The 54,192-nt window shown below is 54.3% G+C and carries 65 protein-coding genes and 1 pseudogene (1 of these 66 only partly in view); 21 read left to right on the forward strand and 45 right to left on the reverse strand.

Annotated elements, in window-relative coordinates:
• Positions 1 to 231: 231 nt before the first annotated feature.
• Positions 232 to 1,209 (reverse strand): PD-(D/E)XK nuclease family transposase, encoded by a 978-nt coding sequence (locus Q1M04_RS03640; RefSeq protein WP_300446563.1) that lies wholly within the window; start codon positions 1,207 to 1,209, stop codon positions 232 to 234.
• A gap of 464 nt (positions 1,210 to 1,673) precedes the next feature.
• Here Q1M04_RS03640 and Q1M04_RS03645 point away from each other — a divergent pair, with 464 nt between their 5' ends.
• The 5 genes from Q1M04_RS03645 to Q1M04_RS03665 all read left to right on the forward strand — a co-directional run bounded on the left by Q1M04_RS03645 (position 1,674) and on the right by Q1M04_RS03665 (position 5,439).
• The gene (locus tag Q1M04_RS03645; RefSeq protein ID WP_160573134.1) at positions 1,674 to 2,168 is read left to right on the forward strand and encodes a recombinase family protein; all 495 of its coding nucleotides are present in this window, start codon (positions 1,674 to 1,676) and stop codon (positions 2,166 to 2,168) included.
• A gap of 32 nt (positions 2,169 to 2,200) precedes the next feature.
• Positions 2,201 to 2,362 (forward strand): hypothetical protein, encoded by a 162-nt coding sequence (locus tag Q1M04_RS03650; protein ID WP_300346109.1) that lies wholly within the window; start codon positions 2,201 to 2,203, stop codon positions 2,360 to 2,362.
• A 247-nt stretch (positions 2,363 to 2,609) separates the two neighbouring features.
• Positions 2,610 to 3,104: a recombinase family protein gene (locus tag Q1M04_RS03655; protein WP_300346107.1), complete on the forward strand. Its 495-nt coding sequence runs from the start codon at positions 2,610 to 2,612 to the stop codon at positions 3,102 to 3,104.
• A gap of 32 nt (positions 3,105 to 3,136) precedes the next feature.
• The gene (locus Q1M04_RS03660; RefSeq protein WP_300446570.1) at positions 3,137 to 4,048 is read left to right on the forward strand and encodes a recombinase family protein; all 912 of its coding nucleotides are present in this window, start codon (positions 3,137 to 3,139) and stop codon (positions 4,046 to 4,048) included.
• Between the two features lie 758 nt (positions 4,049 to 4,806).
• Positions 4,807 to 5,439: a TRADD-N-associated membrane domain-containing protein gene (locus tag Q1M04_RS03665; RefSeq protein WP_300346103.1), complete on the forward strand. Its 633-nt coding sequence runs from the start codon at positions 4,807 to 4,809 to the stop codon at positions 5,437 to 5,439.
• A gap of 521 nt (positions 5,440 to 5,960) precedes the next feature.
• Here Q1M04_RS03665 and Q1M04_RS03670 read toward each other — a convergent pair.
• Complete coding sequence (locus tag Q1M04_RS03670) at positions 5,961 to 8,384, reverse strand: ATP-binding protein (RefSeq protein ID WP_300346101.1); 2,424 nt, start codon at positions 8,382 to 8,384, stop codon at positions 5,961 to 5,963.
• Positions 8,385 to 8,652: 268 nt separating this feature from the next.
• On the opposite strand from Q1M04_RS03670, the gene Q1M04_RS03675 reads away from it, so the two are divergent.
• On the forward strand, positions 8,653 to 11,625 hold the full coding sequence (locus Q1M04_RS03675; RefSeq protein ID WP_300346099.1) for a DUF1016 N-terminal domain-containing protein: 2,973 nt from the start codon (positions 8,653 to 8,655) through the stop codon (positions 11,623 to 11,625).
• Between the two features lie 221 nt (positions 11,626 to 11,846).
• Here Q1M04_RS03675 and Q1M04_RS03680 read toward each other — a convergent pair whose 3' ends face one another.
• From Q1M04_RS03680 to Q1M04_RS03735, 12 genes are all read right to left on the reverse strand, one after another.
• Positions 11,847 to 13,100, reverse strand: coding sequence for a tyrosine recombinase XerC (locus Q1M04_RS03680; RefSeq protein WP_300346097.1), 1,254 nt, complete (start codon positions 13,098 to 13,100; stop codon positions 11,847 to 11,849).
• Positions 13,101 to 13,152: 52 nt separating this feature from the next.
• Complete coding sequence (locus Q1M04_RS03685) at positions 13,153 to 13,488, reverse strand: helix-turn-helix domain-containing protein (protein WP_300346095.1); 336 nt, start codon at positions 13,486 to 13,488, stop codon at positions 13,153 to 13,155.
• Positions 13,489 to 13,955: 467 nt separating this feature from the next.
• Positions 13,956 to 14,234 carry a hypothetical protein gene (locus tag Q1M04_RS03690; RefSeq protein WP_300346093.1) on the reverse strand — a complete coding sequence of 93 codons (279 nt, stop codon included), beginning with the start codon at positions 14,232 to 14,234 and terminating at the stop codon, positions 13,956 to 13,958.
• Positions 14,235 to 14,307: 73 nt separating this feature from the next.
• Positions 14,308 to 15,249 (reverse strand): ParM/StbA family protein, encoded by a 942-nt coding sequence (locus Q1M04_RS03695; RefSeq protein ID WP_300346091.1) that lies wholly within the window; start codon positions 15,247 to 15,249, stop codon positions 14,308 to 14,310.
• 94 nt (positions 15,250 to 15,343) lie between these two features.
• Positions 15,344 to 15,604 carry a hypothetical protein gene (locus Q1M04_RS03700; RefSeq protein ID WP_300346089.1) on the reverse strand — a complete coding sequence of 87 codons (261 nt, stop codon included), beginning with the start codon at positions 15,602 to 15,604 and terminating at the stop codon, positions 15,344 to 15,346.
• Positions 15,582 to 16,550, reverse strand: coding sequence for a hypothetical protein (locus Q1M04_RS03705; protein ID WP_300446577.1), 969 nt, complete (start codon positions 16,548 to 16,550; stop codon positions 15,582 to 15,584). Before Q1M04_RS03705 ends, Q1M04_RS03700 begins: the two co-directional genes overlap by 23 nt.
• Before the next feature lie 200 nt (positions 16,551 to 16,750).
• The gene (locus Q1M04_RS03710; RefSeq protein WP_300346086.1) at positions 16,751 to 17,500 is read right to left on the reverse strand and encodes a hypothetical protein; all 750 of its coding nucleotides are present in this window, start codon (positions 17,498 to 17,500) and stop codon (positions 16,751 to 16,753) included.
• Entirely contained in the window at positions 17,497 to 17,970 is a 474-nt protein-coding gene (locus Q1M04_RS03715; protein WP_300346085.1) for a hypothetical protein, read from the reverse strand. Before Q1M04_RS03715 ends, Q1M04_RS03710 begins: the two co-directional genes overlap by 4 nt.
• A 29-nt stretch (positions 17,971 to 17,999) precedes the next feature.
• Positions 18,000 to 20,174: an ATP-dependent RecD-like DNA helicase gene (locus Q1M04_RS03720; RefSeq protein WP_300346084.1), complete on the reverse strand. Its 2,175-nt coding sequence runs from the start codon at positions 20,172 to 20,174 to the stop codon at positions 18,000 to 18,002.
• A gap of 13 nt (positions 20,175 to 20,187) precedes the next feature.
• Positions 20,188 to 20,847 (reverse strand): hypothetical protein, encoded by a 660-nt coding sequence (locus tag Q1M04_RS03725; RefSeq protein ID WP_300346083.1) that lies wholly within the window; start codon positions 20,845 to 20,847, stop codon positions 20,188 to 20,190.
• Positions 20,848 to 20,900: 53 nt separating this feature from the next.
• A complete protein-coding gene (locus Q1M04_RS03730) occupies positions 20,901 to 21,785 on the reverse strand; it encodes a YqaJ viral recombinase family protein (protein ID WP_300346082.1) in 885 nt (294 codons plus the stop codon).
• 153 nt (positions 21,786 to 21,938) lie between these two features.
• A complete protein-coding gene (locus Q1M04_RS03735; RefSeq protein WP_300346081.1) occupies positions 21,939 to 23,084 on the reverse strand; it encodes a hypothetical protein in 1,146 nt (381 codons plus the stop codon).
• 327 nt (positions 23,085 to 23,411) lie between these two features.
• On the opposite strand from Q1M04_RS03735, the gene Q1M04_RS03740 reads away from it, so the two are divergent.
• Together Q1M04_RS03740 and Q1M04_RS03745 are read left to right on the forward strand one after the other, a co-directional pair.
• A complete protein-coding gene (locus tag Q1M04_RS03740) occupies positions 23,412 to 23,690 on the forward strand; it encodes a type II toxin-antitoxin system Phd/YefM family antitoxin (protein WP_300346080.1) in 279 nt (92 codons plus the stop codon).
• On the forward strand, positions 23,683 to 23,994 hold the full coding sequence (locus tag Q1M04_RS03745) for a type II toxin-antitoxin system RelE/ParE family toxin (RefSeq protein ID WP_300346079.1): 312 nt from the start codon (positions 23,683 to 23,685) through the stop codon (positions 23,992 to 23,994). Before Q1M04_RS03740 ends, Q1M04_RS03745 begins: the two co-directional genes overlap by 8 nt.
• A gap of 75 nt (positions 23,995 to 24,069) precedes the next feature.
• On the opposite strand, the gene Q1M04_RS03750 is transcribed toward Q1M04_RS03745, so the two are convergent.
• The 3 genes from Q1M04_RS03750 to Q1M04_RS03760 all read right to left on the reverse strand — a co-directional run bounded on the left by Q1M04_RS03750 (position 24,070) and on the right by Q1M04_RS03760 (position 26,784).
• Positions 24,070 to 25,185, reverse strand: coding sequence for a HipA protein (locus Q1M04_RS03750; RefSeq protein ID WP_300346078.1), 1,116 nt, complete (start codon positions 25,183 to 25,185; stop codon positions 24,070 to 24,072).
• A 145-nt stretch (positions 25,186 to 25,330) separates the two neighbouring features.
• Entirely contained in the window at positions 25,331 to 26,218 is an 888-nt protein-coding gene (locus tag Q1M04_RS03755; protein ID WP_300346077.1) for a hypothetical protein, read from the reverse strand.
• A 26-nt stretch (positions 26,219 to 26,244) separates the two neighbouring features.
• Complete coding sequence (locus Q1M04_RS03760) at positions 26,245 to 26,784, reverse strand: sigma factor-like helix-turn-helix DNA-binding protein (protein WP_300346076.1); 540 nt, start codon at positions 26,782 to 26,784, stop codon at positions 26,245 to 26,247.
• Between the two features lie 104 nt (positions 26,785 to 26,888).
• Here Q1M04_RS03760 and Q1M04_RS03765 point away from each other — a divergent pair, with 104 nt between their 5' ends.
• From Q1M04_RS03765 to Q1M04_RS03775, 3 genes are all read left to right on the forward strand, one after another.
• Entirely contained in the window at positions 26,889 to 27,194 is a 306-nt protein-coding gene (locus Q1M04_RS03765; protein WP_300346075.1) for a helix-turn-helix domain-containing protein, read from the forward strand.
• 113 nt (positions 27,195 to 27,307) lie between these two features.
• Positions 27,308 to 27,607 (forward strand): helix-turn-helix domain-containing protein, encoded by a 300-nt coding sequence (locus Q1M04_RS03770; protein WP_300346074.1) that lies wholly within the window; start codon positions 27,308 to 27,310, stop codon positions 27,605 to 27,607.
• A gap of 202 nt (positions 27,608 to 27,809) precedes the next feature.
• The gene (locus Q1M04_RS03775) at positions 27,810 to 28,124 is read left to right on the forward strand and encodes a helix-turn-helix domain-containing protein (RefSeq protein WP_300346073.1); all 315 of its coding nucleotides are present in this window, start codon (positions 27,810 to 27,812) and stop codon (positions 28,122 to 28,124) included.
• Between the two features lie 82 nt (positions 28,125 to 28,206).
• Here Q1M04_RS03775 and Q1M04_RS03780 read toward each other — a convergent pair whose 3' ends face one another.
• From Q1M04_RS03780 to Q1M04_RS03800, 5 genes are all read right to left on the reverse strand, one after another.
• Positions 28,207 to 28,536, reverse strand: coding sequence for a DUF6465 family protein (locus tag Q1M04_RS03780; RefSeq protein WP_300346071.1), 330 nt, complete (start codon positions 28,534 to 28,536; stop codon positions 28,207 to 28,209).
• Between the two features lie 182 nt (positions 28,537 to 28,718).
• Entirely contained in the window at positions 28,719 to 28,910 is a 192-nt protein-coding gene (locus tag Q1M04_RS03785; protein ID WP_300346070.1) for a hypothetical protein, read from the reverse strand.
• A 14-nt stretch (positions 28,911 to 28,924) separates the two neighbouring features.
• The gene (locus tag Q1M04_RS03790) at positions 28,925 to 29,842 is read right to left on the reverse strand and encodes a hypothetical protein (protein ID WP_300346069.1); all 918 of its coding nucleotides are present in this window, start codon (positions 29,840 to 29,842) and stop codon (positions 28,925 to 28,927) included.
• Positions 29,843 to 30,002: 160 nt separating this feature from the next.
• A complete protein-coding gene (locus Q1M04_RS03795; RefSeq protein ID WP_300346068.1) occupies positions 30,003 to 30,302 on the reverse strand; it encodes a hypothetical protein in 300 nt (99 codons plus the stop codon).
• Between the two features lie 39 nt (positions 30,303 to 30,341).
• Positions 30,342 to 30,503, reverse strand: coding sequence for a hypothetical protein (locus tag Q1M04_RS03800; protein WP_300346066.1), 162 nt, complete (start codon positions 30,501 to 30,503; stop codon positions 30,342 to 30,344).
• Between the two features lie 62 nt (positions 30,504 to 30,565).
• Here Q1M04_RS03800 and Q1M04_RS03805 point away from each other — a divergent pair.
• The 3 genes and pseudogenes from Q1M04_RS03805 to Q1M04_RS03815 all read left to right on the forward strand — a co-directional run.
• Positions 30,566 to 30,766: pseudogene (locus Q1M04_RS03805) on the forward strand (single-stranded DNA-binding protein); the annotation flags it as partial.
• 112 nt (positions 30,767 to 30,878) lie between these two features.
• A complete protein-coding gene (locus Q1M04_RS03810; protein ID WP_300346065.1) occupies positions 30,879 to 31,091 on the forward strand; it encodes a hypothetical protein in 213 nt (70 codons plus the stop codon).
• Positions 31,088 to 31,384 (forward strand): DUF4314 domain-containing protein, encoded by a 297-nt coding sequence (locus Q1M04_RS03815; protein WP_300346064.1) that lies wholly within the window; start codon positions 31,088 to 31,090, stop codon positions 31,382 to 31,384. The genes Q1M04_RS03810 and Q1M04_RS03815 overlap by 4 nt, the downstream gene beginning before the upstream one ends.
• A 40-nt stretch (positions 31,385 to 31,424) precedes the next feature.
• On the opposite strand, the gene Q1M04_RS03820 is transcribed toward Q1M04_RS03815, so the two are convergent.
• The 18 genes from Q1M04_RS03820 to Q1M04_RS03905 all read right to left on the reverse strand — a co-directional run bounded on the left by Q1M04_RS03820 (position 31,425) and on the right by Q1M04_RS03905 (position 44,214).
• A complete protein-coding gene (locus Q1M04_RS03820; protein ID WP_366140789.1) occupies positions 31,425 to 32,426 on the reverse strand; it encodes an ATPase P in 1,002 nt (333 codons plus the stop codon).
• Between the two features lie 102 nt (positions 32,427 to 32,528).
• Positions 32,529 to 34,013 carry a carbon starvation protein A gene (locus Q1M04_RS03825; RefSeq protein WP_300346062.1) on the reverse strand — a complete coding sequence of 495 codons (1,485 nt, stop codon included), beginning with the start codon at positions 34,011 to 34,013 and terminating at the stop codon, positions 32,529 to 32,531.
• Positions 34,014 to 34,307: 294 nt separating this feature from the next.
• Positions 34,308 to 34,583 carry a hypothetical protein gene (locus Q1M04_RS03830; protein WP_300346061.1) on the reverse strand — a complete coding sequence of 92 codons (276 nt, stop codon included), beginning with the start codon at positions 34,581 to 34,583 and terminating at the stop codon, positions 34,308 to 34,310.
• Between the two features lie 25 nt (positions 34,584 to 34,608).
• Entirely contained in the window at positions 34,609 to 36,336 is a 1,728-nt protein-coding gene (locus tag Q1M04_RS03835; protein ID WP_300346059.1) for a hypothetical protein, read from the reverse strand.
• Positions 36,333 to 37,247, reverse strand: coding sequence for an AAA family ATPase (locus Q1M04_RS03840; protein WP_300346057.1), 915 nt, complete (start codon positions 37,245 to 37,247; stop codon positions 36,333 to 36,335). Before Q1M04_RS03840 ends, Q1M04_RS03835 begins: the two co-directional genes overlap by 4 nt.
• Positions 37,248 to 37,520: 273 nt before the next feature.
• Entirely contained in the window at positions 37,521 to 37,943 is a 423-nt protein-coding gene (locus Q1M04_RS03845; RefSeq protein WP_325303355.1) for a hypothetical protein, read from the reverse strand.
• Positions 37,903 to 38,907, reverse strand: coding sequence for a hypothetical protein (locus Q1M04_RS03850; protein ID WP_300346054.1), 1,005 nt, complete (start codon positions 38,905 to 38,907; stop codon positions 37,903 to 37,905). The genes Q1M04_RS03845 and Q1M04_RS03850 overlap by 41 nt, the downstream gene beginning before the upstream one ends.
• A gap of 1 nt (position 38,908) precedes the next feature.
• Positions 38,909 to 39,262, reverse strand: coding sequence for a hypothetical protein (locus Q1M04_RS03855; RefSeq protein ID WP_300346053.1), 354 nt, complete (start codon positions 39,260 to 39,262; stop codon positions 38,909 to 38,911).
• Complete coding sequence (locus tag Q1M04_RS03860) at positions 39,259 to 40,023, reverse strand: N-6 DNA methylase (RefSeq protein WP_300346052.1); 765 nt, start codon at positions 40,021 to 40,023, stop codon at positions 39,259 to 39,261. The genes Q1M04_RS03855 and Q1M04_RS03860 overlap by 4 nt, the downstream gene beginning before the upstream one ends.
• 59 nt (positions 40,024 to 40,082) lie before the next feature.
• Positions 40,083 to 40,664, reverse strand: a complete 582-nt coding sequence (locus Q1M04_RS03865; protein WP_300346051.1) for a hypothetical protein — start codon at positions 40,662 to 40,664, stop codon at positions 40,083 to 40,085.
• Positions 40,654 to 41,091, reverse strand: coding sequence for a DUF6809 family protein (locus Q1M04_RS03870; RefSeq protein WP_300346050.1), 438 nt, complete (start codon positions 41,089 to 41,091; stop codon positions 40,654 to 40,656). The genes Q1M04_RS03865 and Q1M04_RS03870 overlap by 11 nt, the downstream gene beginning before the upstream one ends.
• Before the next feature lie 234 nt (positions 41,092 to 41,325).
• Positions 41,326 to 41,589 (reverse strand): hypothetical protein, encoded by a 264-nt coding sequence (locus Q1M04_RS03875; protein ID WP_300346049.1) that lies wholly within the window; start codon positions 41,587 to 41,589, stop codon positions 41,326 to 41,328.
• An 85-nt stretch (positions 41,590 to 41,674) separates the two neighbouring features.
• The gene (locus tag Q1M04_RS03880) at positions 41,675 to 42,247 is read right to left on the reverse strand and encodes a DUF4241 domain-containing protein (RefSeq protein WP_300446598.1); all 573 of its coding nucleotides are present in this window, start codon (positions 42,245 to 42,247) and stop codon (positions 41,675 to 41,677) included.
• 71 nt (positions 42,248 to 42,318) lie between these two features.
• Positions 42,319 to 42,516, reverse strand: a complete 198-nt coding sequence (locus Q1M04_RS03885; RefSeq protein WP_300346047.1) for a hypothetical protein — start codon at positions 42,514 to 42,516, stop codon at positions 42,319 to 42,321.
• A complete protein-coding gene (locus Q1M04_RS03890) occupies positions 42,513 to 42,734 on the reverse strand; it encodes a hypothetical protein (RefSeq protein WP_300346046.1) in 222 nt (73 codons plus the stop codon). The genes Q1M04_RS03885 and Q1M04_RS03890 overlap by 4 nt, the downstream gene beginning before the upstream one ends.
• 5 nt (positions 42,735 to 42,739) lie before the next feature.
• Positions 42,740 to 43,039, reverse strand: a complete 300-nt coding sequence (locus Q1M04_RS03895) for a hypothetical protein (protein ID WP_300346045.1) — start codon at positions 43,037 to 43,039, stop codon at positions 42,740 to 42,742.
• Positions 43,026 to 43,622, reverse strand: a complete 597-nt coding sequence (locus Q1M04_RS03900; protein ID WP_300346044.1) for a hypothetical protein — start codon at positions 43,620 to 43,622, stop codon at positions 43,026 to 43,028. The genes Q1M04_RS03895 and Q1M04_RS03900 overlap by 14 nt, the downstream gene beginning before the upstream one ends.
• A gap of 346 nt (positions 43,623 to 43,968) precedes the next feature.
• A complete protein-coding gene (locus Q1M04_RS03905; RefSeq protein ID WP_300346043.1) occupies positions 43,969 to 44,214 on the reverse strand; it encodes a hypothetical protein in 246 nt (81 codons plus the stop codon).
• 381 nt (positions 44,215 to 44,595) lie between these two features.
• On the opposite strand from Q1M04_RS03905, the gene Q1M04_RS03910 reads away from it, so the two are divergent.
• The 4 genes from Q1M04_RS03910 (at position 44,596) to Q1M04_RS03925 (ending at position 47,427) form a co-directional block, all read left to right on the forward strand.
• Positions 44,596 to 45,108, forward strand: coding sequence for a hypothetical protein (locus tag Q1M04_RS03910; protein ID WP_300346042.1), 513 nt, complete (start codon positions 44,596 to 44,598; stop codon positions 45,106 to 45,108).
• Positions 45,109 to 45,123: 15 nt separating this feature from the next.
• A complete protein-coding gene (locus tag Q1M04_RS03915; RefSeq protein WP_300346041.1) occupies positions 45,124 to 45,582 on the forward strand; it encodes a hypothetical protein in 459 nt (152 codons plus the stop codon).
• 365 nt (positions 45,583 to 45,947) lie between these two features.
• On the forward strand, positions 45,948 to 46,499 hold the full coding sequence (locus Q1M04_RS03920; RefSeq protein WP_300346040.1) for a hypothetical protein: 552 nt from the start codon (positions 45,948 to 45,950) through the stop codon (positions 46,497 to 46,499).
• A gap of 88 nt (positions 46,500 to 46,587) precedes the next feature.
• Positions 46,588 to 47,427: a hypothetical protein gene (locus tag Q1M04_RS03925; RefSeq protein ID WP_300346038.1), complete on the forward strand. Its 840-nt coding sequence runs from the start codon at positions 46,588 to 46,590 to the stop codon at positions 47,425 to 47,427.
• 162 nt (positions 47,428 to 47,589) lie between these two features.
• On the opposite strand, the gene Q1M04_RS03930 is transcribed toward Q1M04_RS03925, so the two are convergent.
• The 5 genes from Q1M04_RS03930 to Q1M04_RS03950 all read right to left on the reverse strand — a co-directional run bounded on the left by Q1M04_RS03930 (position 47,590) and on the right by Q1M04_RS03950 (position 52,635).
• On the reverse strand, positions 47,590 to 47,928 hold the full coding sequence (locus tag Q1M04_RS03930) for a hypothetical protein (protein ID WP_300346037.1): 339 nt from the start codon (positions 47,926 to 47,928) through the stop codon (positions 47,590 to 47,592).
• A 214-nt stretch (positions 47,929 to 48,142) separates the two neighbouring features.
• Positions 48,143 to 48,550, reverse strand: coding sequence for a hypothetical protein (locus Q1M04_RS03935; RefSeq protein ID WP_300346036.1), 408 nt, complete (start codon positions 48,548 to 48,550; stop codon positions 48,143 to 48,145).
• Between the two features lie 56 nt (positions 48,551 to 48,606).
• Complete coding sequence (locus Q1M04_RS03940; protein ID WP_300346035.1) at positions 48,607 to 50,547, reverse strand: DNA cytosine methyltransferase; 1,941 nt, start codon at positions 50,545 to 50,547, stop codon at positions 48,607 to 48,609.
• Between the two features lie 135 nt (positions 50,548 to 50,682).
• The gene (locus Q1M04_RS03945; RefSeq protein ID WP_300346034.1) at positions 50,683 to 51,216 is read right to left on the reverse strand and encodes a hypothetical protein; all 534 of its coding nucleotides are present in this window, start codon (positions 51,214 to 51,216) and stop codon (positions 50,683 to 50,685) included.
• A gap of 36 nt (positions 51,217 to 51,252) precedes the next feature.
• Entirely contained in the window at positions 51,253 to 52,635 is a 1,383-nt protein-coding gene (locus Q1M04_RS03950; protein WP_300346033.1) for a phosphoadenosine phosphosulfate reductase family protein, read from the reverse strand.
• Positions 52,636 to 53,033: 398 nt separating this feature from the next.
• Between Q1M04_RS03950 and Q1M04_RS03955 the strand changes: the two genes are divergently transcribed.
• The 3 genes from Q1M04_RS03955 to Q1M04_RS03965 all read left to right on the forward strand — a co-directional run.
• On the forward strand, positions 53,034 to 53,327 hold the full coding sequence (locus Q1M04_RS03955) for a type II toxin-antitoxin system RelB/DinJ family antitoxin (RefSeq protein ID WP_300346031.1): 294 nt from the start codon (positions 53,034 to 53,036) through the stop codon (positions 53,325 to 53,327).
• On the forward strand, positions 53,320 to 53,664 hold the full coding sequence (locus Q1M04_RS03960; RefSeq protein ID WP_300346030.1) for a type II toxin-antitoxin system RelE/ParE family toxin: 345 nt from the start codon (positions 53,320 to 53,322) through the stop codon (positions 53,662 to 53,664). The genes Q1M04_RS03955 and Q1M04_RS03960 overlap by 8 nt, the downstream gene beginning before the upstream one ends.
• Positions 53,665 to 53,890: 226 nt before the next feature.
• Positions 53,891 to 54,192, forward strand: partial view of a hypothetical protein gene (locus Q1M04_RS03965; RefSeq protein ID WP_300346029.1) — the beginning only. 355 nt of this gene lie beyond the right edge of the window; the window shows 302 of its 657 coding nt (coding positions 1–302); it begins with the start codon at positions 53,891 to 53,893; its stop codon lies beyond the right edge, outside the window.

Raw genomic sequence — 54,192 nt, forward strand, 5'->3', positions numbered from 1 at the left:
GCGGATAATTGCAGATTATCCTGTAACTATATTATAGCACCCTGCTGTCGATTTTTCTAGAGATATTTGAAAAATTGTAAAAAATTGGGGTGTGGTTCATGACTCCACACATTTTTTGACTCCAACCTTTCTTTATCTGCTTTTCTGGCAATTTTGTTCTATCGCATTCTCGTTTTTTTATAATTACAGCGAAACGCTGGGAACCATGATTGATTCCCAGCGTTTGATTTATCACTGCTTTTCCAGCAGGTTCCGGTAGGACTGCCGTTCAGCTTCCGGCACTTTTAGCGCGGTCATAGCCTGGTCAAGTGTCCAACCCATCGTTTCCATAAGATTTTCGATAGATGACAAGATACCCTTCTCTAAGCCCTCAGCTATACCCTTCTCCACGCCCTTTTTCCAGCTCTTTTCCATAACACCTTTGCTCAAATTGCACATAACCGACACCTCGCTTTCCATGGCCCGCGTCATTTGAATATCGTAATCGTCCTGCAGAATCCTCCGTTTCTCCGCCTCGCTGGTTTCATGTGAGAGCAGCACATCCAGCATCCGCAGTACGCCGTCGTAATTTTCACCGTCCGGCCCGCCCAGGCACAGCATGACGATGGACAGCAGGTCGTAATTCTGGACCGGCTCCACCGCCTCGCCTACAAGGTGCTCCTCGGTCAGATGATACCGGGTGATGGTATTCTCCCGGTTCTTTGGTGGATTCATGCAGATCCAGATGGAATAGACCTTCTTGAGCTTCTCGTAATGAGAGCCCGTAAACTCCCGGCCATACTGAGAGGAAATCATGCGACTGCAATAGTATATTCCCCGCTTCGTCAGGGGATACCCTGGGTAAAAATCGTTCTGAGCTTCTACGTTCACGATCAGGCCGATTAGCTCCCCGGAGTCAGGGGCAATGGCGCGGAAGCGGATATCGTAAGTAACAGTTCCCTCGTGAACGGATTTGTCCTCCGTATCCAGGCCGCTGATAACGCTTCCTTCCTCGTCCGGCAACACAGGAACGCTGGACACCTGGGGCTGGCCCTCAATATACTTCTCCTCGATATCGCGCACCGGGCAGTCTTGGTACTCCGCTAAGCAGGCTTTCATAATTCTCGCCAGAATCGTTTTTTCGGAGAGGACCCGTTTACAGGCCGCGTCGTAGCCCGCTCCGTCATCTGTGCTATGCAGACCCTGGGCCATTGTGGTTTTTTCGTCCATCGCTCCTCACCTTCTTTGCCTCATTTTATCACAGCTTTGCGGACGCGTCCACCCTTTTTTCGGACGCCTGGACTTGAAAACAAGCAAATGTATTGGGCCGCCAAGGAGCCTCCTCCATGACCGCCCTTTTTACCTAACCCGAAGAAAATCCGGGAAATTTTCTGGATCGCTGATGCTTATCCGATGCTTATCGTGTGAGACTGGTGCAACTTTCGTCTCAATAGTTGCCTCAAATCTCAAAAAGTTGAGAATACTGCGACTGGTGAGACTGGAGTTTTCTCCTGAAACCCCTTTCGGATGCCTCATAACCCGGAGGTCGCAGGTTCAAGTCCTGTCTCCGCAACCATGATAAGTTGACAGACCGCCAAGGGGCTGGTCTGTCAACTTTTTATATTGAACATACTAAACTCGTTGTTCCGCAGTGGTTTCACTGCGGTATTTTTATTTATAGAAGGAGAATTATCATGAACATGATACAAAAAAGTGAAGCAATTAAGAACGGTCTCCGGAAAGGCTTTCAGGACGGCAGCTCCAAAATGGCAAGGCGTAAGTGCTACGGATACACGATCAATTCTGATGGAGAGCTGGAAATAAATCCGGACGAAGCCAAGGTGGTGAGCTGGATATTTGAACGGTATCTTGCTGGTGACAGCCTTGGAAAAATTGCTGCGGGTCTGGAAAGGCACGGCATTCCCTCCCCCACCGGCAGGCCCAGATGGAATCGGGAAGCCATCGACAAACTGCTCTCCAACGAAAAATACACCGGACGGGTGCTGCTCCAGAAGACGCTCAGTATCGGCGCTGTCCAGATCGAAAACAATGGCCTCATGGAACGGTATCTCTACACCGGCTCCCATGAGGCCATTATTTCTGACGAGATGTTTATGGCGGTACAGCAGGAGAAACTCAGCCGCTCCAAAGAGCCGCAAAATCACATTGCCATGAAGCTCTCGCTTTGATATAATGAAGAAAACTGCGGGAGGTCGTGCGAATGCGAAAGGTGACTGAAATTCTTCCTGCGCAAGACCATCGTCCAATGGAACTGCGTCATCTTCGTGTAGCTGCTTACTGCCGGGTCAGCACGGAGTTGGAGGAGCAGACCAGCAGGGAGCTGTTTGAAACAATCAATCAGGCACGCAAAACAGATCCATAAAGGACTGATAAAAGTCAATACCGGCAGACAACAAAGTGATTGCTTTTCCCTCTCCGGCATCAGCCTTTCTTCCTGAATCGTTGTGCCGCATAGGATTCAACGAAAAATCGATTTTGACCACTTATTGCAAGATAGGTTGACAGACCGCCAAGAGAGCGGTCTGTCAATTTTTATATAAAAAAACTTTATAAACTTTGCACCGCAGTAGTTTCACTGCGGTATTTTTATTTATAGGAGAAAAATTATCATGAATATGATACAAAAAAGTGAAGCAATCAAAGCTGGCCTTCGAAAAGGCTTTCAAGATGGAAGTTCCAAGATGGCTCACCGCAAATGCTATGGATATAATGTCGGCCCTGATGGTGAGCTGACAGTGAATCCCGATGAGGCCCAGGTGGTGTGCTGGATATTTGAGCAGTATCTGTATGGGAACAGCCTGGGGAAAATTGCTGCAGGCCTGGAACAGCAGGGAATCCTTTCTCCGACAGGCAAAGCAAAGTGGAACCGTGAGGCAATTGATAAATTGCTTTCTAACGAAAAATACACAGGCCGGGTACTGCTCCAGAAAACGGTCAGTACCGGTGCGATTCAAATTGAAAACGATGGCCTCATGGAACGGTATCTCTACACCGGTTCCCATGAGGCCATTATTTCTGATGAGCTTTTCAGAAAGGTGCAGCTGGAGAAACTCAAGCGCACCAAAACCCCTGAAAACACGGTTGCTATGCGCTTCACATTTTGATAGAATGGAGAAAACGCATGGGAGGTGTAAAGATGAGGAATGTCATAGAGATACCTTCCACGCAAGATGACCGGCCTATAGAATTGCGGCATCTTCGTGTAGCTGCCTATTGTCGGGTCAGCACAAATCTGGAAGAACAGACCAGCAGTATCGAATTACAGGAGCGATACTATACCCAGAGAATTTGTATGAATCCTAATTGGGAAAATGCTGGTGTCTTTTCGGAGAGGGCTACAGGCTTGAATCTGAAAGAGCGACCGGCGTTCCACAAGATGATCAACAAATGTCGGAAAAAGAAAATTGATCTGATCCTGACCAAATCGATCAGCCGCTTCGGTCGGAATACCCTTGACATGCTGAAGTCATTACAGGCGCTGCAGGGCTTAGGCGTAGATGTTTACTTTGAACAAGAGAACATGCGGCTCAATGAACAGCAGGTCCAAGTACTGCTGACCGCATATTGCGCTCTTGCGCAGGCGGAGAGCGAGGATATAAGCCGGAATATCAAATGGGGCATCAAGCGAGGATTTGAAAAAGGCACCTCTGGTTATGCTGAATTTATCTGCTTTGGCTACAAACGAGGGGCCGATGGAAAACTGGCTGTTGATGAACCTGATGCAGAAATTGTCCGGAAAATATTTGAGATGAGGGTTCACGGATGCAGCCTTGGAACAATTTCGGATTGGCTGTATGAGAGTAGAATCACATCACCTACCGGGAAAGCTCGCTGGAGCCGTGAAACACTCAATAAGCTATTACGAAATGAAAAATACACTGGTGATATTTTACTTCAGAAAACATTTGTAGAAGATTTGTTCTCCGGAAAACAAATCAAAAACAACGGTAAACTGGAAAGGTACTTGATACATGAGCACCATCCGGCAATTATAAGCAGAGAACTTTTTGAGGTTGTCAATCAGGCCCATAAAATTAAGCAATCTTAGATACGAAGTATGCTCCGATAAAAACAGCATATGCCTTATAAGCTGACCAAATGGCGAGCCGAGACATGAAGGCTTTCTCCCGCAAGGCTTTTAAGGAAAAACCGATTTTTACTTCTTATTGGGGAATTGAAATTATAAAAGGAATATGTTACTATAGAAGTGAAGAGGAGTGAATATATTTAAGTTAGGAGTTGCTCCACAACCGCGCCTGACCGAGAATTGAGAATAAAAAGTGCCTAAAACAAAGTAGTCATCATGACCGTGCTGAGCTAAAAATATGAACAAAGCACAACTCATCTCTATTGCCATATAGAGGAACCAACTTGCCAAATGCAGTCGACACTGCTAAATTGGGTGAAAATATTAATGATAAGTGCAATAGACTAAAACGTGTTTTAATTAATGTATATGAAGGGGCATAAAGAAAAATGAGTAAAAGAATAAAAAAATTGCAGAGTTTGACAATATTTTTGAGTTTAGGCATTTTACCATTTTTTCTCCATTTTTCGTATGATCTTTTTATTGGATCAAAATTCGAATTTGAAAATTATTATTCCGAGATCTATATTGTTAATGCTTTTATATTTGCGTATGCATATTCAAGTTTTAACAAGAGACTTTCTGTGATGTGCGTACAAAGTCTTATTTTTTTGATGTCTACATCACTATATTTAACTAAATATTTGCCCTCGAATTTAAAATTAGAGTTAATTTTTCGTTTTTTAATTGTATTAACACTATTAAACTTGATATGCACTGTGTTTCTGGCAATTACGGATCCAGAGAACGATGCTGACTCCGCTAGACATGGAAGTAGTTCCGGGATATATTCTGAAAATAGATATGAAAGGTATTTGCTTGAAAGAATTGACGAGAAATTAAATTTAATTAAAAACACCAACAGTGAGAAAAACAAGAAAGAAATCAATGAAGCTAAAAACTCAGAGGAATTGTTGAATGGTTCAGATATACTTGCAGAAATGCTAAAGAATCATATTGAAATAAAAGAGTATTTTAGGATTAGCAAAAATCAATCAAAATTTTCTTTTTACTTTTCTATTGTCTCCTCAGTGGTTGGAATTATTGTGGTAATAATTGCCGCATCGGGGATAGCTACATTCAAAGGCATATCAATTATTGCGGCTCTATGCGGGGCAATTACAGAAATTATATCAGGCATTGTTTTATGGATTCACAACAAGTCTGCACTACAGCTTAATTATTATTATGATTCCTTACATGAAAACGAAAAGTTTTTATCAGCGGTTAATATAGCTGATAAGCTGAGCGAAGGAAAAAAGGAAGACATGTACATAGAGATTATCAGAAAACAAATAGATATTCAAGTAAAGGATAAGGAGAGTAAAGTATCAGATATGAATAGGAAGTAATTGAATTGAAACGTGACTGCTCTCTTTTATCGCAAAGCAGCCACGTTTCGTACTATTAAAACTAGATTTTTACCGGCAACACCCCTCAAAAACACTCTCGGCTTCTGTATTACAATAATGTGACGATCCATAATACGCAACATTATCGTAATGCAGAAACAGGAGATTGATGTGATGCAGTAGTGCTGACGGGGATGGTGAACCAGCAGTGAATCGCGATGAGGTTCGGGTGGTGCACTTGACATTTGAACATTATCTGTCCCGAAACACCTCCGATGGAAGTTGTTGTCAGTCCGGAACAACAAGTCATTCTTTCTCCAACAAGCAAAACTGGAAGCAATTTTAATAAACTGTTCTCCCATGAAAAGCATACTAGATGGATAAAGTCCTAAAACGGTCAGCATCGGTGCGAACCAAATTGAAAACGATGGCCTCATGGATCGGTATCTTTGTGCCAGCCACCCATGAAAGGCCATTATTCCAATGAGGTTTTATGGTTGTACAACTCATAGTGCCGACTACTAGTTTATAGCTTGCAGCTGATTTTTTAACTTGTCAGCATATCTTTTAGTATCTCCAAGATTCTCGCGATTTTCTTGCAACCGTTGACTAATACTTTGAGACATTTCCAAATATCTACTACGGTGAATGCGATCTAATTTAAAATAATTTAAATACAACATTCCCAATTTTGAAAGACATTGATAGTATTCTTTGTCCTCGATTTTTAATAATTCAAATGCACCTCGACCACTCTCTAAATAATGAATAGCTTCTTCTGTCTGGCCAATATCAGACAAGTACTGGCCAAACAACCACAACAGAGATGCATATGATTTTGTTCTCTGAATAGCGGAAAACTGGTCAACCGTTTTGATAACAAAAATAGCCGTACGAAACCCATTAACAATTTCTTGAGAATGCTTTTCATCCAATAAGTTAGAACGGTCAATTAATTGTAAAATCCGCGCTTTTTGATATTTCACATATGGGTGGGCTGTAAGACTTTCTGCTTCTTCGCTGGTTTTAATAACCTCCTCCAGTGCCCAGCGTGCTTTGAGAGAACTGTCCTTGCGGCATTCTCTGTGAGCTTCCCCGTATAGATTATACATACGGGCTGCAGTTATTTTGTCACTATCCGAAATAATGTACCAATCGTTCATAATTTTTGCCAGTTCAGGCCGTCGTTCAATGTCAAAATTCAGCTTTTCGAGTGCTTGCTTTACTTGGGCTTCGCGTTGCTGTATTTCATTGGACATTTTGCTAAAAGTTGTAGCATCTGGCATAAAACGATTAATGATATATTTCTCTGCGAATTTATTTAGGCTATATTGCTCACTGCTCCTTTCAAGAATTAAATAGTTACAGAGAGTATCCACCACAGAGTCGACTTTGGGGTAGGGTTCCTTAGCTAAAAGGCAAATCGTATTCACATCTACTCCGTCATCCTGGTAAACTGCAAATATTTTGAGGATCTTGTAAAATAAACTGGAGTCTCCAGCAAAGACAGTTTCAATTTCTTCAAAAGTGTCTTTGAACATGAATTCACTAATAACCTCATATGCATTTCCGGGGTAATGCTTAAGACTTGCCCGCAAATTTTTCCATGCATTGAAGCTAGAAAATTCCGCTTGAAGACCACTGAGGCTAGAGAGTTGTTGACTAAGTCTGCGCAAACACAAAGCAAGCACTAGCGTGTTTCCTTTAGAAAGCGCAAGCAACTCATCTATTTCGGTCGTTTTAAGGTCGATATCTAGTGCATTCTCTTCAACATATTCTCTGACAAATTTGACACCACTGTCATCTTCAAATCCTGATAATTTATAATTGACCTCATAGTCCTCACTATTCCGAGATGTAATGAGAAATTGCATTTCAGGAGGTGTTTGGGCTTCGATAAAATACTTCAACTTATCTCGTTCTTGGGTGGAAAGTGCCTCAAGATTATCAACAACAATAATCCCTTCCTCATGAAAATTCCTTAACCCAGACACACCCAGGGATGCAAAAATATGCTGTACCAACTCATCTGTATTCTCAAAAAATCTGTGAAGAGGTTTTTCAATTATTTTACCATTTGCGACTGATAAGTCCAGTCGTTGCCGTTTGCCAGAGAAAAAATACACATATTGCGGGTGGTAGTCATTAAGGACTCTTTCATCCCATAAATCTTGGACAATCTGCTTAATCGCCTCCAAAACAAGCGCAGTTTTACCCACTCCACCGTACCCAAAAACACAGCAAGAGTGTCTCTTCCGGAGATCCCCTGGATTGCCACAGAGAAAAGCTTTTAGCCGATCAATTTCTGTCTGGCGACATACGATTTTTGAGTTATCATATGGCATATCATAGAAATTATGTTTTGGAATAGGGATATCGATTCGACGATTTTGAAGAATTGCGATTTCCTGCAAAATTATTGAGCGTTCTTTTTGAAAAAAATATTTGCTGTTGAGAAATTCGGTAATATCTTTTACAAATGACAATACAGGGATTAAATCTGTATCTTCTAAAGTCTTACAACCTGGATGTTCCAATTTGTTACGAGCATACCGATATTTTTCTGCCAAAACACAGTAACTGGAATATCCACCGAAAAGCAAATATAAATCCCGAAAAAGATTGGTAAAAGAAAATGTTACAATATTTAAAGCCCCAACCATTGGTACATCCTGCTCAACAGCAACTATAGGAGTTCCTATACTATTTTTAGCTGCCGCAAGGCGATCATATAAATCTTGATATTGCATCTTGGGCAAGACAGTACGGAGAAGCATTGGGTCAGCGGGCGAAATGGTACTGCGTTTACTCAATAGGGCACTTCTTAGTTTTGTAAAATCGTCGTATGTTGTCAAAGTTGTTTCTGCTGCATATGATCGAAATGGGACTTCAAAACTCATTAATAAAGTGCGGAATTGATCGTGTTGCTTTATGGATAGATACATTATATCACTCCTTCTTGTCATATTCTAACAGATTTCGACAAGAAAAACAATTGCGAATGTCGTTAACTCACTTATGGAATCGGGAAGCAATCACAGAGCTACTGAGTCAGATCACTGAAGTTTTTATTTTGGTGGAAGGACAGTGTCAAAAGTTTTGTACTGCTAAGGAACCAAGCCCTCGGTTTCTAGCCGAGGGCTTACCCGTTAGCAATCTCAAATAGCAGACAACAAGAAAATAGGCGCACCCGCGCCAGAAAGGAGAAGTTGGATGAACGTCAGAAAACCGATAGACTACAGCGCCATGTTCGCGGCGTTGGACGCTCTGATGGCAGAAGACCTGCCGCAGACAGAACTGTACTGCGAAATTGGCCGGTTGGTCAGCGGCAGGCCGGAAAAAGGCGCCGCTGTCGCCGCAGCGGAGTATCTGCGGGCTGCGTACCCTGGCGCCTCCGGCTTCTCTCCCCGGAACCTGCGTCGGATGCGGGAGTTTTATCATACCTATGAGAATACTCCGGCGGTGCTGGCTGAGGCTATGGCCCTCGGTTGGACGCAGAACGTAGTCATTCTGGAGGCAGATCTGGCCCTTCGAGAGCGAGAGTGGTATATCCATGCGGTTAAACAGTTCAGGTGGTCGAAACTGGAACTCCGGCAAAAAATCGATGCTGCTGTTCATATAGATTCCTCCCTCGACATTTCAAATCCTGCGTGCTATACTGAGGAAAATTCCGCTACAGTGGAGTTACAGAGAACACATCAAGAGGAAGACGCCATGGCAGATAAAATCAAGATCCGCGGGGCGCGGGTTCACAACCTGAAAAATATCAATGTGGACGTTCCGCTGGGCAAAATTGTAGGCATCGCCGGCGTATCGGGTTCCGGCAAATCCTCGCTGGCCTTGGGCGTACTGTACGCCGAGGGGTCCCGCCGATACCTGGAATCCCTCTCCACTTACACCCGCCGCCGGATGACCCAGGCGGCGAAGGCGCAGGTGGATGAGGTGCTGTACGTCCCCGCTGCGCTGGCCCTCCGCCAGAGGCCGGGTGTTCCGGGAATCCGCAGCACCTTCGGCACCGGGACGGAGCTGCTGAACAGCCTGCGGCTCATGTTCTCCCGCCTGGCTAGCCATCGCTGCCCCAACGGGCACTATCTTCCCCCAACGCTGGCCGTAGCAGCTGGACAGGAACTAGTGTGCCCCGTATGCGGAACGAGCTTCTACGCACCCTCCGCCGAGGAGCTGGCCTTCAACAGCCAAGGGGCCTGCCGCACCTGCGATGGGACCGGAACGGTGCGGACGGTGGATCTTGACACTCTGGTACCAGACGACTCCCTGACCATAGACGAGGGGGCCGTGCGTCCCTGGCAGACGCTGATGTGGTCGCTGATGAAGGATATCGCCCGTGAACTGGGCGTCCGCACAGATGTCCCATTCCGGGAACTGACCGACCGGGAAAAGGAGATCGTCTTCCATGGCCCGGCAGTCAAGCGGCACATGATCTATCAGAACCAGACCAGCGGCGCGGCGGGAGAGATGGATTTTACCTATTTCAATGCGGTCTACACTGTAGAAAACGCCCTGTCCAAGGTCAAGGATGAGAAGGGCATGAAGCGGGTGGAAAAATTCCTGAAGCAGGAGACCTGCCCAGACTGCCATGGTTCCCGGCTGTCCGAAGCCGCGAGAGGCCCAAAGCTGCGGGGGATCTCTTTGGAGGAGGCGTGCCGGATGACCCTGGCGGATCTGACCGCCTGGGTGGCCGCTGTGCCGGAGTCCCTTCCGGAGGAAATGCGGCCCATGGCGAACAGCATCTGCGAGTCCTTCCAGATGACGGCTAAACGCCTGATGGATCTGGGTCTTGGGTATCTGACCCTGGACCGGGCCTCCTCCACCCTCTCCACCGGCGAGCGACAGCGGATGCAGCTGGCGCGGGCGGTGCGCAACCGCACCACGGGCGTCCTCTATGTGCTGGACGAGCCCTCCATCGGCCTGCACCCGGCGAATATCGTGGGGCTGACCGGCGTGATGCACGACCTGGTGGCCGATGGAAACTCGGTCATTCTGGTGGACCATGATACACAGATTTTGGGAGAGTCCGACTGGCTCATTGAGATGGGACCAGAGGCGGGCAGCCGGGGCGGGCAGGTCATCGCGGAGGGGACCCTCCCGGAGATCAAGCAAAACCCGGCGTCCCAGATCGGGCCGTTCCTCTCCGGCACAGCGAAGATCGAGAGGAAGCGGGCGGAGGGTGATGTCTTCTCAGACGGGAGGATTCACCTCTCTACCGGGGCCATCCACACGGTGAAGCCGCTGGAGGTGGAGATCCCCAAGGGCCGGCTGACGGTGGTCACCGGCGTGTCCGGCTCCGGCAAGACGACACTAATCCTGGAGAGCCTGATGCCGGGGCTCATGGCGGCGATTCAAGGGACTGCCCTGCCGGAGCATATCCGGTCCGTGGAGGCGGAGGGCATCCGGCAGGTCAAGCTGATCGATGCCACGCCCATTGGGATCAATGTCCGCTCCACGGTAGCCACCTATGCCAACGTCCACGATGAGCTGCGCAAGCTCTTTGCCCGCACACCGGACGCCAAGGCTCACGGGTACAAGGCCGGGGACTTCTCCTACAACACCGGCTCTCTCCGCTGCCCCACCTGCGATGGAACCGGTGTCATCAGCCTGGACGTGCAGTTTCTTCCAGACGTGGACATCCCCTGCCCGGACTGCGGCGGCAGCCGGTACAGCCGGACGGCGGGAAAGGTCATGCTCCGCGGCAAACAGGGGGGCGCGTTTTCCCTGCCGCAGCTGATGGACATGGATGTCAACACGGCGCTGGAGGCCTGCGCGGATCAAAAGCTGGTCAGCCAGCGCCTCCACGTCCTGCGGGATCTGGGCCTGGGCTATCTGACGCTGGGCGAGGAAACGCCCAGTCTGTCCGGCGGTGAGGCCCAGCGGCTGAAGCTGGCCAGCGAAATGGGCAGGGCCCAGAACGATTCTGTGTTTATTTTCGATGAACCGACCATCGGCCTGCACCCGCTGGATGTGCGGACACTCCTGGGCGTGTTCCAGACGCTCATTGACAGCGGCGCCACGGTCGTTGTGATTGAACACGATCTGGATATCATTCGCAGTGCCGATTATATCATTGATATGGGCCCCGGCGGCGGAGAGGCGGGAGGCCGCATCGTGGCCGCTGGAACGCCGGAGGAGATCCGAAGTGCCCCGGAGAGTGTAACAGGAAAATTTATTTGAAATTTCAAATGGGGCCATTTTATTACGGAGTAACTGTCCTTTGATTGCAATTTGTGAAAAATCGATTTTGACCGCTTATTGCACAGAAAGTCTGTAATCGCAACGGTTATAGGCTTTCTTCTTTTCCTGTCCCACCTGGATTACTCCTTTGTCCCACCACTGTCCCACGTCGCGTTTACCTCTTCGGGCTTTTGGCTCTGTGGGACATTGGTGGATAGGTCCTAGTCTTCCGGCAGGACGTTAATGGGTTCATCATATTCAGCAGCCGGTTTCAGCCCCGCGTCCTGGTCGAAAATCTTGACGGACGCACGCTGCTGCTCGTCCAACAGATGGACATACATATTCAGCGTGGTGGAGATATTGGCGTGTCCAAGGTTCCGGGACAGCGAGGCGATATCCATGCCGTTCTCCACGGCTCTCGTGGCATACGTGTGCCTGAGCGCGTGGAAATTGACATGGGGGATTCCGATTGCACGGACGATCACATCGAGCTTGTCGGAATAAGTCCTAGGCTCCATGGGGCCGCCCTTCAGGGTCGTAATCACAAAGCCCTCCCTGCCCCAGGCGGAACCAAAGGTGTTCTGCATCACATCCTGCCACTGCCTCAGCTTGCAAAGCGCAGCCCGAGCCTTCTCGGGCAAATAGAGCTTGCGGTTGGAATTGCTGGTTTTCGTATCACCGACCGTAATAGCGGTCGATTGCCCCTGCTTATGCCGGATGATTTCGTAATCCCGATCATATTCCTTGGGAGTGGCCTGCCTTGCAAGGGTTGCCCGCACTCTCAAGGTGGCGGGCGAGGCGTCCAGATTGATGTCACTCCATTTCAAAGCCAAAAGTTCACCAATCCGAAGCCCCGTATACAAGGCAACGATAATCCCCTGCACGCACATATCATGAGATGCGTTGACAGCCTTTTCCAAACTGCTCTGCTCCGCCCTGGAAAGTACGCGGCGGTCCTTCTGCTTATCCTTGGGAAGCCGGACGCCCTGAACAGGGTTTGCCGGAATGATTCCATCAAAAACAGCCTGTTTCAGTGCAACATTCAATGCGTTTCGCATATTTCGGAGAGTTTTAGGCGATAACCCGCCCATATCTCCGTCTAACCGGCCTTCCTGGCCTTTTTCTGTGAAAAACTTCTGAAGCATTTTGCCGCTTATCGCGCTCACAGGCTTTTGGGAAATTGCGTGGCCCGCGATATGCTTGTTGAAATATCCGTCATATGTGACATAAGTGGAGTGACGGAGTGTAGGTTCTCCGTACTCCGTCATCCATGTGTTCAAATACTCCAGCAGCGTTGGCCCACGCCCTGCATGGCCCTCCTCGCATTTCAATGCCCGTTTAAGCCTGGCAAGCTCCTTCTCACATGCTTCCTGCGTCGGGCGGGTGAAGCTGTGCTTTTCACCGTTGACAGAATACCTCCCTTCCCAACAGTTTTCGCGTTTCTGGCGAATGGAACCGAATTTCTTTTCAGGCATAAAAGCTGTCCTCCCTTTTATCATAGAGCAACAGCCCCGCCTTTACACATGTTCATTCTATCACTCTTTTCCTTGATTCACAATATCTATCGTTTTTGGAACCAATGTCTTGAATCCCTTCCTTGGCAGTAAAATTAAAATCAGTACCATTTTCCTGCAGGAGCTTTACAAACCAGTCCAGAAAGAGCTTTTTGGAGATCAGCAGTCTGCGAAAGCCCTGGAGCTGGATAGAAGGAAACCCCTCCGAATGCGCCAGCTTATATGCGGTTGAGCGGCTGACGCCCAGGAAATTTGCGATGTCCATAATTGTGGGCTGCACAGGCAGCTCCGCCGCACGCTGGACCAGCTCATTTGCAGCGTTTTCTTCGATGACAGAAAAAATATCCACAAGGAACTCCTTTCTACTCTGTAAATATTGTACCAAGGCCAACGGGCGGCGGCTGGCAGGGCCGCTCCACGGGACTTACCCCCTGCGGCTTTCAGGCACCCCCTACGGCCTGCGGCGGGGTGGCTACCGCTCGGACCATAGCCGGGATGGCGTATCATGGTGAGAATATGCGGGTCATGGCCACAGGCCGCCACAGCCTGCTTCCGTGCGATGTGCCGCTCTCCCGCTTTCTGCCGGGATCATGGCGCACTCCATCCACGGGGCTTTCCCTTTTGGGGCCGCATATCCAACGTGCCCGTTGGCAATATGAGGGTGCGGCGCCCTGTTTTTCAAGGTACATCGGATGCCTTCCAATTGTTACCCCGAAGCAGGACGGCAAAATTGCGCAGATTCATGGCAGAAATTTGAAAAAACATCCTGAAAATCCCAAACAAAAAAAGTCTTGCCCTTCGGCAAGACTTTTTCGCCTATTGGAAGGCGTCCAGGTTGGCCAGCATATCCGCCAGCTCCGCTTGCGTAGGCCCCTTGGCCGGTTCCCGGGCTTCCGCCGGAACAAGCTGCTTTTCAGCGATCAGGGCCTCCAGGGTGCTCTTGGCCAGTTCCTCGACCATGGCCCGCAGCTGGGCGGGGGTCTGCGAGGACTGGACCTCAATGGAAATTTTTCCACTGGAAGCGGCAAGATCAGGATGCCTCCGGAGATACTCCATCACAGCCAGGACAACGAACTCGCTCTTTTTGTTGCCCATTCGCTCCAACAGCCTGCCAGCCTGGATCTTTTCCTCCGTGTCGCTTCCCCATTGGAGTGAAAACCGGAACTTGTTATCCGCAAACACCGGCATCCCCTCCGATCTGGGGAAGGGCGCGGCCCAGCTGCGCGGCAGCCAGGAGATTGTAGCCGATGGCGTTGGCCTTGGAATCCTGAATAAACCCAGCCTTGACCACAAGGGGAGATTCCTCCAGGAATGTTTTGAACAGCACCGCACCTCCGCCGGTAAAGATGGCTGGCGTGGCCCGGAGATCCACCTGAAGCTCCCGGAGCTTGTCCAGGATACCGGCGGCATAGCTCCGAACCGTGGTGAAGATCGTCTCTTTCACGTCGTCCGGCAGCACCGTGGGCCGCCCCTGGATGACGTCGACGATATGGTCATCCTCAATTTTGATGTCGTACAGGGCGCTCACCCGTCCGATGATGTCATTAGACATGGGAATCACGCCCATCTCCAGGCTCCGGCAAACCTGCATATCCGGCCGCGTGGCGCGAAGGAGGAGTACGTCGGTGGTGAAGCCCCCGATGTCAATGACAAAGGTGCGGGGGCTTTCTCTCAGCTCCCGGGCCTGGGTCACCACAGCCGCGTACGCCTGAGGATATACCAGCACCTGGCGGATGACCAGGGTGATGGGCGCACCGTTAAAGCTGAACTGGACGCTGCCCCGCTTGAAGTAGTTCGAGAAGCGTTGGCGCAGCTCATAGTGTTCCGGCGGCAGGCCGACGGCCAGTTCCGCGTCCACCATGGGCGGGACGGTCCCCCCGCGCTGAAGCTCCTTGACGATGGCGAACAGCGTGAGGATGAAGAAGCGGTCGTCCTTGGTCTTGTCCCGCATGTAGGCGATCCGCTGGCCGGAGAGGGTCCAGAACTTACCGCCAAACTCCAAAACATCCGTCTCCACGGGAGGCCGGACCGGATAGTCGGCCAGGCCGGAGGTGAACACGAAGTTCGGCGTCTTGACGGCGGAGTTCCCGTGGTCAATGGAAAAGAGCATGATGAATTCCTCCTAACTGATTTCGATACCGTATTACACGGCTGAATAAACGTATTTGCAACGAAATGCACATTGGTTTTGTAAAACCTCTTTGTCAGCCGCCGTCAAACTCTTGCTCCAGGTGCCACCAGATTTTATAAATTTTCTGCAATTTCACAGGGTCAACGACACTTCTGCCGCTGTTCCACCATACTTTGCGGCTATCATCGCACTTTTGAAAGCAGCCGATTTCATAGTGGTCTGCCTTGCTGAGTACGGCCCGGCTGTCGAGAGGCTCTAAGTAGAGCACCGCCAGAGCGTCCGGAGGCGGCACAGAAGATTTGCCGCGCAGGTCAAGCCTTTTCCAATGATTCATGACTGAGTTCCCCCTTATTCATCCAGAATTGCCAGATATAATCGTCCAGGCCGTTGTAGGCCGGGTCCCAAACATATGTGCCAAAGGTCAGATTCAAACCGCCCAGCATCTCACGCAGCTTGCCGTAGGCGCCCTCCACATGCCAGTTTCGCATGTAGTCCATGTCAAAGCAGGTCATGACGTGCTTGACTCCCAGACCGATCAATTCTTTCAGCACGGATTCAAGATGCTGAATAGAAGTGACGCCGGGGATAGCCAGCACGGTCTGCCCCGTGAAATAGTGGACAATGTCGGCCTTCATATAGCCCTCGATCAGCAGGATCTCCGGCTGAACCGGGCCCGCCATGTGGCACCAATTCTGAGCGCCGCAGCCGTCCCGCTTATCCGGGCTGGAGAAGGTCAGGAACTTTCCGCCCCGCTTCAGCTCCTTATCCAATCGCACATGCAGGCTCTGAATCCGGCCGAAGCGGTCCCGGCAGGGAATCAGGATACCGCGCCGGTAGCTGGCGAGCGTCCATTGTCCCTGCCTGTCCCGATAGAAGCCGGGGACTCCGAGAGGGCTGCATCCCTCCCCTTCCAATGCAGCCGCCAGATCCGCAAGACCGCTTGTGGGCGCCGTCCGGTATTGAAGCCGGGTGATTTCATCGTCCACAAGTCCACGGCCCAACAGGTTTTCCCGATGGTCCGGGGCCAGCTGCAGCCGGGTCAGGAGGGCGGTGTACACGCGATGCCTCGTATCAGCATCCGCCAGCGCGGCCTCCGGGTTTTCCGGAGGTGGAGCGGCCTTGGGCCGCTCCGCCTCGCTCCGGTGATAGACATACGTCCCCTGGCCTTCAAGCCTGGCCTGCAGCTGCCTGTACGCCTTCCTTCGGGGAAGGCCTTCATAGAAGGCGTACAGGTCCAGAACGCCGCCGGAAAACCTTCCGCACTTGGGGCAGCAGAACACGTTCTTTTTGAGATTGATGTTGAGATGCCGTTTCCCTGACCCGGGCGCTTCGCAAATCGGGCAGGGAATGTTGTAGGAAGTTTTGCCTTGAGGCGGTTGAGGAATTGGCAAAAGAGGAAGGATGTCCTTCATTTGATAGCGCAGCTGCATGACGCGCCCCTTTCCGGGGGACGGCGCACCGCCGTCCCCCTTGTGAATATTCAGGCGCTCTCCTGCAGGGCCTGATCGCAGATCAGCTTGGCCGCCGCGGAGATATTCGCGTCGCCCTTGAATTTGTTGGCCACCCAGACGATGGCGCCCGGGTCCTCCCGAAGCACTTCGCCCAGGGTCTTATCCTTGTATTTACTGATGGGGCAGGCCGCCTTCATCGCCTTTTCCAAGGGTGTTTCCGCAGGAGCAACGGGGGCGGGCGATGTCTTCGCCGCATGAGGCGCTTCATCTCCCATAGAGACATCCACCGTGGGCGGCATGGGAGGCTGCCCGCCGCTCCAGGCGATCCCGCCCAGCTCGTCTACTACCGGAGTGTCAAAGGAGTCCCCGGCAGCGCTGAACTGGAGGCCGAAGCCGGCGTTCCGCAGTGCGATGCCGATGGCAGCGGTCTGGGCCCACTCCCTGGGGGAAACCGTGGGCTTGTCCTGGAGATATCCCCTGGAAGCGGTCGCTTCCGCCAGGAACTGCTCCGGAGGATCGGTAAAGTGGTGATAGACCCGGGCGGTCGCTACGAAGCAGTCCTTATTCGGCGTGACCGAGACGGCCAGGCGGCCCTCCGGGTATCGCAGCCAAAACCAGGCGATCTGCTTCAGTACGGGGAGGCGCAGACGGGATTCCCCCTTGTTCAGATCGTCGTACTGCACCGCCAGCGGTGTGGGGTCGAACCCCTCCACGGCGTTGATGGTGCGGATCTTTTCCATTGCGGCCTGGATGGCCGGGTTCATATTCTCACTGCTCAAGATGTTTTCTCCTTTCCCTTCACCAGTTTCAGAGGGACAAACGAATCTCTCATTTGAAACCAGGCAGGCAGTACGGTCTGGACGGCCCGGCCGACCTCCGAACGATAAGATTCCTCATTTTGGGGTTTGAAGCTGGAAAACCGCTTTCGGTAATCCTGGACCACCTGAGCCAACGACTTCTCAGCCGTTTCCCGTTCTTTTTGCGTATCAGGCCCCCGGGACGGTCCATATTTGCGGTCCAGTGTGATGCTCTGAACATAGGCGTCCAGCATCTTGTAGTGTCCCTCCAGCTGGGACCGCTCCATGACCAGGGGTGCCGCGTTGAGATAGACCTGAAGCGTCTCTAAAACACCGATGCGAAACACCAGCTCCCCATACCGCCAGAGCATATCCGGCGTGATGGGCTCCTTTTGCATACGTTCCCCAATTTGAAAGCGGAGCGTTTGATAGCGTTCCAAAACAGTCGCCATGGTTCCGTCTCTCCTTTCTTTCACAATTTCTAGCGATCCGCAACACGTGCGGCCAACTGGGTGCCCCGCCGCTCCGTATCCGTGGTCTGGATAGCGTTTTTCAAGGCGGTGAGGTCCCCCACGATGCTGACGCGCCGCTTGGCGCGGGTAATAGCGGTGTAGACCAAAGGCCGCTTGAGCATACGGCCATGGGCGTGCTGGATACTGATCAGCACAGAGTCGTATTCGCTGCCCTGGGATTTGTGGATGGTCTGGGCATAGGCCAGTTCCAGCTGGCCTATAGATTCCGCGTCAGCGTAATCGACGACGCGCTCTTCTCCGAAGTCGACCTCCACCAGCCAGTCGTCGCCGCTGTTCTCAATCTTTCGGATATAGCCGGTGTCGCCGTTGCTGACTTCCATTCGGTTTTTGATCTGCATGACCTTATCGCCCAGGCGGAATATCCGTTTCCCTATCTTTACCTCCGGCTTATCAGGGGCCGGAGGATTGAGGCGGGCCTGAATGCTCTGGTTCAGGGCCTGGGCGCCGGTGGCCGTCTTTTTCCGGAAGGGCGTCAGCAGGACCACGTTGTCGAGTCCATGCTGCTGTACTTCCTGGATGTAAAGCTGCTCCAGGCAGCCGGCGGACTGCTCCATATCCGGGGAGCTCCAGAACTGGAAGTCATCCCCGTAATCCAAATCTGTCTGGCCATGGCGGATGAGCTTGGCGTTTTCCGCGATACGGCTGCCCTCATCCTGCCGGAACACCCGGTCCAGGCGGACCTGCGGAATTTTGCCGCAGGCCAGCAGCTCGCTGAAGACCGCCCCAGGCCCCACCGAGGGGAGCTGGTCGGCGTCACCGATCAGGATCAGGCGGCAGTTCAGGGGCAGTGCCCGAATCAGATACCAGGTCAGCATCATATCCAGCATACTAACCTCGTCCACCAGGACCAGGTCCGCTGTCAGAATCTCCGGAGGCTCCGCGTCTTCCTTGCGCTCGCCGCTGGTAAGTCCCAGCGCCTTGTGTACCGTGGAGGCGAAAAAGCCGGTGCTCTGCTCCATCCTGCGGGCCGCCCGGCCCGTGGGGGCACAGCAGACGATCCTCGCGTCCGGGAATGCCTTGGCGTAGATGTTCAGCAGCACACGCTGAATCAGCGTTTTGCCGGTGCCCGGGCCTCCGGTGATGATGGAGAGCGGATGCGCCAGGGCGGTTTTAACCGCGTGCCGCTGCTCTTCCGCCAGGGTCAGGCCCAGAAGCTCTTCCTGCTGGTCCAGCTCCTCGTCCAGATCGCCCATGTAGGGCAGCTGATTCTTTGAAAGCATTTCCTGGATATAGGCCGCCGTCCCCTGCTCCGCTTCAGCGAAGACAGGGCGGTAGACATGGTCCCGATAGAGCGCCAGCCGTCTTGCCTTCAGCATCTCAAAGGCCCGCTCAGCCACTGCCATACGGTTTAGCGTGGGTGTGGACAAAATGCGCACGGCTTCCTGGATGAAACGCTCCTTATGAAGGCAGATGTGCCCTTTCTGCTCTGCCAGGTGCAGCGTGTACAGCAAAGCGGCATCCACACGCTCCGGCGCGGTGCGGGGGATGTGATTTTGCGCTGCCAGCCGTTCCGCCAGATCGAAGGAAATCAGGTTCTGCTCGAATACGGAATAGGGCTGCCGGCGGAGGATTCCCTCCGCGTCAAGGCCCAGCACCTTGCACAGGTGGATCGACTGGGCCGCGCTCACGTCCAGCGGCGCCAGGAGGTTGATGATCTTCCTGGCGCCCCGGGTCTCGACATACGCTTTCGCGAACCGTGCGCATTTTCTCGCGCTGATGCCAGGAACCTCATTGATCCGGGAGGGATCACGGTCCAGAATGTCCAGTGTCTCCTCTCCGAAGGTGTCGTAGATACGCCCGGCCAGCTTTGGCCCGATGCCTTTGATCAGGCCGGAGGAGAGATAGGCGATCATGCCCCGCCTCCCGGATTCCACGACATCCTCATAGGACTCCATCTCAAACTGGAGCCCGTATTTCGGGTCCTTCCTCCAGTGTCCGGCCATGTCGACCGTCACTTTTTCAGTGAGCGGCAGGTAGTAGCCCACTGCCTTGAAGGAGGCGATCTTCTGCCCGTCTCCGTCCAGCACGGCCTCCCGGGGACGGAACAGGGCGATGGTATAGCTTCCATTCTGGGACTCCTCCAGCGTTTTGGGATAGAGGAGCCGGGTAAAACTGCATTTCATATTCCTTACCCCGTTACGCAAAGCATTTTTTGCTCACCGGTTTATAAAAAATTTCCTCCGTCACCTCATGCGTTTCAGCCGTCTTGATTCCGGCGGAGACAATGGCGTCGGCCAGCCGATCAAACTCCTGGACCAGCGCCGTGCGCTCCCGAAGCTCCGACAGAGACCAGTCCTCATAATCCTCCCCCGAGTCAACGCCGCGCATGGGATAGGCGTAAACTTCCATGGGAGGCCTCGTGAAATCCACCCGGGTATGCTGTCCGCAGCGGCCGCACACATTGTTCGTTTCCGCAACCGAGGTGAAGTTCCTCTGTCCGCAGCAGGTGCAATAGGACTTGTGGCCGGTGGGCTTGCGGCCGCCCTGGTATAAAACCAGATAACCGCCGCTCCGGCCATTGAACGCGGCCTGCCACTGATAGTCGTGTTCCTCCGCGAACTGGTTGCGAAGCTGGTTTATGGGGTCGTAGAACTCTTCCACCTCCAGCATATCCCAGAGCTTGTCTTCCAGCTCCCTGGGGAGGCCCAGATGATACAGCTTCATGTTGCAGGCGTATGACGAGTTTGCATTCCAGCTGTTTCCGGTGAAGTAGCGGAAATGCTGTGTCAAAAACGCCCGCATGGCGGCCTTTGACCGCTTGTTGACGGGCTGATAAAAAGTATTCCGGGGAACCATCAAAATCATCTCCTTGCAGAAGGCAGGGAAAGCGGCGCTTCCCCTGCCTGTTGTTACGCCGGCTGGATGAATACTTTCACCTTCCGGCTTTCCGAAGGCTTCAAGGCGTCCTGATAAATGTCGGGATGCGTCCTCTTCAGATAATCGGAGCTGACCCGCCGGGTGGTCTTGGTAACGAAATCCACCAGGAGCTTGTCCCTCGTGGTTTCCAAGACGCCGTGCTCATGGTCCTTCATCAGCTCCGCGATCCGCACGCTATGCGCTTCCATCGCCTCCTCGTTTTTCTTGATCTGGGCCTGAAGCGCCGCGTTTTCCCCTTGGAGCTCCGCGATCCGGCGCAGAGGCTTTTCGTACTTCTTGGGGAACTCAATGGTAGGCAGGTCCTTTTGACTGGCCCCATAAATACGGGCCAGAGACTCCAGGGCCAGCTTCGGCGTGACATCCGCCATGCTGGGCGGCTTGTCCTTCCGCAGGCTCCAGATCCATTCATCCAGCCGCTCAAAGATCATGTTCTCCTTCTCCCGGTCCCGGATGATGGCAGGCGTCGCGATGTCAACGTCCGGGTTGTTTCCCCAGATCGTGGAGAAGGCGCCGTATTCTATGTCCGCCACGGCCAGGTAGTAGCGAAGCTGCAGCTCATAGTAGATGGGATACGCCCCGTCCTGCCAGTCGGCGGCCTTGTGGTAGGTGCAGCTCTTGCACTCCAGGATGCCGGGTTCACCGTCTTCTTTGCGAGTGTAGCGCCGGTCGAAGTTGGCCAGGGCGTAGGGGAAATCCGCGTGCTGGTAGAGATGGGTGTCGTCCGTGACGAGGCTCCCTGTCTTCTGCGCGAAAAAATGCGCGGCAATGGGTTCCAGCAGGTGCCCCATCTCCAGCTGACCGGCGTTGGACTTTGGCTTGGTCTTCATGCGGCCCTTCTTCTGCATCCAGAGCTCCATAGGGCGTTGTCCAGGGGGAGAGCCCGAAGATAGCGGCCACGTCGCTGCCGCCGACGGTGTACTCGATATCGCCTTTGGGCCCGTGTTCCCGACAGGCAAGCCAGCGGGCCTCGCTCATTCCGGCGGTGTCGCAGAGAATAATCGGAGCGGCCATTACCAGCTCACCTTCTTGGCGAAGTCGTAGTCCGTCCAGCGCAGGGTGAGGGCCCGGGCCATGCTCTCCTGCAGGGCCAGCAGCTTGGCCTCCGGCGTCTTGCCTCCCGTCTTGAGGATGAAGGGGATCTCCTGCATCGCCATGAACACGTCATGGGCGGTGGCGGGGTCCTCCCCCATGGCGGCCTCGAACATGTCGATGGCCTCCAGCGCCGCCTTTTTCGGCAGGGACAGGCGCTTGCACACCGCCGTCATAGCGTTGACCGGATGGTCCAGATGGACCTTCAGCAGTCCGCTCAGCCGGGCGATGGAGTCGTCGAACTGGGCGAACAGCATGTCCAGACTGTCGGTGAAGTCCGACACCTTGGCTTGGCGCCGGTGGTCGACCGCCACCATACCGCCGATGTGGATGGGGTACTGAAGGCCCAGCAGCAGCGCCGACACCTTGGCCGAAGCCATGCCGGTGTCCGACGTGGAGAACCGGATGCCCGGCGTCAATTTGTCGGCCGTTTTGGCGTGGCCCTGGGCCGCCAGCAGCTTGGAGTAGGTGTCCAGCAGTTCCCGCTTCTGCCCCGGCAGGGACCAGGAGGCGCTGGTGATGGCATGGTCGCTGTACCCGGCGGTAAACACGTTCCCGGGGAAGCGCTCATCCACCTTGGCCTGCAGACTGTCCAGCAGCTGGTCGATCTCCAGGACGGAATAGTCCCTGGTGTCGCCGGAGTGGGCGGCGGAGACCTTCTCGTCGCGGATCAGCATCAGCGCTTCCGACTTGTGGAGCGGGAGGCAGGTGTTGAGCACGCCGGACAATTTCTCCCGGCTGAGCTTGGGCAGGGCGGTGCCGTTAATCTTGGCCCGGTCCAGCAGGCTCGGATAGGAGGTGTCCCGCAGGGGGAACCAGCGCCCGTCCACCTTCACGGCAAGGCCGAGATGGTCGGCGGTGTCGGCGATGGCGTCCTCGGTGACCTCGGCGTCGAAGCCGGTGTGGTCGGAGAACAGGGGGGCGGTTTTGTCCAGCGGCGCGACCTCCAGGCTTTTGACGGAGGTATGCACCCACCGGCTGCGGCGGCGCAGATCCTCGTGGTAGGAAAGCATCTCGGGGAAAAGGTTGAATTGAACGAAGTAGGCGTCCTGACACTGTTTCGGCATGGGAATGCTCCTTTCTTTTCTTGACGGTTGATTTCTGCCTCTAAATACAAAAACAGCGCCCCGTTCAGGACGCTGTTGATGCCGTATGGAACTGGCGGCCGGAAAACAAAAAAGTGCCGTCTGCGTATAGCAAACGGCACTTTGCAACTCGGTCAACTCTGCGCGCTTGGAAAGCGGCACGGATACTGTATGTTGGTATTATAGCATCACTGGCCGGGTTCGTCAATAAAAAGCGAGGCGGATATATGGTTTTGTTTGGGGTAGGTCTATGAAAAGCGCTTGATATGTTAGCGTAATTATGCTAACATATATATGGAGGTTGATAGTATGAAAATGATACGGCCAGTTTCTGATTTGCGAAATCATTTCGCCGATATCTCAAGAACCGTGCATGAAACAGCCCAGCCCGTTTTTTTGACGAAGAATGGATATGGAGATATGGTTGTTTTGAGCATGGAATCTTATGAGTCGTTGCAATTTGAAAGCGAGGTTTACTTCAAGCTCCAGGAGGCGGAGAAAGAAGCGGAACTGACCGACCAGCGATATTCGCCGAAGGAAGTCCTGCAAGCTATGCGAGAGGCCATTGGAGGGGAACCAATTGTATAAATTGGAGTATTTACCTGTGGCCCGGAAAGATATGATCGAAATCGTGCGGTATATAAGCAGGGAGCTATGCAATCCGGCGGCGGCAAATCAACTAGCCCTGGAGATGATTGATGCGGGAAACAGTATACTGAAGTTTCCCTATGCGAATCCTGCCTACATCCCAATCAGACCGTTGAAGCGTGAATACAGGAAACTGCTTGTACGGAATTATATGATGTTTTACTGGGTGGATGAGGCAAAAAAGCTGGTCATTGTGGCCCGAGTCATCTACGCAAAACGGGCTTATGAGCGTTTATTAGTGTGAAAGAGGAACGAAGCTAAAGAGCATACGGGAGTCGCAGGTAATCTGCGGCTCCCGTATTATTTTTATGAGACACGCCTATGTGCTCAAAATCTGATGAATTTGATTTTGGACAATTTTGCTCAAGCTGTCCAGCCGTTCCTGCTCCGCACGGATGCGGGGATGTTGGCGGAACGTGAAATCCCCTAATCGCTTCAGATCCCTGCGAATGTCATCCGTCAGGAGCCCTCTGGCCGTCAAAAGGAAGTCCGTGCCCAGCCTTGGCCTGCATTTTCGCAGATACCACTCCGGAGCAGCCAGCTGGTCGTTGTCCAGCGCCGGGAGCAGGCTCCTGTTGTGGTCGAACACCGGGGCCATCCCCAGCGTCTCCATTGTGGCCGTGTCAAACAGCACGCCGAAGTTGCCGTAAAGCCGGTCGACGTTCAAGATCAAGGCGTCCAGGACGCACATCCTGCGGAATGCGTCCTCGCCGCCGATTCCGGCGAAAAAGTCCAGGAGCTCCGGGATGGTTCGCTCAGCTCCGCCGAAAACGGCGCTGGCCTTGGCCAGTCCGACTGTCTCACTGGTGAACAGAGGGCATTTGCTGATGAGTTTCCCGTGATAGTAGTCCATATCGTAGGCCACCGCTCCCGGGCACAGCTCCGCCGCCAGCTGGGAGGCCAGATACTCCGAAAGGGGCTCGATCTCATAGTGGTCGCTGCCGCCCTTGTAGAGCTGGATGCAGCCCTCCTCCCGGACCCAGCACTTGGCGTAATAGCCGTCGGTGCCGAACTCCGGGGAGGTGGACGACAGGTCTGTCTCGCAGATCGTGCCGTCGAAGGCCGCCTGGCTGATGATCTCGTTGAAGGGATTGGTGTACAGAGATACCTGCCGCCAGGTCAGGCTGGAACCGGCTTTTCGCACCCAGAAGGTATCGTTGAGGGACAGCGCGCGGGTCACCTGGAGGAAGCCCTCCAGATCGTCGCAGCCGTACTGCTCCAACAGCTGCTGGATGTGCTTGCGGTGCTTGGGCGCCTTCCGGCGGGCCAGGAAGGAGGCGAGGCTCCGATAGCCGATGGGCCTGCGGTCCGTGTGCCATTGCTTCTCCACGAACTTCGGTTCGCCGAATTCGTTCCGGCGGCAATCGAAATCCAGTACGGGGACGTCCTGATTCATCAAAACGTACTCTGTGGATATCTCGCTGACCACTGCCATTTCAACCGCCTCCCTTCGGATGGATGGGCATATTATACACGCTTCTCAGCAGGTTCGCAACCATTGACCGGCTTTTAACGACCGGCTTTCGCAGGTTTTCGGCCTGATGCCGTAACATTTGCCGGTTCAAAGCGCTCTTTCTTGGTCAGAAACGAAAGAAGTCAAGCCCCGCATCCGGCGACAGGGTAATCATATCTTTGGGAGAGCATTTCAACTCCTGACAGGGATCAAAATGCTTCAGGACTTTACCAAGAATATCGTGGCTGCCCCTCTGCTCAGAGAGGTTATAACTGGTCGCGTATTCGGGAAACCCTTTCCAGACCGCGTTCATCAGCGCCGGCTCGTCAACTTTATCCCACTTCAGTCCCGGAGAAGACCGCAGCAGTTCAAAAATAACGAGGCACATATTCTTTTCCTCAAAAAAGAGATACCCCATCGTTTCATCAATTCCATGCTCTTTGTCAAAATCGGTGAGCCGGGCAAGGGCGGAAACCTCCTCCGATAGATCATCCTCCATGATATAAGAAATCGCCAATGCCGTTGTGCATTGATCGGTTTCTATCCAGAAGACTCCTGGCTGTATGGTTTTATAACGGGTCATATATCCCCAGGGGGTAACTCTGGGAGCGGGAAACGCTCCGAAATACTCTGGGCACAGCTCGGAGCCATAGAGAGCCAGGGAGTGGAGAGACTCACCCGCTGATGCGGGGAGGTCGTGTTCCATATAGAACTTGGTCACTTCGAACTCAATAATTTTATAGCTGAAATCTTCTTCTGTAACCGGATAAAGAAGCATATCAGGGTGAGCGGACAGCGCTTTGCCGTAAGCCCTCGCTTCGCGGGAGATTGGGGCGTTCTCCATCACGACGTAAAGATCGTGACTGAGGCAGCTCCCTGAGATGGAACACATATGTAAAAGGTAAACACCAGGACATTTGATAACCGCATTCTTTAAAAGGCCAAGCTCTTTCCTGCAATCCTCCAGATCAAAGGGAAGGGCTTTCGTATCTATTTCCTGATTATATAGCTGCATAGCGCTCCTTTCAAAGAACAATCCAATTACGGATCCTGCGCCTTGTATTCGCCGGAGGCATCTTTGCTGCCGTTTTGCCCGCCGTAAAGGATAGAACGGACACGCGCAATCAACTCTTTTGTCCGCTCATATTCGTAAGGCATACGCCCCAACCAGTCCACGCCTCTCCATACAGAGGGGGCCTCTTTCTCAAATTCCAGTACCAATAGCTCTAAGCCCCTCCGTGTCAACACAAGCTCGCCGCGGGTTATGGGAAAGTCAACCGGCTCATTATTTCTCATTTTCGCGTTGCTGTACCGCTCATATTCTCGAAATCTTCTGAGAGAATAATGAATTAGCTGGGAGACGGCGTTTGCTGTAATCCCCATTTCCTCGGCAATCTGACCATATGTCTTTTCCTCCAAGCGGAGAGAGTAGGCCATTCGCTGCCGCTCTGTCAAAATGTCCAGGGGCTTTCCCTGGCCTGCCGCTATGTCGCTTGCGATAGAACCCATGATATTCCCTACCCTTCTTCTGTGTTCCGCCTGAACTTTATGAGCGTAAAGGGATGTAATGCGCTGTTTCAAGTCTGAAATCCCATATATTCATTTTAAACGACATTATACGCTTTATTATGAACACCGAAAATGACCTATTATCGTATAAAATTATCCCCAAAGGGGGGAGCCAAATGGAAGTCTATGATTTTGGATTGCGGCTGAAGGAACTCCGTGAGGCGAAAAAGCTCTCCCAGAAGGAGGCCGCCGCGCGCTTAGAAGTAGGACGCACGACCATCAGCGGCTATGAGCACAACATAATCACGCCCAGCGTTGAACAGCTTGTGAAGATGGCGGTATTATACAATACGTCCATAGACTATATAATGGGCTTAACAGACCGACCGTTTTTCTATGTGGATGATCTGGAAGAACATCAGCAGCAGGTCGTGCTGGATATTGTTGATCGGTTGAGGAGGGAGTTCCTCAAAGGCCGGTAGCGGTCTTGTGTAAGGCTAGTATACTCTTCGGGGTCCAATATTGCAATACTGGTATTTTTATAATTGGCATCTTTGACCCATAATCCTAGATAGGAAAGGAGGATGGGCTGATCATGTTTCCAATCCGTCTCAAGAATCTTCGTCAATCCAAAGAACTGAACCAGGTACAGCTTGCGTCAAAGCTGGGAGTAAAAAAGCAGAGCGTCAGCAATTGGGAAAACGGCAACATCATGCCGTCCATAGATATGCTGATAAAAATTGCCGATTTTTTTAATGTCAGCACAGATTACCTGCTTGGCAGACAGACACCGCAGGAAACCGCTCCCGCTCTGCTCGATGTCACCGGATTAACGCCGGAACAGTTAGAACATATTCAGTTTATTGTGGATGACCTTCGTAATAGTGATATTTGAACGGGCCTCCCCTGCCGACTTGGCATGGGGGGACTTTTTATAATTTCCGCCCCGCCAAGAGCAGGCTCTGAACTTGCTATAAAAGCGTACCACAGGTCAAAGCTGTATGTCAACCTGATACGACCACATAAATTTAAAATAATAATCGTTTTAGGTATGCCTCGAAACGTTAGAATAAAGGAGAAACAAGAGAGGTGTACACATGGCTGATGAAGTGATTTATGATTTTGGCGCCAGAGTTCGCCGGCTTCGGGAGGATCGCGGACTGTCTCAGGCCGCGTTGGCAAAGAAACTGGGGGTAGGCCCGCAGACTGTATACCGTTATGAAAACAATCTTCAGAGTCCTTCTCTGGAGCGGACGAAACAGATCGCGGTTATACTGAGGACTTCTATAGATTACCTTGTGGGTCTGGATAACCGTTACACCATAGCGTTGCCCTCATTGACTGCGGAACAGCGTGAGGCTCTGAGCACGTTTCTGCGGGTTTTCATTGACGAAGTGGGAAGAGGCAGATAATTTGATGATCCGGCTGTTCGGCATACAATTGAGGGGTGGGCCAATGGCTCACCCCTCTGCTTGATGATAATGAACACGAGAATCAGAACGGAATCTTCCCGTTGAAGGTTTCGTTGATGACATAATAGGCCGTACGATCTTCCGGCTTGATGTACAGCTTCAAATCCGTAATAAGCGTGCGCTTTTTGGCGTTGTGAAAGTCAGCCTTTGCGGCGTCCACCAAATCCGCGGTGTTTACCTCGATATCCTGATATTGAATCATCAGCTCCGGTTTCAAATTGGCGGCTTTCTCTTTTTCGGCAGCCCGGAGCTTCGCCGCCGCGTCCTTTTCCTCTGCGGTCATGGGCCGTCTGCCCGGTTTCCCCTTCACCTTCGGATCATCGGGGCTTTCAGAAGCGGCTTTTTTCCTCATAATGACCTCCTATATAATTTCAAGAATTCTTTTATCTGTATTATATACGGCCAGTAAGAGGATTGCAACTTGAAGTTTATTCGATTACCTAAAGAATTCAAGCAAATATTATCATATATGATGAAAAAGGCGCTCCCGTGGGAGCGCCCTTGCGGTAGAGCTAAAACGTCATTGTGACTGACTCACATGGTGGAGCCAGATGAATTTTGGGGAAAGCGGCTTGACCGGTCAAGGTAGTCCCAGGTTTCAATGAACATTCCGCTGTCATGCAGCCATCCCAGTTCCCGACTGATTGCGTCGTGCAGGGAATCCAATTCAGCCGCTTCTTTAACGTCCGACTCGGACACATAGATTATGGCCTTAATTTTTGCCATTTGACCGTGCCTCCTCACGCATATTTTTTCAACATCCATAATCCCTGACTCGGGCTGAAAAAGACATTCGGATGATAGTATAAGGTTTGCCGCACTTTTTCCCGCCAATGCCGCTGTTGCTGCGCCCGCTTAGAGCGGCCTACCTGTTCATAAATCCGCTCCAGATGGACGGCTTTTTGAAAGCCCTCCATAGCGTCGGCCAGGATATCCCGCCAGGTGGCGCCCGGCATCTCCCGGATATCGCCCTCCATACGGTAGGTCATTAGAAGCGGAAACTGCAAAGGCATGTCCTTCCGCAGCAGCAGAAGGTATTCATGGACAATCGGGATGAACTTTCCGCCGTACGCGGTATGGTCAGAGAAGCAGTTGTGTTGGACCTTGATGATGACATTTTCCAGGGTGCCGGGCTTGGTCAGTTCAAAGAGCATACTCAGCAGCTTCCCCTTCTTTTTGATGTCGCCCACCAGCACCGCCATGCGGCCGCCTTTCTCCAAGGCGCAGAACTGCTTCATCATGCAGTAGTTCATGGCTTTGACGAAAGCGTCCCATGTGGGGATTCTGGACAGATCGAACTGCCGGGGGTCATAGCCATAGCGCCGCTGCACGTCTGAGGCCCGGTACATCACGTCGGAATATTTGATGATATCCCAGTAGGGCGGGTGCCAGAAAATAAACTGGGGCCGCTCCGGGATATCGCAGTGCAGCAGATCAAAGCCGCTGTGCAGGTCATAGGTGTGACTGGCAATTCCCATACTGGAGGCGGCGTCTCCGGTGGTGTTGCTTCCGCACATGTAGTTGCAGATATCATGAGGCCCAAAATGGGCGATCAGGTCGGAAATCAGCTTGGGAGAGCAGTTTCCCCGGTATTTGTTGCTGCCGCCTGTCCCCCGGTCCGGATAGGATACGACGGTGGTCAATGCGTTTGTGGTCATGCTGAAACCTCCCTTTTCACAAAGGAAACCGGGGGCCGTGGTTTATCTGCGGTCCCCGGTTTCTCCGTTGTTAGACACTTTTGCGTTTTGATTTGGGACATGTTTGTCCAAACTGTCCAAGAAGCCCTATATGAGTGGCTTGACGGGACGTGAGATTCGTTTACTCTCTGGTCAAAGGGACAAATTCGATTTTGCCCTCCGCCACTGTCTTTGCCAGTTCTTCTGCCACGCATTTCGAAGGGCCGCCGTTCCAGTCGTCCTCATAGACGGACAGGACAAACTCCTTCTCCGCAAAGAGATCGGACGTTACGAACATATCCACCATTCCAAAGCACCAGGCGTATGCCCGAAACCGAATGATCTCCTTTTCAAGCATTGCTTCCATCAGGAGAACCATCTGCTGTTCGGCCACAGCGCGTTCCTCTGCGGCGTTATGGTTCATAGAGCCGGATTGGCACATAAGAAGTCCTCCATTTTTATGTGTTCGCCCAAGCGGCCTTCAGCCGCTGCTTTCCACCGATTGGTGATCGACGGAAATCGCATCATCGGTCAAGATTCCGACATAGCGCTGGAATATGGCGGTCAGGGTATCCTCCGTCAAATTGCGTTCTGAATCGGGGATGTTCCAGGGATATGAGGGCTGATACAGCAGGTAGGGCACACCTTCAAAGTCATCGCAGGCCGTTAACTCAATCCCCTCGGCCTCCTGAATGACCAGCTGAAGAAGGCCGCCTGCAAATCCAGGACTGGACCGACAGGGAGGGCAACAAACGGCGCAGTGCTCAGGTTGTTGCGGATAATGTCTATTTTGGGGATTCCAAATCCAGCGACAGTAAGAACGGCTGGACCGCGCCGCCCGCCTCTGGCGCCTCATTTGCTGATACTTCCGCCGGGGAGCAGGATGAGGGCGAACTGCCCTTCTGAGCAGTAAAGCAGCGGAAAGGAATGTGTAATGGAGATTAGAAACTTGCAAAAAGGCGGAAAGACAGGCTCAATAACAACATTCCGCATCAGCGGCGCCAACTTGGCGAGATGGATGAAGCAGAATCGGGCGGAATACACTGGCGTTCTGGTAGAGGGCTGCCTGCTTGACAACTTCGTCCTGGTCTGCGAGAGAGGGTTCGCCGCCTTTTATGAGCACTACTTGAACGAGTGGACCAGCGATTATTTGGTGGAGTTTGAGTCCGGCACCGCTCAAACCGTGTGGAAACGGTGGTACGAGTTTGAGGAAAGGAGCAAAGGATCATGAGACTCCCGAGTAAAGAGGAGGTTCGGCGCGTGCGCGAGCGGTTCCCGGCCGGCTGCCGAGTGGAGCTTATCAGCATGGGCCCGGACCCATACAGCAAATTGAAAAAGGGCGACCGCGGTACCGTCAGCAGCGTAGATGATATCGGCACGGTTTTCGTAAATTGGGACTGCGGTTCCGGGCTGGGCATGGTCTATGGTGAGGATGAAATCAGGCGTCTGGAAGTGAAAACGAGCAGTATGATGGGAGAGACGCGCTTTCAGCACGGAAGCTCCAAGGAACGCCCTGTCACATAGAATGAAAGCCCCTGGAGGAATTTCCTCCAGGGACTTTTGCTTATTGATAATCCTCGTTTAAGAACATCGGCTTGATGGCCATGACCTCGTCGTACTCCTCCTGATCCACCTCCACGCTGGAGTTCAGCGCCTTCAGGTCCCGCTTGACCACTTCCAAAGCTCCTTCGGGACTTTCCGCCCTGCCCTCCTCCAGCGCCCGGCGCATTCTTCGGAGAACCGCCGGATGGGCGTAGCGGGGCGGCAGCGGGAATTTGGGAAACTCCTTGAGATACGCTTCCATAGCCCCTTGGGCCGCTTCCGCCCGGCCCATCACCGCCTTCCGGTTGTTCCGGGAGGTAGGCAGCACATTGGCCCCGGAGAACATGAACAGCGCCGCCAGACCAAACAGCAGGAAATACAGCGCCGTGCCCGCGCCCTGTGTCAGAGCGTAAATGCCATAAATCAGCGCCAGCAGTCCCGCCGCCGTCACCGCCAGAGCAACATACCGGTAGCTGGGCTTGCTGCGCAGATACGCCCGCTTCTCCCGGGCGGACCGGCTCAGTTCCCCCGTCAGGTCCGGGCGCTCCTCCAAATAGGCCTCCGCCTTTTGAAGGAGCCTCACACTCCTGTCCGCCTGTTCCGTCAGCTCCGGCAAAACCCTGGCGGCCCGTTCCCGCTCCCGTTTGGCAAGGCGCGCCTCGCCCTCCCTGCTGACCCGGGGGATGCTGGGGCGGAGCTTGGAGAGATATTCCAGGAGCTGGTCCACCTGGTCCTCGTATTTGAAATTGCACTGCTTCTGCTTCCCGCCGCCGTACTCCACCACCAGATAGGGAATGGAGGCGAAGACGCCCCGGTGGGAAAAGCCGCCGGCGCTCATGGCCACCCGCTTGAAGACCCGCTCCACCTCCTCATAGGGAATGTAATAGCGGCAGTCCAGATAAAAGCTGTTCAGATAGAGGGCCCGCTTCCCCGCGCCGCAGGGTCCAAACCGGCGGCAGTCCTTCCGGTCCGCCGTCAGTCCGGCGGGGTCCAGGGTCTCGTGGCCCAGGGGTATCGGTTTCATGAACATAGAAAGTCTCCTTACGAACGCCGCCAGCCGCTGTCCAAGGGCAGCGGCCGGCGGTTCTATCTACCCGCGAAAAGCAGCCGGTGAAGTGAGGGAGAGTCAGACCTTTACGGACTGCTTCTTGGTAGCGCGAAGGAAAATAAACAGCAGAGCGGCGGCGAAGACGATGCCCACGGGATAGGCCAGAGCGGTGTTGTAGGCCACCAGCTTCCGGGCGCCGTCCACGACCTCGTGCTTGTTCAGGAGCTGGCCCAGGCATTCCTCGCCCAGGATGAAGTAGGTGCAGGACACCGCGCTCATGAACGTGGCGGGGATGGCGGTGATCCAGTAGTTCTTCTTGTTCTGGAAGAGGTACATGCTGGCGGCCCAGAGGACGATCATGGCCAGGGTCTGGTTGGACCAGCTGAAGTAACGCCAAATCACATTATAGTCGATCTTGCCCAGGGCGTTGCCGATGCCCAGGATCGCGCCCACGCCCAGCACGGGGATGCAGAGCTTCAGCCGGTTGGCGTAGGACTTCTGGTCGATCTTCAGCCAGTCCGACAGGGTCAGCCGGGCGGAACGGAAGGCCGTGTCGCCGGAGGTAATGGGGCAGGCGATGACGCCCAGCATGGCCAGCACCATGCCGAAGGAGCCCATGGTCTTCTGGCAGATGTCGTACACGGCGGTGGGACCGCCGGCGCCCATGCCCAGCAGCTCCGCGCCCTCATAGATGGAACAGCCCGCGGCAGCCCAGATCAGGGCGATGATGCCCTCGGAGATCATGGCGCCGTAGAAGACCATATGGCCCTGGCGCTCGGACTTCATGCAGCGGGCCATCAGCGGGGACTGGGTGGCGTGGAAGCCGGAGATGGCGCCGCAGGCCACGGTAATGAACATGAAGCTCCAGATCGGGGTGCCGGAGGGGTGCATGTTATAGAAGTGGTCCCACAGCTCAGGCACCTGATAGCCCTTGGCGAAGATTCCGATGGCTACGCCGAAGGCCATGATAATCAGGCAGATGCCGAAGATCGGATACACCTTGCCGATGACCTTGTCCACGGACACAAAGGTGGCGATGAAGTAGTAAATCAGAATCAGCACCAGCCAGAACATCTTGTTGGACAGGATGCCGCCGGCGTTCTGGCACAGGAGCTGGAGCAGGCCCGCCGGGCCCACGGCGAACACGGTGCCCACCATGATCAGCAGCACCACGCTGAACACACGCATGACGTTTTTCATGCCGCCGCCCAGGTAAATGCCCGTGATCTCGGAGACGGACGCGCCGTCATTCCGCTCGGACAGCATGCCCGCGAAGTAGTCGTGAACGCCGCCGGCGAAAATGGTGCCGAAGGTAATCCACAAAAACACGCTGGGCCCCCACAGAGAACCGGACAGCGCGCCGAAAATGGGACCCAGGCCCGCGATGTTCAGCAGCTGGACCAGAAACAGCTTCCACTGGGGCATGACGACGTAGTCGATTCCGTCGTTGATGCGGACGGCGGGAGTCTCCCGGTCGTCCGGCCCAAAGGTGTTGTCGACCACTTTGCCGTAGATAAAGTAGCCGCCAATCAGCAGGGCCAGACAGATGAAGAAACTAACCATATGTTTTCCTCCCTTTTTGATCGGTCCTTTCTACCGCTGTCAGATAACTGCCAGCGACATTAGACCTCAATTCCGAAACCTATTATAGTCCTTGGTTCGAAGAATGCAAGGGGGAAATTCACAGTTTGTTGGTTAAAACTTCACCAAAATTTCATATTGATTTTTGGTGTCCTCTTTTTCGGATAAACCCGCAAAAAATGCATGATTATCAGTATTCTGTTCAATTTTTCTCTGCAACCTTTAAATATAATTTCGGATTATGCGCAAATCAGGGCGAACAAACTGATGCCGTGCTCAAACCCGCGCCTCCAGGCTCGCCAGCGCTGCCGCCGCCCTCTCCAGCTCTGCTGCGGGAACTGTGACAACATACATCTCCCGGTCGATTCGCCCCTTCGGCCCAAAATTACGGATGTCCAGTTTGCAGCCGCAGCCTCCCACTGGGGGCTCATCTTCAAAATGCCAGGCCCTCATGCCCCGGACCCCGGCGGCTTTCAGGGCGGCTTTCGCTGCTGTCCAGCCTTCCCGGTCCCGCTTGCAGAAAACCTCTTCCCTTTTTTCAAACAGCGCCATCTGCCATTCCTCCCATTATGCGCCCTCAACCCTCCAGCTCCTGAATCTCGTTTTGGAGCAGCGTTCCCGCTGCCGCGGCCAGCTGGTCCATGGAGCGGATGCGGGCCAGATTTCTTCCGTAGATGCTCTCCGCCGCCGGGACGTTGGCCGCGGGCCCCATGAACACCGCCCCCACTCGGACGCCCCGGCGCTCCAGCGCCCGGACCTCCCGGGCGGCGTCCTTTACCGCCGGAGCGCCGTCATAGTCCCGGCCCAGAGGGTACTCCCCGCCGGGCGGGATGCGGCGGCTGTCGCTGGGGCTGGCATCGGTGAGGACCAGCAGCACCCGCCGCCGGTCCGGAGGGCCCTCCAGCAGCGCCCCCGCCGCCCGGAGGGCCAGGCCGTCCCGGTTCCACCCGGAGGCAAAGTAGCGGAACACCCCCCGGCTCCGACCCCCAAAGTCCTTGAGGACCCGGAGGACCGTATAGCCCCGGAGGCTGCAAAAGCCGGACACCCGCACCGGAACGCCGCACCGGGCCAGGCTCTCCGCCAGAATGTACCCCTGGGCGGCCACGGTCTCCTGACAGTGGAGCCGGGAGGCGGAGGCGTCCAGCAGCAAATCCACGGCGAAGCCCGGCCGGTTGGAGGGTTCCTCCCGCTGGAAAACCCGCTGGTCTCCCAGCACCGCCGCCCGCCAGACCCGGGAGGGGTCCAGCCGTCCCCGGCGGGCGGTCTCCGTCTCGACTTGGCCGTGGACATGAAGACAGTTTTGAATCCGCTCTGTCAGCCGCAAAATGGCGTTTTGGTACAGCGCCGCGTCCGCCGAGAAGGCCGCTCTATTCCGCTCCGCCTGGAGCAGTGCCTGTTCCGCCATGCGGCGGGCCTCCTGGTTCTTCGTCCGCTCCGGACGGGGAACCCCGGCGGTATACCACAGGCGGCAGCCCAGGTGGATTCCTGAGCACAGGGCTTGTTCGGCCAGCCCCAGTTCCCGGTCCGGGAGAAGCGAGGGACCGAAGCAGCTCTCGATATACTGCCGGTCGGCGGCGTCCTCTTTCAGGCGGAGAACCGCCCGGCGGGGGTCCGCCGCCGGACCGCCGCCCTCTCCCGCTCCGGAGGCCCGGCCCAGGTCTACCACGTCCGTGTGGACGATCTCCGTGGGCATCAGCCGGGTCATCATCCCCGCCAGCCGCCCGGTGAGGCGCAGACGCAGAGCGGGGGGCGGCTTTGTCTTTCCGGTGAACAGGTGAAACCGGGAAAAGGTCTCCAAAATCGCCGGGAACGGGTTCTCCGAACCACCCAGGTCCAGAGCGGCGGAGAGACGCTTTTCATAGGGCGTCATCACCGGGGGGCGCCGCCCCAGCACCGCCCTCCAGCGGGCGGCCTGCATGGTATAGCTGAGCTGGTTCTTCGCCATCCACTCCTGCCGGGAGAGGGTCTGTTCCTGATCAAAAAAGGCCTCCGCGTGGACCCGCCGCAGCTCCGCCAGCAAAGGACGGGCGGGCAGCTCCCGGGCGTAGGCGGCGCTCTCCAGGACCAGCCAGGCCAAATCGTCCAGCAGCGCCTGGCGGCGGTCCCCCGCCCAGGACTGAAACAGCGCCGCCGGTTCCTCCTCGCCATACCACTTGCGGACGCAGCCCACGATGGTATTTAAGTACAAATCCGGCCTGCCCGCTGCGTCCAGAGAGAGGAACAGGGGCGAAAAGCCATAGACCCCGGCGGCGTTCCAGACCTGATTGAGAGCCCGCCGCTGCTGGGCGCTGTAGGGACCGCTCATCGGTCAAAGAGCTGGTCCCGGGTGAGCTTGGGGGAGATCCGCGCCGCCATCACGTCCCGGATCAGGTCCTGCTCGTAGCGGTCGAAGGTCTTGCGGGTGACGCCCATATCCAGAGCCGCCCCAGCGGGGATCCCCGCCTCCATCAGCTCCAGCGCGTCCAAAAGGCCCCGGAGGTCCAGGGCCTTGGTGGAAATCTCGCCGGCCTCGCACTTGGCCTGAAGCTCGAAGAAGAGCTGGCAGAGCTGCTGCCGGGGCTTCTTCCGCAGGGCGGGGAAATGCCGGGAGAGCAGCCGGTCCAGGTTTTCCGGGCTGATGGCGGGCATTTGCAGCACCACGAACCGGGAGGCCAGGGCCTCGTTCAGCTCCCGGGTCCCGGCGTAGCCGTAGTTCATGGTGGCGATGAAGCGGGTGCCGTCCTCCATGGGGAGGCGGTCATAGCCGGACACGTCCAGGCAGCGGCGAAAATCCAGGGCGGAGTGGAGCACCGCCAGGGCCTCGTTCCGGGCCATGTTGATCTCGTCCAGAATGCCGAAGCCCCCGAATTTCGCGCACTGGCAGATGGGGCCGGGCCGGAAGACCACCCGCCCGTCCGCGAAGGTGTCCATGCCGATGAGGGCGGCGGCGTCCACGCTGACGTGGAAGGACACGTTCCAGGCGGGGCGGCCGAACGCCATGGCCAGGTTCTCCGAGAGGACGTTTTTCCCCGTGGCCTTGCCGCCGGTGAGTAGCAGGTTCTTCCCCCGCAGCAGCGCGGCGGCGGCGTTCTCCCAGACCTCCCTGCCATAATAATGGAACTTCGGCGCGGGGACCCTGTCCCGAAGCTCCTCCGCCAGCGGGTGACGGTCCCGGAACGCCTGGATGTCCCGCAGCAGCGCGGGATGGATTCCCTCTTCCTCTAAAAACGCCAGCATCGCGGCCACTCCCCTGTCCCGGACAGACGCCGGGTATTTTCGAAACAAATATAGTCCTATGGCCCCGGCTTGTCAATGCGCGGCTTTATCAATTTAGAGCAGATGTCGTAATTTAAGCGGCAAACCTCAATTTGCTGGGAATCGCCAGCGAAATCAGCTCCCAGCCTTTTTCATAATAGGGAAAGAAAGGGAGAGAAATTGTGAGTTCAATAGCGTGGAAGAAGCACCTGGAGGAATTTCCTCCAGGTGCTTCTTCCGTTTGGGGTTATGAATTCAATTGTCCAGATTAAAAAGCTCCTGGATCGGTTCTTGGAGCAGACAGCCCGCGACCAATGGCAGCCGCCGGGCGTATTCCGTCCGCAGCATCCGGTAATCCAGGCCGTTAAAGCGCACCCGGTCCAGCCCGTCCATGTCTTTGCAGATCATGTAGAGCCTTCGGACCCGTTCCTTATCCTTGCGCGTCAGCCAAGGCGCGGTTTGGATGGCCTCGATCCCCTGCTGATCGTCCCAGCAGTGGTATTGAATCAGCAGCTCCGCGATGCGGTAGTCTTTCCTGCTAAGCTGAATGCCCTTCAACCGGATACCCCGCTGCCGAATCTGCTTGACCGATTGCTCGCCGTGAGATGGCTCCTCGTTTTCCCCGGCCCGCCCAATGTCATGGAGCAGACTGAAATAAACGAGAACCTGCTTGTCCACCTCCGAGAGTGTATCGCCGGATGTAAAAATAGAGCAGAGAGAGGCACAGCACCCGCAGGATATGCGTTGCGCCGTGGATTCGGAAAAATCCCTCCGCCGGATAGCCCAGGGATTTTACGAGCGGCCCATACCGTTGAAAATCCTCAAGCGCAGAGGCAAACAGAGGGACAACCTGCTCCTTTTCGACGGGGATCATATCCGCATAGGATAGCTCCATGTCAGTCCCAGGCCGCAAAATCACCTCGTTTTCCGCGCGAAAACCCGCGTCATAGAATACGATATCCTCCGACCGCACCCTTGCGATGGCAAGCTGGGTCCCGGCGCCGCTGTGTATGGCGAACCAAAGCGCGTTCCCGGGATGAGTTGACCAGGAAATTGCTTGCTCCGGCGGCTGGGACAATGCCCCCATACCGCGGTACAGCGTTGCTCTGCCGTCTGCATCCGCTGGGGGCAGCGAGGGCGGAGGTGCATGGGAGAAGACATACTCCAGAATGTCCGGACTCCACATCCCATTGGAATAATCAATCCGCTTATAGATACCGTGCCAGACCGAAAAGACCTCCGCAGACGGGATATCCTGGTATCTTCTCTGGAAATCATAAATCAGCATTGGTACCGGCACATGAAGGCGGTAATATTCGGACCATGCCTTTCGCGCCAGCAATTCCGCCGCATCCCGACGCCGGTTTTCCAATATGACAGGTTCCAGGCAATCTTTGAGATACCTTCTGCTGGGGTAGAGAGGGATATAAAAGCCCTCTTCATAGCCGGCGTAGAATATGCCGGCAAAGCTCCGCCCCGGGTCATGCACAACGCAGTCCATAGAAAGACCGCGGGCATCCAGCATCCCTGCCAGCTCCCCAAAGGTCAAGCCGTCTGTTTCCAGGCGGGTCAATGCGGCTTCTGTCAGCGGCTCAAACCGGGTCATGCTGCCCCGGACCTCCATATAGAATTTCTGCCCCATCTCAGGCCCCCTTTTCACGCTTTTGCCAGAGAAGCGCCGGCAGGCAGACGGCGTGACGGCGGCAGAGCACCACGAACCCGGACATCCCTTTTACGGATAGCAGTTCCTGGCTGGGGTCCTTTTCGATTAGGGCCAGCAATTCCTCCCTGCCGCATTCGTATGGGTAAAAGTCCGTGATTTCGCGTGTAAAATCGCAGTCGCCGTCCAGCCCCAGGATCATCGGGATGTGCGCTGTTTTGGCGAGCTTGTCCGCAAGACCGCGCAGAGCGGTACGGGGAACTTTATCTGCAAGGGGATGGATGTGATATGGATTGGCCTCGCTTGCAGATGCTTTTTCTTGGGTATATGTACTCATTTGCCGTGATTCTCCTTCCCCATCAGGCGGATGGCTCTGTAAATTGGGTCAACCGACATTTTTAAAAGTTCGTCGTCCCGGTTCCTCCCGGGCCGAAAAGGCATGGGTTCCCTCCAAACCCAGTCGAACAGGATATAGGCAGGCGTATACCAGCGGTCAAATTCCTCCAATGCGAGCACATCCCCCCGAATGATTACTGCCGGGATTCCATAAAGGGACATTTGGATATAGGCCATATGCACACATCGGGGATCCAGGTCTTCCATTTGAGCCACCATCTGATAAGATGGGTTCAAACCCGCAGCGTCTATTTCATCAGCTGCGGAAAGCATAATAGCCCCGGAACCACAGGCAGATTCATTCACAACGAAATACCCTTTCTCCGGCAGTGCGCGGGAACCTGCATTGGAAATTCGGGCTACCAGTTTTGCAATAGACGGGGGTGTAAAATCTTGGCCTTTTCTCCGCGGACCTATTTCCATAAATACCTCGCCCAGCAAATCCCGATACCGGTGATAGTCCACATTGAGCTGTATCTGCCTCTTCAGCTCCAGGAATGCTTTGATGAACTGACGGCGTTCTTCAGGGCGGTAATTACGGAACACCGCCGCTAAAGCCGCTTGCCGCTGCTCGCGATGTACAGGATCAAAGCTGTTGCTGATGGTATAGGCGGATATGGCCAAAAAGTCGGCAAACACCGTACTGCGGCTGATCCGTCCGGAGGTGATCTCAGCCACGTTCAACAAATCTTCATGCGTCAATAGGAACCCTCCTAAAGAAATGCCAGGAAGCAAGCGCCTTGCTTCCTGGCCGGCTGCCTTTATGACAGCCGTTTGTAATTTGAAAAGCAGCCGCAGACCGGGCAGGCAACCTTCCCGTCGCAGCTCCCGGCGATTTGTTCCTCCGTAACGAAGCCGGGCGTCTGGCAGCACACTGAGATCATGCGCACGAGATGCGCTTTTTTCAACGCCTCCGGGTGATATCTTTGGTTATAGGGAACAAAGCCTACCCATTGAGGGTTCTGGTAAAGTCCGGATATACAGCAACAGAGGACTTCCCTTTCCCTGGCTCCCGATGTCCGTCCAATTCGGTATCCATGCTGAGTAAAGAATTCCCGAAGATGCCCGGCCTCCGCCTCCAGCCCGTCGCGTTTGACCACATACCGAGCGGCGGCGGTCCACACAGAAAGCTCCAGGTTGCCTGCTTTCGTCTGCACGCCAGAACGATAGGTATAGGTTTTCGCCCGTCCGGTACCATGGGAAACGCTTACTCCGGTCCCATGTTGCCAGATCAGGTCCTCTCGTGAAATGGCGTCCAAATCCAAGTCTTCGACACGGTCGACCTTGTCTGCGCAGGAATGGCGCTTTTGCCGGTACTCGGAGGCGGCCCGCCTATCCTTCATGCGGCGTTTCCCGCTGGAACAGCGTGTTCAGGGGGAAGAGGCCCATCAGTGTGAGCCGGACAGCCGTTTGGTATCCCACCAAAAACGCACACTCCAGTTCCTCGGTATTGCGGGCGTTCAGAGCGTCACAGAACTGGTCTAAACGTTTGCGCTGCTTCTCGGTCAGACTCTGTACCAACGAATGCTCCAAGGCACGGATTGTCTGATCGGCTTTCCTCAACCCCTCGGTGTCGGATTGGCAGACTTCCTCAAAGGGCGTCCAAAATCCATCCATGAAGTTGTGAAAGAAGGCTGGGATGCCGGAGGCCTGGCGGTCGAAGTCCGCGGGCAGAGACTGGGCAATCTGCTCCAGCGCCTGCGCCAGTGGCGGGGATAACTGGGACAGCAGCTGCTTTTCCATGCCGGCTTGATGAAAGGTAAATGCCATTTGTATCAACTCCTCAAGAATAAATTTGGCGGTTTGCCGTCGCGGTATATATAAAAAGGCGCGGGAGCTGGCTGCTCTCGCGCCTTCTGCACATTCGTGCGGGGAAACAAAAAAGCGTCCAAAGGTCATGACAACCTTTGGACGCTTTGCAACTCGGTTACGGAAACTGCCTGTGCGGCAATTACGGATACTGTATGATGGTATTATAGCGCAGGCAATTGGAAATAGCAAGTCCTATTCCCGCCTTTCATCCGGTTCCGGCATATAGGGAAATGCCGATATGAGCCACTTCGTTCCCTGGTTCTCCAACTCAATCATATAGTCCTTCACGCCACATGGATCAAAGGCCCTTGTAAATTCTCTCGCCCATTCAAGGATCATCCAGAAAAGCTCCCGCTCATCAGGCACCGTGATCGTCTTGTCAATTTCCAGGCATTCAGCGTACCGGGCGAGATGAAATACGGTTTCACATATCTCGTTTTCAGTATAGCGGCGCATATGGTTGTCCTCCAATGCTATGTTTCAGTGACTTTGGTAATCCTCTGCATGCGATCAGCTTCGTGTAGGGGATTAGGGATATGCATTATTCTGTATCCGCAAGGAACACGAACACAACACAGTCCACCTGCTTGGCGGAATTCCTGTGGCAGAGCGCCGTGTATCCGCCGTCGCCGTAACCGGAGGACGAAACCACGCCAAATGGGATAATCCCAGCCTGCTTCGGCCCAAGGGTCAGATCGCAGCAATGGTTATACCAGACATCTTTGAAGTCGCGCTTCGCTTTAGGCGCACCGTCAAACACATGGGAGTCCTGATAATGCGCATCATCGAACAGGCCCGCCTGGCCGGAGTCCACTCCCACTTCAAAATCACAGATTTCCCAGCCGGAAGAATAATGAATATGCTTTTCGTCTGTCCACACTTTTCCGCATGGGGTGAAGGAGCGTACAGTAGGGGCGTGCCTTGCCGCGAGCATGGAGACCCTGATGCCAAATACCCCCTCATCCTTATAGACCACCGCAGTCTCCCACTTGCCCTTCATGCAGCCTGGAATGGCGCCGCTGCACCATACTTCCTTGTTATAGCAAGGGTCGCTGACCCGCATCAGATTGCTGGTCATTTCAAAGGCCCCCAGCTTGTGATATGCTCGTCTCAATTTAATTCCTCCTCTTCAGATTAAGGCGGCCGGCAGTTTACATAATCCGCCGCCCGGGATGTGAGACGCCTTCAACGCCAGTTCACCAACGTCCGGCCGGCATCCGCGTCGCAGAGGGAGTAGTCACGCTGCTCGCTCCCCTCCTCGAATTCGGACGCCGTGGTTTTTTGGGCGATTCCTTCCGCTTTGACATACGCTTCGTCATCACTATTGGCGTCAAAATGGATGGCCAGGGACAGTGTGCGTTCCATGGTGATGCAATATTTCATTTGCAGTCCTCCTTCTGCGTTTGCGCGTCCTGAAACAGCCGCACATACCCTGGGTCTGTGCTGGAAAGCGTCCAGCTGCCGTCAACGTAACTTCCGTCTGCGGGCAGGGGAATATTTCCTTCTGGGTCCTCCGCCGCTTTCATCGCAGTCTCCAGCGTATCGGCTTCAACCTGGATGCAGCCGCACATCTCCCATATGACAGGGATTTTCCAAATCACGATGTTCACCTCCTGTGATCCGGCGGCTCCGCAGCGGGCCGTTCCTCTTCAGCTAAAGAAAAACAACAAGGATCCTTGCCGGCAAGATAACTGGCAAAGTCGAAGACCGTTTTTGAAACCTTATAATAGAGACCACCTTTTTGGAGCCGGTATTCCGTGCGGCTCTTCTTGGAATTCTTCTCATACCTGGTAGTGGCATTCTCTTTCTTATACGGAAGCCATCCATTTTGAATCGCCCACCGAGCAAACTGATGCCACGGCATGACAGTCCCCTCAATACGGATTTTCTTTTCAAGAACCTTCATGACCCGCCCAAACTGGAAGCTGCTCATTCCATCGGCCCAGCCAAGAAGCATTGCCCGTCTTGCCGCCTGTTCGGCTGTTTGCCTGGCTTTTTCCGCCTCCTCTTCTGCTTTTTCCTTCTGCAGCCTCTGCCGGGACTCCTCCGCTCTGCGGGCATACCGGTCCAAGCGGGTACTGCGCATAGCGGTCCGCCCGCGGCGGATCGAACTGGCGGATGAAATCAATCACGGCATTACCTATATGTCGGTCATGTTGAATGGCTTCTTCCTGCGCTACCAGGAAATGCTCCAGTGTATCATAACCAATCTGCTGAAGCGTCTCCATACAGTCTTCAACCTGATACCACTCCGGATGTTTCATGCCTCGATTATACACCAGCCCCTTTTCAATCCCGGCAAACACCAGGAACAAGTTGAATTGCGGTTCAGAGCCCTTTTTGACCGTTTCCCGTCCTTTGTACAGGGGCCCGCTCACTTGCTGCATCTCATGCCGTCTGCATTGTGTCGAGATGCCGTTCGATGTGTAGTCGATGATCTGGCGGCGCTCATATGCCGTTGTCAGTTCTGCCAGTGTCATGTTGCTCATTTGCCTCCTCATTTTGAAAATAGTACCTGATAAAGGTCTGGCCTACAAAAAACCACCTCCCGATCAATAGAATTTCTGTGCATCTATATAATAAAAAGCGCACAGACTCAAAGTGTCTGTACGCTTTGTGGCTGAAGAACCATGGTGATCTGCGGTGCCCTGCTGGACAAGAAAAAAGCGCCCAAAGGCCGCAGGGCCCATGGACGCTCTGTAACACGGTGACAATGGCTTCTGGCGGAAGCCGCTGATACTGTTATTTGAATTATAGCGAATTCCAGAAGAAAACGCAAGAGGGTAATTTCTCGCGGGCGCGGCACATAATGCCTCAAAAAAAGAAGGCCTCAGCCTATACACGAAAGTTCAGCTGCCGGTAATACCCGTCATAAATACGCAATATCGTCCTATCCGCGATTTCAGGGCGGTTCGGGCCATAGAGTATCTGCCCGATTTTGTAAGAGAGCCCGTTGATGCAGACGTCCTCCCCAGCCGTATGGCAGCCGCAGCCCGTCAGCCAGTCCAGCGCCTCCCGAACGGTGCAGTTTCTCCGCAGCTCACCACGCTCGTCCCAAAGAGGATCGCGCGTCAATCCCATCTCAAAACACCCTTCCTATTTTTTAGCGGTTTATAAATATTGTAGCTGGCGGCTTGTGGAAGAGCAATAGCGGGAATGTAGAAAAAGGACGGATTTTTTGAGATAATCAGAGCATGTTGGGACTTGACAAATGCGAAACCGTTTTTGAAAGGTTTACTTCAAAGGTTGACGAAAGGGCACGGTTTTGCTATAATACCTGCATACAGTATCAGTGCCACTCATAGAGAGCGGCGTTGTTTATCCGTGTTTCGAAGAGCCATTTGCAGAAATGCAAATGGCTTTTTTGTTTTCGCAGCCTTCGGGCATCAACAGCGTCCTGAAAGGGGCGCTGTTTTTGTATATAATTGCGGCGTGTAACCGCAAAAGAAAGGAAGATGTTCTATGAATGAAGAAAGGATCCTGGAACTGCTGAATTTGCTGGTTAATGACATGATCGAAGGGGAAGGCCACCATATCCATAATGTGATCCAGAACCTGCTTGATCTCGGTTTTACCCGGAAGGAATTGCTGGCGCTCTCTTTCCAGGAGGCCGATATCTCGGATGCGTGTCCGCAAAACACCCGAATTGACTACCTCTATCGCGACGCCTCCAACTACAAGAAGCCGAACATGGCCATTGTGAGCGGCAGCATGAGCGGAGAACAGCAGCGAATGATCCTGGACTGCCTCGACGAAGGGGAGTATTTCATCCCGCATCTGGTCCGGCTGCCGGAAATCCGCTTTGATTCCTACAGCATGGAAGACGACCATCCCTGGTTTGAGCTCCATAAAGGGGCCTTCTCCGAAACAGCGGAGCCGCCCACCGTGTCCGCCTCCGCTGAGGAGCTGGTCAAAGCCTTTCAGGCCCGCAAGGACTGCTGGCAGCAGCTCCTGGAGCAGGAATCCAAATTGTAAAAGGAGGAATCTCTTATGGCCGGACAGCGTTATTTCCCACCACTGCACGGCAGAATCGAATGTGAAAAATGCGATATCGCTTCCACCTGCCCAAGCTGCGGCAAATACCAACGAGACCGGCGTGACGTTACCTTCACGTCGGGCCGGTGCCCCGGCCTCCCGGACAAAAAGGGCTTTGTTGACAAAAGCCAGCGGGAGCTGTATGCGGAGGCAGTTCCTCTTGTTCACGCGCAAAGCTGTGTTGGGGGCCTCACTTTGTTCCTGACGCTGCCGGGTGAACGGCGTCGCCGGAGGGTGTATCGGACCAAGAGCGGATTTTGGTATTTCCGTGAAAAAGGAGAGGGCCGTAGCTACAGCAAACGCTGTATCAATTTCCAGCGCCTGCAGAGCCGAGAGGCGGTCTTGAGGGAAATGGCGCTCCTCCGCACAGATTACTGCATGTTCCGGGCTGTGGTTGAGGACTACTGCGTTTGATGGGAGTGTGAGGTGAATCGTGGCAAATCAATATGAGCAGATATCCCTTCTTCCCCCGGAACCGACAGATGAAAACAACTGTGTCCAATGCCGCTTCTTTGCGGAACTGAAGGAACCGTTTGAGCGCTCTGACGGGGCAGTCATTTACGGCTACTGCTTCCAGGGGGGTGATCGGGACTATTCTCCCGGCATGGGAAAAGGATACGCTGTTTTCATGCCAAATGGACGCTGCAAAACGTTCAAAGCGAAAAAAAGGGCTGGGACCACCGAGAGATTGGCCTAGGTTATCCAAAGCGGCGGGGATGGTCCGCGTTCTGGACCGTCCTCAATACGATGCCGCGGTTTAGGAAAGGAACGTCAGAAAAATGTTTGACTTTGATAAATGCGCACAACACGGAAAATGTGAAGTCTGCGGAAAGGAAACGGACGTGGTGGCCCGCATGTCATCCATTGGGCCCATGATCTTTTCCTGCTGCAAGGCCTGCCTCGCGGCAGATGCCGAACCCTATGAGCGAATGGTTTCTTACATCGCCTGCGCCGGAGAATGGCCGAAGGATATCGGCGCCGCATATCAGGTGCAAGTCCGCAGGCTGCTCGGCATTCATGGCAAAACGGAGGAGGAATTCTCTCGGGACGTTTCCGGCGCTATGAGGGAAATAGGTACCCCTGCCGTTTCGGCTCCGAGAGTTTGCGAGATAGCCCTTCCCGATGGAACCACGCTGCAGGCCAGCGCCCACGACGATACGGACTATCCCGGGATCAATATCTACTTGCTCAGCGCCGGCGGCGAGCGTGAACTGATCTGCTTCGCGGAGCACAACCCTGAGAAGCCCCTGGGGCATCAGCTGTGCATCGGCGCTTACCGTGCCGAAGTGGATGAGCCTTACTACTACGACAGCTACAATAAAAAGTGCTGATTAACAGGAGAACACAAAAATGGAACCAGCGAGCTGATAAGTCAGTCCGCTGGTTTCATCCGATTTTACATGGAAAGGAGATCCGCGCATGAAGATATTATCCTTCGGCGCCGGGATGCTCTCAACGGCCCTGCTGCTGATGTCCTGCGAAAAATCCATAAAAGAAATGCCCGATCTCTACCCCGAAGTTCCGATCTATGACGCTTCGATCTTCTGCAATCTCGGTCTGGAGCCGCCCTGGGTATTGGAGCAGGTGAACTTTGCCCGCCGGGCCTGTCAAAAGGCCGGAATACCGTTCTTTGTCCTGGATACGCCGCTGTACCAGGACTTTATGAAGAACTTCGGAAATCGCCGTACGGTCAGTATCCCCTGGTGGACGCTGGCGGAGGATGGGCACAAGGCTAAACTGCCGCAGAACTGCACCATAGATTATAAGGTGGAGGCCATCTCCAAGTTCGTTCGGTGGAACCTGCTGCGCTACCGAAAGGGCCAGCACCTGCGGCCGGAGGATGTCAAGGCCCATGAGCTGCATATGGGTTTCGGAGCGGAGGAAAAACACCGCTGTAAAGACAATCCAAACCGCATGTTCGTCAATAAGTTTCCGCTGGTAGCGATGGGCAAGACCCGGGCGGATACCTACAAATACACACTGGAGAAGTGGGGACTGGATACCAAGGCCAGCGCCTGCGCGTTCTGTCCGTTCCACAGGAACTATTTCTATCGGTATGTCCAGCAGAACGACCCGGAAACCTACGCCGCCATCGTTGGAGTTGACGAGCTGCTTCGGGACAAAACCCCCATGCCGCCAATGAAGTCCAGGCTGTTCATGTCCCGGAGCCGGAAACGGATCACCGACCTGACGCCGGAGGACTGCTGCGACGCGGAGTGTTTCGAGTATTGCGGCCGGCGGGTTTGGAACGAGTTCTAAAGCGGAATTGCAAACAAGAAAATACGTGCGATGCACCCGCAAACGACATAACTTTTTGCGTATAATATCTCAAATAAGGGAATTAGCGATTTGTTTTAGTTTGCTAAAGATGTCTTAAAAAGTAAAAGCGGGGGTGAAGCGCAAACTTCACCCCCGCTTTCTTTATGCTATCCCTGCGTTTCGAAATACTGATATGGCTATACGATGCTGCAGGGAATCATCAATCGGGTCATCAAAATTGCGGCTTAAACGCCACAAGCGCAGACTGATCAGCAGTTGATTGTGCTCCCTATGAAAATATTGCTCAATTTCTCGAAGTTCCCGCCACCTGCGGATCAGCTCCTCCTGTTCCAGATACTCTGGGACGGGTTCACGGTCCACTTCCGTGCCCTCCGCCCGCCGGCAAGAGCGGTACTGAGGAAAGTCCATTTTCTCAAGTTCCTGCAGCCGGGCAAGGATAAGTTTCATTTCCTGCGCCAGTGTGTTCCGTTCAGGCTTCATATCAGTCCCTGCCAATCCGCCATTACTGGTGACTAGGCCCAGCCATCGGAATGATTGCCTTACCGCACCGTTCAGGACCATTCAGGCATGGATTCTTACATTTATGGGCCTTCTTGTACCCGCAGTCCTGACAGCAAAAATTTCCGTGACGGCGGTCGCAGTTGAACAGAGCACAGCGCCGGGGGTTTAAGGACGTTTTCATAGCAGCTTCTCCTTAAAAAATATCGGTAATTTCGCCGGACGCGAACAGCTTCAACAGCAGAGCATACTGCTTTTGGAGCCGCGCCCTCCTGTGCGGCTCATCCGTGTCAAGGTCGAGGACCTTGACTTGAACAGCGCCGCCCCCGGCATACACCTCGGATACCTGACCGTCTTTGACAACAATGTCGACCTTGACTTGCGGCGTTTGGGCAGGTTTGGGCCGAATGGACTTTCTGCCTCTTCCCAGATAAGCCTCCACTTCACGGATGTAAAGGACGATCCGCTCGGTCCGATCCGGCGGAAGGCCGCTCAGTTTACAGAGCACAGCCCACTCCTCCGGGGTCCAGTCTTCCGGCTTCAGAATGAGCGGCTCCCTCTGGGGGATTTTTTGATAGCCAAATTTTTTGCACGTCTGCTTCATTGTAATTGTCTCCTAAATTGTAATGGTAACAATTCTCTTTTGAAAAGAACCGCCGCTTATACCGCAACGATCTCCTCCAGCTCCCGCATGGTGTTGATCTTTCCGTCCCTGCACCATTCCGGCAGATTTGCTTTTACAAGCGCTTCCGCAAATGGAGGCGGCACCGCGTTCCCGCAGCGCGCCACCTGCTTGCTCTTCCCATAGGCGGTTCCGGTGTAGTCCCGCTCAATGGTGTAATCGGAGGGGAACCCATTTGCGCGATACAGCTCGCGGGGCGTCAGCATTCTCAGCCCAATATCCGCCATGTAGTACCAAGCGCCGCAGATATGAAACAAAATCACTTCGTCGTCCTGCAGTTCATAGTCGCAAAACTCGTTCAGGAGCGCTCGGATTTTGGGCCAATTCCTCAAATCCGCTTCCGCCCCGGCCCGTTCTGAGACAGTTGCCAGTCTGCCATGAAGGCAGTCAGAGGTGTCGGGCCCTGTAGATTCCCTCAAAGGTTCCCCAGGGCAGTCGCCGTTCACCTTCGCGAATCGAACCGCTTGGAGCGCATTGTGATCTACGGCGGTCACGGTGGGAAGAGGGCTGGACATCTCCGTTCCTACGATGCTGCCAAAGTATTTGGCCAGGCTGACTGCGGTCAATCCTTCCCGATCCCGTTCGGTAATCGTGTGGAGGGGTTCCGCCGCTTCCTGACCGTGCTGCGCGCTGCCATCATATTTGACCATGCAGACCGACGTCAGCCCATGGCGATTTGCGGCGTCAACTGTCATAAGAGGGTCTTGTGCGCGTTGCGCCCGGACATAATCGGACCGCTCGGTGTGGTATTGCACCATGGCGGGACAGATTACGCATTCCTCCGCTTTCGATACCTGCGTATGCGCAGGCTCTGTAATGCTTCGCCCACGATCCCCGCCGCCGGTCTGCCCGATAGCGGCCAGAGCGGGCAGAATCAGAAGTTGATTTCCTGCGGTCGTCACGGTATGGAGCGGCTGATCTCCGGGCGCGCCTACGCTGTTGGTCGTATTTGTGGCGGTGAAGGGCGACATCATCGGATAGGTTATACCATAGCCGTGCTTGGCGGTAATGGTTTGAAGCGGCTTGTCAATCGCCTGGCCTCGAAAGTCTCCCGAGTGATTGACGCTTACCAGGAACGGAGCTGCAGAGCGGATCACGAATTTATCCACGCCGCGGGCCACCCTTCGCATGGTGTTTCGGGCCAGGGGCCGGACGGCGGATATGCCGTACTGCTCCCAGATCTCCTTCTTTGAAGCGAAAATCGAGGGAGTGGGCAGGCCCCAGTTGATGATTTCCGCCGCGCTGCGCCAGGGCTTTTTTACTCCGGCCTTTACCTCCAGGCTGCTCACGGGGGCGTGGGTCGGCTCAGGCCAGACAATCGGGCAGCCGTCTCGCCGGGCAATCAGGAAGAATCTCTTCCGCGTGGTCGGCGCTCCGTAGTCGGCGGCCACCAGCTCCCGCCACTCAACCTCATAGCCGAGGCTTTGCAGCTGCTCCACCCATCGGTGGAAGGTTTCGCCCGCCTTTGATTTGACGGGCTTGCCTTTCCGGACGGGGCCCCAGGTTTGGAACTCCTCCACGTTTTCCAGGATGATGACTCGCGGATGAACGGTCCCCGCCCAGCGCAGGACGATCCACGCCAGCCCGCGAATGCGCTTGTCTACTGGCTTTCCACCCTTCGCCTTGCTGAAATGTTTGCAGTCCGGAGACGCCCACAGCAGTCCCACCGGCCGGCCGGCGCAGACCTCTGCGGGGTCAACGTCCCACACGCTGGCTTGGTAATGGACTGTGTAAGGGTGGTTTGTCCGGTGCATCAGGATGGCGTCCGGGTCGTGGTTGATGGCAACATCGACTACCCTGCCGGTCGCCAGCTCGATGCCCGTCGAGGCCCCGCCGCCCCCGGCGAAGCTGTCCACAATGATTTCTTCAAATACGTCGATCTGACTGCGGGGTTTCATAGCCTTACAAGATGTTCGCATTATTTGCATTCCTCCTTTTGACGCCCCAGAATACCGCTCCCTAACATGCCAAAAGGCACATGAGCTCAAAAGTTCATGTGCCTTTTCTGAAAGCGGCCAGTATACCTAGTTAAATAGAACGGCATTATTCTCGCATCAGTGTTTCGGTTTCCACTCCCGAGACTCCAACTGAAGCTCCTGCCTTCGGTCTTCAGTAATGAATTTCAGATCCTTAGCCAAGTCCAGGGCACCTATGTACGACCAATACCAAGTCATTTTGCTATCCCATTCCGAGGACTCGCTTACCATGCGGATCGTTTCCTTCCGCATGAGGCGGAGCGTCTTCTCGATGTCCGGATCGCCGTCCTTCCAAGGCATCCCGCAGTGGGGGCAATACTCAAACGGCGGAGTATGCTCTCCGCACAGCGGGCAGGTGCCTTCCTGCTCGATCTGATAGAGCCCAACGGAATCGCCTTTGGAGTCTTTCTCAAGATATACCCCGTTTCCGCCGATGGTTTCTTCAGAACAATTCAGCAGGATGGCATAGTGTCCGCAGAGCTTCTGATTATTTTCGTACAGAAGCAGGTCCTGGATTTCCTCCAGCGTCAGTTTGCCGCGAGCTTTTGAGATTTTGAGGTACATACGGCCCGTGAAGTCGTATGCCCATGTTATTTCGATGCCACGCTTCATAAAACACCCTCTCTTCTTGATAAGTTTGGCAGGCCGTCAACAGGGGCCGCCCTCAGCTCCGTGAAACGCGCCGGCGGGCAGGCGCCAATCCGGCGCTTCAACGTCCGCCAGAGAGAACTTCCCACTGGTCAGCTGGCAGACGGCCTTGGGATCATCGTGGCAGACGCAGCTCTTGGCGTCGCCGATGTACTCCGATAAGGCCTTCTTATGGTCCAACGTAAAGCCCAGGATGCGCTCGTCTTCTTCCACCGCCTGGACCCACTCGGGAAACAACTCCCGAATACCGGCCCAGTGCTTAGGCAGGCTGAAGATGCACATGGCGCATGAACAGCGGTTCCACCCGGCGGCATAGCACGGATGCGGCGTGATGCGCCATCGTTTGATGATTTCCCAGATTTGCGCCTCATCCCAGTCGATCACGCTGCGCCATTGATGGACCAGCCTGTGGGCCCTGGCGGTTGCGTTGGCCCGATGGATCTCCATCTCATTGTATTTGGACCGTCCGGCGCTCTCCTGGCGGCGCTCGCCGGAAACGACCAGCAGCTTTACACCCTGGGAGAAGTCTTCAAGGCCGGACTGGGGCTTACTTTCCACCTCGGCTTTGAGGGTTCCGGAACACCATCGCCCCTGCTGACAGCCGGATTTGGCGGGGAGCTTCAGGCGCTGACCATCCTGCTTCAGAAGATCCAAGTTGCGGATGAGGCTGTCGCCCACCTCTCTTTTGAGGTTCGGACTGCAAAACCGGCCGTTGGCGATGGAGCCTTTCAGAGGGAAACGCTGGCAGGTTCCAAGGTCCTTCAGCTCCTGCAGGGCCAGATTGCGCATAACGGAATCGGCCACCATGATTTTAAGGATGGAACTGCACCAGCGGGTGGCGAGATCTCCGGACTTGGCAGGGAATTTCATGCGCTGTCCCATTTGGGCCAGCTCCACTTGCTCCAGGTCAGTCAGGATATTCTCCCTCAGCTGGGCGGAGCGAACCTGCCCGGGCGACAACTTACATTCCCGAACCGTATCGGTGCCCGGTTCCGTATACCGGATTGGCCAGCTTGCACCGATCCGATAGACTTCACCCCAAAATCCATTGACCCGCCAAGAGGTGCGCAAGGTCAGGCCGAGATAGTCCGCCACGGCCCGGACGTAGTTCTGGGTGACCGGCCAATCCATTTTGCGAGCAGGATGCCCGCCGTCAATGTCATGGTGCCATAGGCAAATCTTTTCCCGGGGGACGCCTCGCTCAAGCAAATCCAAAACGCAGGCCAAGCTGTCCTTCCCACCCGAGAAGAGGACGATGATTTTATCATACGCCTCCAGGGGCAGCAGTTCCGGCAGATAGACGCGGTCAAAGTGAGGCGTCCCCCTGCGGCCAGGGCGCAGGGGCTGAATGCGGCAGCCGCTCCCATACTGACACCCGCTCATGACTGGTTCCTCGTTTGGTGGGGATGGTATGCCCCCGGCTTGAGTACGGGCATTGCGGCCCGTGTTCTTTTCTTGGCTCTCATTGGTACGATCAACTCCTTTATCATTGATGTTTTTATGTATGTAAAAAGCGCATGGAGGGCCAGAGCTCCCATACGCTTGAATGATTATAAAAAAGAAAAGCGCCCAAAGGCATTCACCTTCAGACGCTGTGCAACACGGAAACTGTAGCCTTGGCAGGCTTAGATACTGAATGAGTTTATTATATCCGGAATTGCCCAATTTGGCAAGCGGCAATTTTGCGCTGGTCCTCTCAAAGGGAAGTATGTTCGGATATCCGCATTGACACCGCATATACTTTGCAGTACAATCAAAAGCGTGAAAGGATGGTGACCATCATGCCAGGAGACGCGAACTGGTCTACGCGGCTGGATTCCACGCTGAAGGTACAGGCGGAAGAGATCCTGTCGGATGTGGGGCTCACGATGTCCGGAGTATTTACCATGCTGCTGAAGCAGATCGTGCGGGAGCGGTCAGTGCCGCTGTCTTTGTCGCTGGACTCCAGCAACGCCGTCTACGCCGATCTGCTGGAGGCGCAGTCGGACCGGCTGAACGGCTATCAGGGCCGCAACGCCCGCGATGTTCTGCGGGATATGGAACAGGCGATTGCGGAGGTAGAGCAGCGTGGATGACTATACCGTCATCGTGTCCAGGCGGGCCGATGAGATACTGATCCGCCACGCCAGATTTTTGGCGCAGGTGCGTGTTTCGGCGGCAAGACAGATGACCGCTGAATTTGCGAAGGTCATAGACGCGCTGGAGAAGAACCCATTTCAGTTTCCGCCGGAGCTGGACTACAATCTGCCCGACGGAGCCTACCGAAAGGCCCTGTTCAGCAAGTGGTATAAGGCGATTTTCTCTGTGGCAGAGAATACGGTCTATCTGGACGCCGTGCTGGACTGCCGGCAGGATAACAGGGGGTATCAGCCTGATACAAACAGTCGTGGCCAGCTCCCCATTGACGAGTAAAGCCTCAGATGATATAATATACCCATAAAGTATCAGAGCCGCTTCCAAAAGCGAGCATCGTTATCTGTGTTACAAAGCGCCATTTGCAGTTTTGCAGATGGCGTTTTTTGTTTTCCGGAAATAGCAAAAACACACTGCATACAGGCATGGGCCTGTATGTGGTTTTTTATATAGCAGGGGCGGGAAACCGCCGAAAAACATCATTTTATACGAGGAGGTTTTGTTTATGAACCAGGAAATCCATCCCGGCCCATGGGAGCCATATTCTGACGAGGTTGCTCATTACAGCTATGTCCGCTGTTTGGAGCAGGATTCTCTCTACGAAGTGGTCAGAGTTTCCCATGAAAAGGACAGCCGGACAGCGGAGTTTCTCCACCAGGTTATCTTTATGAAGGAGTACGGCGAGGCGGAGCTCAGTAAAATCTTGGCGGAGTTTGGCTACGATAGCCTGGAGGCGTTCGCCCGTGAGACAGGCCGCGCCGGCACAGCCCCGATGTGTAAGGCCCGCAGGAGCGGCGATTGTGCCGC

Source organism: uncultured Oscillibacter sp. (assembly GCF_950073225.1).
In the GTDB taxonomy this organism is placed as follows: Bacteria; Bacillota; Clostridia; order Oscillospirales; family Oscillospiraceae; genus Oscillibacter.

What these genes read in the sequence shown, in the direction of transcription:
- Q1M04_RS03640 (WP_300446563.1), bottom strand. Translation starts at nt 1,209, where the DNA reads ATGGACGAAAAAACCACAATGGCCCAGGGTCTGCATAGCACAGATGAC.
- Q1M04_RS03645 (WP_160573134.1), top strand. Translation starts at nt 1,674, where the DNA reads ATGAACATGATACAAAAAAGTGAAGCAATTAAGAACGGTCTCCGGAAA.
- Q1M04_RS03650 (WP_300346109.1), top strand. Translation starts at nt 2,201, where the DNA reads ATGCGAAAGGTGACTGAAATTCTTCCTGCGCAAGACCATCGTCCAATG.
- Q1M04_RS03655 (WP_300346107.1), top strand. Translation starts at nt 2,610, where the DNA reads ATGAATATGATACAAAAAAGTGAAGCAATCAAAGCTGGCCTTCGAAAA.
- Q1M04_RS03660 (WP_300446570.1), top strand. Translation starts at nt 3,137, where the DNA reads ATGAGGAATGTCATAGAGATACCTTCCACGCAAGATGACCGGCCTATA.
- Q1M04_RS03670 (WP_300346101.1), bottom strand. Translation starts at nt 8,384, where the DNA reads ATGTATCTATCCATAAAGCAACACGATCAATTCCGCACTTTATTAATG.
- Q1M04_RS03675 (WP_300346099.1), top strand. Translation starts at nt 8,653, where the DNA reads ATGAACGTCAGAAAACCGATAGACTACAGCGCCATGTTCGCGGCGTTG.
- Q1M04_RS03680 (WP_300346097.1), bottom strand. Translation starts at nt 13,100, where the DNA reads ATGCCTGAAAAGAAATTCGGTTCCATTCGCCAGAAACGCGAAAACTGT.
- Q1M04_RS03690 (WP_300346093.1), bottom strand. Translation starts at nt 14,234, where the DNA reads ATGGGCAACAAAAAGAGCGAGTTCGTTGTCCTGGCTGTGATGGAGTAT.
- Q1M04_RS03695 (WP_300346091.1), bottom strand. Translation starts at nt 15,249, where the DNA reads ATGCTCTTTTCCATTGACCACGGGAACTCCGCCGTCAAGACGCCGAAC.
- Q1M04_RS03700 (WP_300346089.1), bottom strand. Translation starts at nt 15,604, where the DNA reads ATGAATCATTGGAAAAGGCTTGACCTGCGCGGCAAATCTTCTGTGCCG.
- Q1M04_RS03715 (WP_300346085.1), bottom strand. Translation starts at nt 17,970, where the DNA reads ATGGCGACTGTTTTGGAACGCTATCAAACGCTCCGCTTTCAAATTGGG.
- Q1M04_RS03720 (WP_300346084.1), bottom strand. Translation starts at nt 20,174, where the DNA reads ATGAAATGCAGTTTTACCCGGCTCCTCTATCCCAAAACGCTGGAGGAG.
- Q1M04_RS03725 (WP_300346083.1), bottom strand. Translation starts at nt 20,847, where the DNA reads ATGGTTCCCCGGAATACTTTTTATCAGCCCGTCAACAAGCGGTCAAAG.
- Q1M04_RS03730 (WP_300346082.1), bottom strand. Translation starts at nt 21,785, where the DNA reads ATGGAGCTCTGGATGCAGAAGAAGGGCCGCATGAAGACCAAGCCAAAG.
- Q1M04_RS03735 (WP_300346081.1), bottom strand. Translation starts at nt 23,084, where the DNA reads ATGCCGAAACAGTGTCAGGACGCCTACTTCGTTCAATTCAACCTTTTC.
- Q1M04_RS03740 (WP_300346080.1), top strand. Translation starts at nt 23,412, where the DNA reads ATGAAAATGATACGGCCAGTTTCTGATTTGCGAAATCATTTCGCCGAT.
- Q1M04_RS03750 (WP_300346078.1), bottom strand. Translation starts at nt 25,185, where the DNA reads ATGGCAGTGGTCAGCGAGATATCCACAGAGTACGTTTTGATGAATCAG.
- Q1M04_RS03755 (WP_300346077.1), bottom strand. Translation starts at nt 26,218, where the DNA reads ATGCAGCTATATAATCAGGAAATAGATACGAAAGCCCTTCCCTTTGAT.
- Q1M04_RS03765 (WP_300346075.1), top strand. Translation starts at nt 26,889, where the DNA reads ATGGAAGTCTATGATTTTGGATTGCGGCTGAAGGAACTCCGTGAGGCG.
- Q1M04_RS03770 (WP_300346074.1), top strand. Translation starts at nt 27,308, where the DNA reads ATGTTTCCAATCCGTCTCAAGAATCTTCGTCAATCCAAAGAACTGAAC.
- Q1M04_RS03775 (WP_300346073.1), top strand. Translation starts at nt 27,810, where the DNA reads ATGGCTGATGAAGTGATTTATGATTTTGGCGCCAGAGTTCGCCGGCTT.
- Q1M04_RS03780 (WP_300346071.1), bottom strand. Translation starts at nt 28,536, where the DNA reads ATGAGGAAAAAAGCCGCTTCTGAAAGCCCCGATGATCCGAAGGTGAAG.
- Q1M04_RS03785 (WP_300346070.1), bottom strand. Translation starts at nt 28,910, where the DNA reads ATGGCAAAAATTAAGGCCATAATCTATGTGTCCGAGTCGGACGTTAAA.
- Q1M04_RS03790 (WP_300346069.1), bottom strand. Translation starts at nt 29,842, where the DNA reads ATGACCACAAACGCATTGACCACCGTCGTATCCTATCCGGACCGGGGG.
- Q1M04_RS03795 (WP_300346068.1), bottom strand. Translation starts at nt 30,302, where the DNA reads ATGTGCCAATCCGGCTCTATGAACCATAACGCCGCAGAGGAACGCGCT.
- Q1M04_RS03810 (WP_300346065.1), top strand. Translation starts at nt 30,879, where the DNA reads ATGAAGCAGAATCGGGCGGAATACACTGGCGTTCTGGTAGAGGGCTGC.
- Q1M04_RS03815 (WP_300346064.1), top strand. Translation starts at nt 31,088, where the DNA reads ATGAGACTCCCGAGTAAAGAGGAGGTTCGGCGCGTGCGCGAGCGGTTC.
- Q1M04_RS03820 (WP_366140789.1), bottom strand. Translation starts at nt 32,426, where the DNA reads ATGAAACCGATACCCCTGGGCCACGAGACCCTGGACCCCGCCGGACTG.
- Q1M04_RS03825 (WP_300346062.1), bottom strand. Translation starts at nt 34,013, where the DNA reads ATGGTTAGTTTCTTCATCTGTCTGGCCCTGCTGATTGGCGGCTACTTT.
- Q1M04_RS03830 (WP_300346061.1), bottom strand. Translation starts at nt 34,583, where the DNA reads ATGGCGCTGTTTGAAAAAAGGGAAGAGGTTTTCTGCAAGCGGGACCGG.
- Q1M04_RS03835 (WP_300346059.1), bottom strand. Translation starts at nt 36,336, where the DNA reads ATGAGCGGTCCCTACAGCGCCCAGCAGCGGCGGGCTCTCAATCAGGTC.
- Q1M04_RS03840 (WP_300346057.1), bottom strand. Translation starts at nt 37,247, where the DNA reads ATGCTGGCGTTTTTAGAGGAAGAGGGAATCCATCCCGCGCTGCTGCGG.
- Q1M04_RS03850 (WP_300346054.1), bottom strand. Translation starts at nt 38,907, where the DNA reads ATGGGGCAGAAATTCTATATGGAGGTCCGGGGCAGCATGACCCGGTTT.
- Q1M04_RS03855 (WP_300346053.1), bottom strand. Translation starts at nt 39,262, where the DNA reads ATGAGTACATATACCCAAGAAAAAGCATCTGCAAGCGAGGCCAATCCA.
- Q1M04_RS03865 (WP_300346051.1), bottom strand. Translation starts at nt 40,664, where the DNA reads ATGAAGGATAGGCGGGCCGCCTCCGAGTACCGGCAAAAGCGCCATTCC.
- Q1M04_RS03870 (WP_300346050.1), bottom strand. Translation starts at nt 41,091, where the DNA reads ATGGCATTTACCTTTCATCAAGCCGGCATGGAAAAGCAGCTGCTGTCC.
- Q1M04_RS03875 (WP_300346049.1), bottom strand. Translation starts at nt 41,589, where the DNA reads ATGCGCCGCTATACTGAAAACGAGATATGTGAAACCGTATTTCATCTC.
- Q1M04_RS03885 (WP_300346047.1), bottom strand. Translation starts at nt 42,516, where the DNA reads ATGAAATATTGCATCACCATGGAACGCACACTGTCCCTGGCCATCCAT.
- Q1M04_RS03895 (WP_300346045.1), bottom strand. Translation starts at nt 43,039, where the DNA reads ATGAAGGTTCTTGAAAAGAAAATCCGTATTGAGGGGACTGTCATGCCG.
- Q1M04_RS03900 (WP_300346044.1), bottom strand. Translation starts at nt 43,622, where the DNA reads ATGAGCAACATGACACTGGCAGAACTGACAACGGCATATGAGCGCCGC.
- Q1M04_RS03905 (WP_300346043.1), bottom strand. Translation starts at nt 44,214, where the DNA reads ATGGGATTGACGCGCGATCCTCTTTGGGACGAGCGTGGTGAGCTGCGG.
- Q1M04_RS03910 (WP_300346042.1), top strand. Translation starts at nt 44,596, where the DNA reads ATGAATGAAGAAAGGATCCTGGAACTGCTGAATTTGCTGGTTAATGAC.
- Q1M04_RS03915 (WP_300346041.1), top strand. Translation starts at nt 45,124, where the DNA reads ATGGCCGGACAGCGTTATTTCCCACCACTGCACGGCAGAATCGAATGT.
- Q1M04_RS03920 (WP_300346040.1), top strand. Translation starts at nt 45,948, where the DNA reads ATGTTTGACTTTGATAAATGCGCACAACACGGAAAATGTGAAGTCTGC.
- Q1M04_RS03925 (WP_300346038.1), top strand. Translation starts at nt 46,588, where the DNA reads ATGAAGATATTATCCTTCGGCGCCGGGATGCTCTCAACGGCCCTGCTG.
- Q1M04_RS03930 (WP_300346037.1), bottom strand. Translation starts at nt 47,928, where the DNA reads ATGAAGCCTGAACGGAACACACTGGCGCAGGAAATGAAACTTATCCTT.
- Q1M04_RS03935 (WP_300346036.1), bottom strand. Translation starts at nt 48,550, where the DNA reads ATGAAGCAGACGTGCAAAAAATTTGGCTATCAAAAAATCCCCCAGAGG.
- Q1M04_RS03940 (WP_300346035.1), bottom strand. Translation starts at nt 50,547, where the DNA reads ATGCGAACATCTTGTAAGGCTATGAAACCCCGCAGTCAGATCGACGTA.
- Q1M04_RS03945 (WP_300346034.1), bottom strand. Translation starts at nt 51,216, where the DNA reads ATGAAGCGTGGCATCGAAATAACATGGGCATACGACTTCACGGGCCGT.
- Q1M04_RS03950 (WP_300346033.1), bottom strand. Translation starts at nt 52,635, where the DNA reads ATGAGCGGGTGTCAGTATGGGAGCGGCTGCCGCATTCAGCCCCTGCGC.
- Q1M04_RS03955 (WP_300346031.1), top strand. Translation starts at nt 53,034, where the DNA reads ATGCCAGGAGACGCGAACTGGTCTACGCGGCTGGATTCCACGCTGAAG.